Consider the following 57,671-nt stretch of genomic DNA (forward strand, 5'->3'; position numbering starts at 1 on the left):
CCCTACTACCTAAGTTCCCGTGGGCTATATAAATAGTACCTGTCGCATCTACAGCCACCAACTTGTTTGAAGGATCAGCAATTTGTTTCAGATCATTCTTCCATTGTATCACTCCGCTATTGGTATATTTTGCAATGAAATGTCCATCCTGATTTCCCATCATTAACAGATCGCCCTGCGGGTCCCGTGCAAGGCTGTATATATCATCAGATCCTGTCCCCCCTGTTCGCCAAGCTCCTAATGCTTGAGGTAAAGTGGAGGGGGATGGCTCTAATTCGTGATCCTGACAGCCCGTCAGTAGTGATACAGTTAAAAGGGTTGTCAGAATAGTGATTTTTTTCATGTTGGATAGGTGTATTATATTGAACTCAATTTTTACTGTTTTTTAATTTCGGGACATACTCATCAATCAGAGCGGATAGTCATTAAAAAATATCCATCTACAAGTACCACTTATAAATGGATATACTAAATCAGGAGCCTGATGCTTTGAATCATAGATTCGGAAAAGACTAGTTAGTGAGTTGTATAGTAACTCATCAGGTAGTGGTTGAGCTGTGAGAAGGCAAATGTGCATCATTTAGCCCTGAGGAGCAAAATTTATACAATAACTTTTTATTAAATTTATTCAACGGTATCTCTTTGGATCGCATCCTAATAGAAGGTTCCTGGCCAAAGATGCCCAGCTCTGCCGCGAAATACGCAACTACACCAGCGAAGTACTCGGTTTGGAAATGGTAGGGTAGTATAATTATATATTAATACACAGAGAGCCTGTCAGTTACTGACAGGCTCTCTGTGTATATGGAGATCAAAGATTAGTGCTTGTATTTAGCAACGAAAATGTCATTAGAATGGGAGGTAAGCGTAGTTGTTCCGAATGTAGCACTACCAAGAAATGATCCGGTCACCGTCATATTTCCTAGTGCATCAACAGCAATGCCATGACCTTCATCAATGCCACCCGTTGCTCCCGCTTTCTCCGCCCAAACGAAAGTCCCAGTAGAAGTATATTTCATGATAAAAATATCTCTATCGAAAAGTCCTCCAGTAGTAAGCGTTGTAGTTCCAAAAGTTGCGACATCAGAATAAGTCCCGGTAACATATACATAGCCATTATCATCTGCAGAAATACTAAATCCAAGATCAAAACCTGTTCCTCCTCCTCTTCTTGCCCACAGGACTTCTCCATTACTGCTATATTTGGTTAAAAAGACGTCCATCCATCTTGTGCCAGAAAGCACATGTGTACCAAATGTGGCAGTATCAGTAAAGGATCCAGTTAAATATACATCACCATTTTTATCCGTAACAATACTACCCCCGTCATCGTGTTGAGGGCCTCCCGCTTTCTGTACCCACTGAAGTTGACCATGTTGATTATATTTAGCAATAAAAATGTCAGCAAGACCACTTGAAGTGAGAGTAGTTGTATTAAAGATAGCTCTCCCATTGAATAATCCAGTTACATATACATTTCCGCTTTTATCTACTACTATTCCATTACCTTGATCAATTTCACCAAAGCTTCCTATGATACTTGTGGCTTTTTGGACCCACTGCCCCTCTCCATTTGTATTATATTTGGCAATAAAAATATCACTTACGTCACTGGAAGTAAGTGTAGTTGCGCCAACAACTATTTTTTCATCGAAATTACCTGTCACATATACATTACCACTTTCATCGACTGTAATACTACGCCCGAAATCATTGCCTGCACCTCCTATTTGCTGAACCCATTGTACCTCTCCACTGCTACTATATTTGACTATGAATGCATCATAGACAGTAGCAATATGATTTGAGCCATTGGAAACAATTGTAGTGGAGCCAAATGTAGCCGAATGCTGAAAGCGTCCAGTAACATATACATTACCCTGAATATCTACAGCAATAGCTTGTCCATTGTCGGAACCTGATCCTCCTCCATTTTTGGCCCACTCTACTTCGCCGTTGCTATTATATTTAACAACAAACATATCATTATATCCACTGCCAGAAAGTGTAGTTGTTCCGAAATTTGCCTTGTCATAGAAGAATCCAGTTACATATGTGTTGCCGTTTTTGTCCACAGCTACTCCCAAACCTTCGTCATGACCAGAGCCACCTTCACTCCATGCCATTACATCTTCGGGTAGAGGTTCCAGATTATGATCCTGACAGCCTGTTACAAAGGCTATCAAGAGTGAAGTTAGTAGAATAGCTATTCTTTTCATGATGTAGTTGTGTAAGTGTGAATATATTGATTTGGATATGAATTTTTTAAGTGTGATCTGTTTTGACAGAAAAAGCCAGGCAGTTATTGGTTGAGATAGCTGCCGGGTTAATATTATTCTTTATAGCGGGCTAAGAAGATGTCAGTATCACCGGCTGCGGTAAGTGTTCTACCGGCTAGTGTGGTACTATTAGAATAATACCCTATAACAAATAAATATCCGGCAGGACTCAGCGCTAATCCATGCGCAACATCTTCCTTTGTACCTCCGTCCCTAAGCGACCACTGAACTTGGCCGTCTCTATTATACTTGGTTATAAATATATCTCTTTCACCATTAGAGGCTAAAGCGTGTCCTCCTATGGTTATTGAGTTTAAAAACGATCCAGTCACAAATACATCACTATTCTTATTTACGGCCACTCCGTAAGCAAAGCCAAGGAATTCACCAATTTTTTTTGTCCAAACGAAGGTGCCACTGCCAGTTATTTTTGTAATGTATGTAGCCCCGGAAGAAGCTGATAAGGCAGTTTCCCCAAACGCCACTGTTTCTCCACCTACTGCTCCCGCTACGTAAATATTCTTGTCCTCATCAATAGTTATACTTTGCCCATACGTACCGGTACTTCCTTGAGTTGTTTTTACCCACTGGGCAACCCCATTGTTATCGTATTTTGCAATGAAGACTTCATCCAAACCAAGATTAGAAGTAATAGTTATATTACCAAAAGACACTCCACCAAAGCCTGAGGTAGCTACTTTACCTGTTACATATACATTACCGTCAATATCTATGGCTATATCATTTCCGGTATCCCAATGTATTCCCCCAGCACTTTGTGCCCACTGAAATATACCATCAGGGTTAAGCTTGGCTACGAAGATCTCTGTATTATTGATATAGCGGGTTCCTTGGGAGTTGTTTAGATTGAAGTTGCCAAAAGTTACTGTATTATCGAAAGTACCTGTGATAAATACATTACCAACGCCATCTACGGCTATACCAGAGCCATATTCATTTATCTCTCCAGTACCTCTTTGCACCCATAAAATACTACCGTTGCCATCCAGCTTAAGAATAAATACATCAGTAATAATGGATGTAAAAGTTGTTTCTCCGAATGTGGATGTACCAACAAATGTTCCAATGATATATACATTGCCATTACCATCAACTGCTATATCATTTCCCTGATCATTATTAGTCCCCCCGGCTTTGAATGCCCATAAAACATCGCCATTGCTGCTGTATTTGACAATAAATACGTCACTACTGCCGGTAGATGTAAGCGTTATAGAGCCAAAGGTAACTGTGCCGGTGAAGGAGCCTGTGGCATACACATTCCCGCTATTGTCTACCGTTGTGGCATATCCTCGATCTTCTGTTGGTCCGCCTGTGCTCCAGGCAGTCTCTTCCAATGGTGGATTGTTTGGATCTGGTTCAAAAACGTGATCCTGGCAGCCTGTTACAAAGGCTATGAGTAGTGAGGTTAGTAGAATTGCAGCTTGTTTCATGGTATGGATAAGGAAATTGAATATGAGAATAGTTCGAAACTAAAACCAGGTGGCTGTCGCTGTACGCTTCAGCCACCTGGTTTTCCTTACTGATTAAAGGATGCTACATAAATATCCGGCTGGCCGGCAGAGGTGAGGGTAGTGGAGCCAAAAAGTGCTGTGTTGGTAAATGATCCTGTTGCAAGGACCTTGTGGTTGCTTCCTGCCACAATGCTTAACCCCCGGTCGGCTCCGGGGCCTCCTAGCTTTTGAGCCCATTGAAAATCACCCTGGTTGGTGTATTTAGCAATGGCGACATCCGTACCGCCGCTGGAGGTAAAAGAGGTGGTGCCAAAAGTAGCTGTGCCATTAAAATCTCCGATGAGATACACATGACCGATGGGATCTACGGCTATGTCATTTCCGCCATCGGGCTGGTTGCCACCGGCTCGCTTGGCCCATTGAAAGGTACCATTTGTGTCGTACTTAGTAAGAAAGATGTCTCCTGCACCTTCGGAAGTAAGGGTAGTAGTGCCAAAGGTGATCATACCGGAGAATACTCCCGTAATAAATACGTTGCCGTCTCCATCTACAGCAATTCCATAGGCCTCGTCTTTACTGGTTAGCCCCGCCCATTGCGACCACTGATGGTCTCCCTGACTATTGTATTTGGTGATGAATACATCAAAATTATTTAGGAAGTTCTGGAAGTAGCCGGTAATATAGGCATTGCCCTGCTTGTCTACAGCAAGGTCTGTACTTACTTCCAGGGAAGGAGAAAATCCAAGACTTCTTGCCCACTGGAGGTCTCCATTACTAGTGTATTTGATCAAAAAGGTATCATTTACACCCGATGCACCGTAACTGGTTGAGCCGAAAGTGCCGGTCCCTTCAAAGCTACCCGTCACGTATACGTTACCAGATTCGTCTACGGCAATACCACTAGCAATCTCTCCCGATATGCTGTTGGATGAGGGGCCACCTGTATTGCGGGCCCACTGTACTTCGCCATGGGGGTTGAATTTAAAGGTAAAAACATCATTGGCACCGCTTGACGTAAGTAGGGCTGTACCAAAGGTGATCCTGCCCCGGAAACTCCCGGTGAGGTACACATTGCCACTGGCGTCGACCGCCATGCCTCCAATACTGGATGAATTGGTAGCTGTCGGTTGCTGGACCCACAGTATATCGCCGGTGGGACTGTACTTGGCTATGAAAATAGTGACACCACCGGCTGGTGAGGTGAGGGATTTGGAGCCAAAGGTGGCCGACTGGGTGAAGTACCCTGCTACATATACGTTGCCACTATGATCGGTGGCAATATGCTCGCCCTGATCAAAGGCAGGCCCACCCGCCCGCCAAGCCATGACATCTTCAGGATGTGGTTCCAGGTTATGATCCCGGCAGCCTAATACGAAGGCTAAAAGAAGTGAGGTTAGTAGAATAGTTACTCTTTTCATGGTGTAGATGTGTTAGTGTGAATGGATAAACACGATCGGATATGACAGAAAAAGCCCAGCAGCTACTGGTTGAGGTAGCTACCGGGCTTTCATTATTCTTTATATCGGGCTATAAATAGATTTCCTCCACTTGCGGAAAAGGTTTGGCCAGCAAGGGTAGTATTGTTAAAAAATGAGCCGTATACATATATATTACCAGCAGGACTTAGAGTTATACCGTAGGCACTTTCACTGGAAGAGGTTCCATCCGTTCTAATCCATTTAAGCGTACCATCACTGGCCAGTTTAGCTATGTAGATATCTGATCCTCCACTGGATGTAAGGGTTTGTCCGAGAATGTTTACTGTACCATTAAAGTTACCGGTTATAAATACTTCGCCCTGCGCATTGGCTGCTATATCTGCGGCAGAAATTTGATGTATCCATTGGACAGTGCCGTTGCTATTGATTTTACCTATACTATAGTCTGAGTCAACATAAACATTTCCTGCATCATCCACTTCTACACTCTGCCCCCAGCCTGTTCCTAATGTCGTTATCCACTGTAAGGCGCCCTGGGGGTTGTACTTTGCAATATTTCCGGCACCATTGTCCTCTGCTATTGTTCCAGTTATGTAGAAGTTTCCCTCCTTATCTGTTGTCATATTAACGGCCACATCGATCCCGCTTTTACCAACCTGCCTGACCCATTGATACTCACCATTCGTATTAAGTCTGGCGATGAAAAAGTCATGTGTAGTTAGGCGGGGGTTATCACTGCTTCGGGGAGTCATTCTAACTCCGTTCACCATTGTAGCATTGAATCTAAAAGATCCTGCGATATAAATATTGTCAGACTGGTCTATAGCAATCGCTAATATTTCACTATCACTACTCAATGTTTCATCCAGTTTTATCCATTGAATTTCTCCTTGACTCGAGTATTTTACGACAATAAAGCCACTGCCATTAATTGTTGTCCCACCAATAGTGGCGGTATGGGTAATCTTACCCGCAGCGTATACATTGCCATGGCTGTCGACAGCTATGCGATAAAAATAATTATACCCATCACCTCCTACCTTTTGGGCCCACAATACTTCTCCTGATGAGTTGTATTTAACAAGATAGGAATTAATAAAATTAGATGATTCCGGACCAGTAAGTGTTACACTGCCAAAGGTGGCCGTATTGCTATATACACCAGCCACATATACACTTCCGTCTTTGTCGCTATAAATGTCATATGCATAAGAAATAGGGCCTCCTCCAAGCCAGGCAGTTTCGCCTAGTGGTGGATTATTTGGATCTGGCTCAAAAACGTGATCCTGGCAGCCTGATACGAGAGCCACCGTTAACGAGGTCAGTAGAAGTACGACTTTTTTCATGATGTAGATAGGAAAATATGAATAATTACATGTAAAGAATATCACTCTAAGTATGGTGGGAGATAACAGAAAAAGCCCGGAAGCTACTGCTTAAGATAGCTGCCGGACTTTTTCTGTACTACTTAAATTTAGCTACGAACACATCATTACCCCCACTGGATGTAAGGATAGTGGTGCCAAAGGTAGCGGTACCTGAGAAGTATCCGGTTGTGTACGCCATACCGTGTTCATCTACGGCAATACCTTCCCCTGAATCGTCACCGGCCCCTCCGGCCTTTTGAGTCCATTGCAGATTTCCATTGTTATCGAACTTCGCCACGAAGATATCGTCGCCACCATAATGAACCAGGTTAAGTCTAACCCATTCTCCTGCTGGTGCTCCTGGTGACGATAAATTATAATCGAGTTGTGAAACTGAAGTAGTGCCTACTATATAAACATTTCTACTTTTGTCTACTGCTATATCCAGCCCTCTATTAGTCCTACCCATACTGCCTATAACCCAAGACCACTGCACTTCTCCATTCGTATCAAGTTTAGAAACGTATATGGCATCAGGATTGAACCCACCTAGGTAATTCTCACCCGTAGTATAGATATTCCCACTCTCATCTACTGCAATAGCATACCTATATCCTCGAACACCACGTCGAGCCCAAACAAATTCTCCGGTGCTACTGTATTTGGCAATGAATTGATCATCTATCCTGGTTCCTGATCTGGGAAGTGTAGTGGTGCCAAAGTCAGCGGATCCAAAGTAGTATCCTGTTACATAAGCGTTACCGTTTTCATCTACGGCTATACTATTTCCGCTATCTGAGTTTGTTCCTCCTGCCTGCTGGACCCATAGTACGTCACCATTGCTGCTATACTTGGCAATAAATACATCCGTGTGTAAATCACCGCTGCCTCGGGAAGTAAGGGAAGTGGAGCCAAAGGTAACTGTACTATAAAAGCTACCTGTAACATAGGGGTTCCCGCTCTTATCCACGGCAACGTCTGTACCCTGATCACCACCAGTACCTCCTGCGCTTCTTACCCATTGCACCTCTCCGTTGCTGTTGTACTTGCCAATGAATATATCTGAGCTTCCAGCAGAGGTAAGCGATTGGGAACCAAAGGTAGCTGTACCTGAGATGTATCCAGTAATATAGATGTTACCCTGCTCATCTAATGCAATACTATGTCCCTGATCATCGAGAGGTCCTCCGGCTCTGTGTGCCCACAAGACTTCACCTTTGTTGTTGTACTTGACGATGAAAATATCTGATGTACCATTGGAGGTAAGGGTAGTAGAGCCAAAAGTAGCGGTACCGGTAAAGTACCCTGTAACATAGGTATTGCTGCTCTGATCTACGGCAATATCTTGTCCTGAATCTCCGGCAGGTCCTCCCGCCCGCCAGGCCATGGCGTCTTCCGGATGCGGTTCCAGATTGTGATCCTGACAGCCTGTTATAAGGGCTATGAGGACTGAGGTTAGTAGAATAGCAACTCTTTTCATGGTGTAGATGTGTAAGTGTGAATAGAGTATTGACTGAAGAATGCTTCTTCAGACATGATTGGACATTCAGAAAAAGTCCGGCTACTACTTGTAGTAGTTGCCGGACTTTTATAGCTACTTAAACTTTGCTACGAAAATGTCACTACCACCACCGGATGTAAGGGTAGTGGCACCTAAGATAGTGGTACCATTAAAGCTGCCTGTAATATATACATTACCGCTCTGGTCTACGGCAATGCTTTGGCCAGCCTCTGTATCAGTACCTCCTTCATTGCGGGCCCAGTGTACTTTGCCATCGCTGCCGTACCTGGCTATAAATACATCATCTGAGCCTTTAGAGCTAAGGGTAATTTGCGGGTCGCTTAGATTTGGTGGCACTGCGCCGAAGTAGACAGGTGTACCTCTGATATAGCCCGTAACATATATGTCGCCAGTTTCATTAACGGCAATGTCGTGCCCTCCATCATCTAGTTGATTCTCATAACCACCTCCAATATTCTGTGCCCACTGTACTTCACCACTATTATTGAACTTAGCCAGAAATGCATCAGATGTGGCTATTCCTGCCTGAAGTCTTATGGAGCCAATAAAAAATGAATCCCTAAACGACCCTACTATATATATGTTACCTGCTTTATCCACTGCGATACTGTGTGTAAAGTCTGATCTGTAACTTCCCGCACTCCTAACCCAAAGAGCTTCACCTGAACTACTGTACCTGGCCACAAACACATCTGAACTTACACTGGAAGTAATAGATGAATGAGTGACTGTACCAAAGGTAGCAGTTACTGAGAAGGTACCTGTGACATATATAGTACCACTCTCATCTACGGTGATGGCAGATCCCTGATCAGCACTGACACCCCCAGCTTTCTGAGCCCACTGTACATCGCCATTGCTGTTGTACTTGGCTATAAATATGTCAAAGTCGCCACTGGACACGAGTGAGTTAGAGCCAAAGCTGGCTGTGCTACTGAAGTACCCGGTCACGTACACAAAGCCATTCATATCCACGGCTACACCGAATCCCTGATCAAGTTCTGTTCCTCCTGTTTTCTGAGCCCAAAGTACATCGCCATTACTACTGTACTTGACCAGGAACATATCATCGTTGCCATTGGATGCAAGCGAGGTGGAGCCAAATGTGATAATATTCTCAAAGTATCCGGTTATGTATACATTGCCATTCCTATCCACGGCTATATCTCTACCTTCATCCCGGCCATTACCACCGGCCTTATGAGCCCATAGTACTTCTCCTTTGCGATCGTACTTTACGATAAAGATATCCCGGTTGCCGGTGCTGGTAAGTGTACTGTTTCCGAAAGTGGCTGTACCATGGAAGAATCCGGTAACATAGGTGTTACCGCTCATATCAACGGCAATACTGTGTCCCAGATCTTCCTCTGTTCCACCCGCCCGCCAGGCCATGACGTCCTCGTCGGGATGAGGTTCCAGATTGTGATCCTGACAGCCTGTTACAAAGGCTATGAGTAGTGAGGTCAGTAAAATAGCTCCTTTTTTCATGGTGTAGTTGTGTAAGTGTGGATGGAGTATTGGATGTTCCATGCTTCATCAAGCATGACTTGGTTAGAAAAAGAGCGCGGCTGCTACTAGTTAAAGTAGCGGCCGCGCTCTTACTATTACTTAAACTTGGCTACAAATACATCGGTATCACCACTTGAGGTAAGGGTAGTGGTACCAAAGGTAGCCGTCCCCAGGAAGCTTCCTGTTGTGTACGCCGCACCGTGTTCATCTACGGCAATTCCTGATCCATGGTCGTTACCAGACCCTCCGGCACTTCTGGCCCAGTTCAGATCTCCATTATTTTCGAACTTAGCTACAAAAATATCGTAACTGCCATAATGAATTAGGTCAATTTCAAGTCCCACTGCTGAACTTGAAATTGGAGAGATGCTGATTCGTGAACTCTCGGTTCTACCTATCAGATATACATTCCCACTTATATCTACGGCTATATCTGATCCATATTCGGTTCCACCCATTGTGCCTATGAATCTGGACCATTGCATTTCACCGTTAGTAGTATATTTAGCAAAATGTATTTCAGAATTGAACGCACCTATGTAAATAGCTCCCGTAACATAGACATTCCCACTTCCATCTACTGCGATTCCGGACCCGTAACTACCCATACCACCCTCTTGCCGGGCCCAAAGTGCCTCTCCGGTATTGCTATATTTAACAACGAATAAATTAGAATCGGTAGCTCTGGAATTTGCTACTGCAGTAAGTGTAAATGCGCCAAAGGTGGCAGTTCCTGTGAAGGTCCCTACTATATAGGCGTTACCGCTTTCATCTACGGCAACACCACCACCGCTATCGAAACTTGTTCCTCCTGCCTGCTGGGCCCATAGTACATCCCCATTGCTGTTGTACCTGGCAATGAATGCATCACTGCTACCTCGGGAGGTAAGGGAGGTGGAGCCAAAGGTGGCGGTACCAATGAAGCTGCCCGTGACGTATGGGTTACCGCTCTTATCCACGGCAATGTCAAGCCCCTGTTCACTACCACTGCCTCCTGCGCTTCTTACCCATTGTACCTCCCCATTGCTGTTGTACTTACTAATGAAGATATCTGAGCTTCCAGCAGAGGTAAGGGATTGGGGGCCAAAGGTGGCTGTACCTGTGATGTACCCTGTTACATAGATGTTTCCCTGCTCATCCATCGCAATACCATATCCCCCATCATCGAGAGGTCCTCCGGCTCTGTGTGCCCACAAGACTTCACCTTTGTTGTTGTACTTGACGATGAATATATCTGATGCACCATTGGAGGTAAGGGTAGTAGAGCCAAAAGTAGCGGTACCGGTAAAGTACCCTGTAACATAGGTATTGCCGCTCTGATCTACGGCAATATCTAGTCCTGCATCTGCGGTAGGGCCGCCCGCCCGCCAGGCTATGACGTCTTCAGGATGAGGTTCCAGATTATGATCCTGGCAGCCTGTCACAAAGGCTACGAGTAAAGAGGTTAGTAAGATGGTTGCTTTTTTCATGGTGTAGAAAGTGTAACTGGATGTAAAACATGGAATAAAATGCAGGATGTGGTAGTAAAGTATGCATTAACAGAAAAGCGGCAAGTCTACTTTAACTGGTAGTACACTTGCCGCTTCTAAGTATTATTGATTATATCTGACGATAAACAACTCCAAACCTCCCATAGAATTCAGAGAGGTGCCAGCCAGGGTAGTAGAGCCACTAAAGGTGCCGGTAACATACAGCGTCCCTCCGGGTCCCAGTCCCAGACGACTACCATATTCATTCTCAGTACCTCCGTCCCGTTTCATCCAGAGGAGACTGCCATTCTGGTCGAGCTTGGCCAGGAAGACATCCGTACCGCCGGTGGAGGTCAGCGAGTTGCCTTCAACGGTTAGGGTTCCTTCAAAACTTCCCGTTACGTACACATATCCATCGGCACTGGCTTTAATATCCTGAATAGTGGCATTCCCAAGCTGTTTGTTCCATTGTACTACTCCGTTGCTGTTGATCCTGGAGATGATGTTTCCCGACTTGACAAAAGAGTTACCAGCCTCATCCACCGTAATTTTATCTCCCCGCAGGGGCGAGCCCCGTCGTACTCCGATGGCCCACTGCAGGGTACCATCCGAAGCAAACCTGGTGGCGTACGAATCATTTGAAAAGTAAAACTGAATGTCGCCAAAGCGGGCGGGATGAGAGGTGGAGTAGCCCGAAGTGTATACATGACCGGAGTTATCTACTGCGACACTGTTGCCAATATCTATCTGAGCACCTCCTACTTTTCTGGCCCACAAAAAAACGCCATCGGTATTCAGCTTGGCTATAAATGCGTCTTCGCGCCCGCCTATCTTAACCTCACTGGGAGTGGCCGTAAGAGATATGTTACCGAATACTACTGTACCCTCAAAAGTCCCCGTCAGGTATAGGTTGCCGCTGGCATCTGCGTCAATATCGAAGGCCGGACTTACATTGAACACTGAATGCGGTGACTCTACCTGCTGTACCCAAATCAACTGCCCGTCGGTACTGAATTTGGCAATGAATATACCTCTACCCGTTAGGGTAGTTCCCCCAATGGTCACTGAGTTGTAAAAGCCACCGGTTGCATATACATTATTATTTCCATCTACGGCTATGCCATATACAAAGGCCGAGTTATCGGTCTCAATATTCTGCACCCACTGCACTTCGCCGGTAGCAGCATATTTTACTATGAAGGGACTCCTGCGTTGACTGGATCCGGTGATAGTAATTGATCCAAAAGTAGCCGAACCCTGAAAGCTCCCGGCGGTATATGAATTACCATTTTTGTCAATAGCAAAGTCTGCAATCTCATTGATCGGGCCTCCGGCTTTCCAGGCCATACCACCGGTAGGCGGATTGTTGGGGGTGGGTTCAAGGTTATGATCCTGGCAGGCAATCAGAAATACTAGTAACGTGGAGATCAGTAGAATCGAGACTTTATTCATAATTGTGCAGTTAAATTTATTAATGTTAAGTGTGTTGTCAGGGCCGGTAAGTTTGGAATAATGCATAGCGTGGAGCCGAAAGCTAGGTTTCTGACTTTCGGACTTGGTTACCTATACATGACAGATAGAACTATCAGAAGCCTGTTGTACGAAGTCAGACTTAGGAATAGTAAAAGGGAGGGATACTGGAAACCGGCCTGCTTTATGCCTCATACGAAGCAAGCAGGCCGGATAAGAAGCTGTAAATAAGGTAACTTATCGTTAGAAGAGCAACAGTTGCATAATATCTTTTTACTAATTTTATCCAACGGTCACTTACTTAGCTGCTGCTGCTTTTGGTTGATAATCAAAGCATTAGTGGAGGAATGTCTGTTACTAAGGCCTGCATATTCTGATTAGAATAAGCTATGGGAACCGTGAGAGAAATCTTAGCCTTATATGAATAGTATGATGCAAACACCTATAAACCGGCAAAGCCACCTGTACAGGTGGCTTTGCCGGTTTATATAACAGAGAAATTACCAGTTAGAAATTGATTGCACGGTAGGTTTCTCCATTTACAGTATACGTCAGATTTTTGAGTTGATTTGGAATGGTACCGGCCGTGAAGTTTGCCTGAGTGTCACCCCAGATCAGGTTAAATCCATAGCCACCCCGTGGAGCTCCGGTACCGACATAGCCGGGATAGGGAGCCTGGGGAGACATGATAGTGATTCTATTAGAAAGCTGAGAGAGTTTTACTCTTGTGCCATCCAGGGTCAGATACTGCGAGCCATCACGAGCTCCGGTGCCGCCATCAAACAGCCAGTTTAGGTTAGTACCTGAGTACTCAAATACTTTCCACTCTTGCCGGGTGGCGAAGTTGGTACCCAAGTAGTTGTTTTCGGAAGCGATAACGGCATAGTTGTTACCATCTGTAACCCAGATATTCAGATACGAAACCAGGCCACCATTACTCATGCCACTCACACGCTCCCAGTTTACAGTTTCAAGTTTATTGATCTGTATTCCGTCGAGAGCACTGGTTCCATAGCCAACTTTTTGGCCACCACGGGGGGTACGGGCTGTAAAGCCGTCACCTTCCGGATTTTCTGACAGCACTATATCATTGTCCCAGGGTGCAGTGATCGTACTGTTGTTGTTTCTGATGTAGAAGGTTTCAAAGTTGGTCGCCAGAAAATCACTATGCGACAGGTGGGTAGCCACGGCATTGGCATTTACTGAAATTACTTTGTATTGACCATTCTCGTCAAGATGGGCAACATTCACTTTTTCATTCACTGGTCCTTTTTTGGCTGCCTTAAGCGGACCATCTTGTGGTACAGGCAGACCAGACTCTGGTTGACAGCCCCACATGGCTATGGATACGGCTAAGGCGCAGCTTACTAGGGAAGATACTTTTAACATGAAACTAGTGGTTATGGTATGGACCTACTCGTATGGCTTTTCGGCAACGCCCCGTTTGTGTGGTGACTGGACTCCACTTTCCCAAACTTATCAGGAATAGTAGCAGTATTCTAAGAAATTCGTAGATATTTATCTAGTGGTTACTTTTACTATACCCTCAATTAGATGCTATTTGAGGGTTTTTGAGTACGAGTAAGATTATAACTTTAGTGATACAGAGCACTTTATGTGTTTCTGTGCTTAGTGCAAGGGGAGACTTTCTAGGTAAATACAGGTCAGAGTTGATAAGCGTGAAAGATCACGCCCTCACTACAACATTTTCCCTCATTGTATTTCGGGATTATACGGTTTAGATGACCTGAATTATCAGTGGGGTAGTATCTGATACATGGTTCAAGTAGTATAGAAATTTACCGGTACAGGATCATTGGGAACTGATCGATAAGTATGATATTGACAGGGGCTACACCACTTCGGTGAGTGATACTTCACCTGATTCGACTACTTTGTGTATATTTAACACATTGTTTAACTGCTCACGAGAGTGGAGTATAAAGAAAATAGACAAATACAATATGAAAAAAAATTATTACTGCCTGATTGGTTTGGTTTTACTGCTTACTCAGCCCATCTCTGCACAGGGGCAGCAGGTTGGTATGGGCAGTATGATTACGCCCCGGATGCGGGTGATCATAGACAATGATTTTAGTGGTGATCCGGATGGTTTGTTCCAACTGGCGCACCTGTTGCTGTCTCCCTCGGTGGAGGTGAGAGCTATCGTTGGTTCGCACCTGAAGGTGGGAGATGGATTTGATCCGTCTAAAGTACAGGCTGACAATGCGGCCAAAAAAGCCAGAGAGCTGGTAGAGCTGATGGGCGTTAATAGTAGCATCCCTATTATAGCCGGGTCCAATACGGGCATGACCAATGACAGTACTCCGGTAAAGAGCGAAGCGGTTAACTTCATCATTAAAGAAGCTCTACGGACCGATACTAAACAACCCTTGTACGTACTGTGTGGAGCGGGCCTTACCGAGATAGCGTCAGCTCTGCTGACATCCCCCCAGATCGCCAGCAAACTAACGGTGGTCTGGATTGGCGGGCCGGAGTATAGTGATCTGGCCTTTCCGCCACCGAATTATTCCAGTCCGGAGTACAATCTGAATATCGACATTCCGGCCGCCCGGGCCGTATTTAACCGGTCGGCGGTGCCGATGTGGCAAATGCCACGGAATGCTTACCGGCAGGCTCTGCTGCCTTATTCGCAGCTCTTACTTAAGGTGAAGCCCCACGGTAAAGTAGGTGGTTACCTGACCGAAGTAATCGAAAGCCTGATGACCCGTCTGACGAAGTATGGGCTGAATATAGGCGAGACCTACGTCATGGGTGACAGCCCGTTGGTGCAGCTCACGGCGCTACAGTCTTCGTTTGAGGCCGATCCGTCGTCCAGTGACTATGTAGTACGGATGTCTCCCCGGATCAGCGAGCGGGGCGACTATGAGTACAATCACGGGGGGCGACCAATCCGGGTGTACACCCGCCTGGACATCGACATGATGTTCAATGACTTTTTTGCGAAGCTGGAGTTGATGAACAGGTAGGTGACGAACCAGATCTACCAGCTAGCTAGGAAGCATTTGCTGATTGACTGCGTACTAGCTTAGAAGTAATAAAAGAGAGAAAGCATGTAGTTGTATAAAATGGTACTAAAAATTAATTACAGATAGGGCAAATAGCGCCTACCAGGTAGGGGTATTAATAGACTTGATCATGCGGCCGGTAGCTGATTTACGCTGGATGGAGGAACCCAGTGAGGTCAGCGGGTACGCTTCGGCTACTCCCCTTCGACCGGCTGGCGCGGTACCCGCAATCTGGTACAGGGCTTCGTTGAGCAGGGCTTAGCGGGTATCACCCAGGGGTATCAGGCTGATGTAAGTAGGGTATGGGGGAAGGTAGATAGTATATTCCTGTTTAGCAGAATAGATATATTGTGAGAGCTAATTGAGGTGGCTGTGCAGGTCCTTCATGATTTGTTAATCAACATCTTCTTCTAAAAAGCGGGTAGTACATTGTTTAAATGGACGAAGACGTATATACTTGCGGATACTAATTCACCTCTATTCCACTACATGAAAAAGTTACTACTCCTGCTTGCCCCTGTGCTGGCTCTGTTTTCCCTGTCTGGTTGTGCAACTATATTTTCCGGTACCACTCAGGTCGTTCGTGTTGAATCCAGCCCTCCGGGAGCCCTGGTAGAAATAAACGGCGTTTCTCACGGTGTTACTCCTGCTACCGTTCCGATGAAGAAAAACATAAGTCAACCTTCGGTGGTCCTGACTAAAGAAGGGTATCAGTCCAAAGTATTTTCTCCTACGTCGACCTTTGACGTAGTAAGCATTCTCAACATATTTTTCTGGCCGGGATTTGCTATTGATGCCGTAACCGGGGCCATGATGAAGTACGATCAGCTGCTTTATAAGGTAACGCTGGAGCCTAGTCCGCAGGCATCCACGAGCAACTAAGTTTCTTTCTGATTTGATTTTCCAGAGGTACCGGCTGTAGTAAGTTGGTACTTCTTTTTTGTTTGGGTAAAGAAAATGTAATTTCCCTGAAAGCCTATGTCCGAACTATATTGGCAAAGATTTCAACGATACTAATTCATTAGTTCTATAAGAACTATGGTTTATCGGTTTAAACTTCAGCTGAGATAATAAGTACATTCTTATTGTCTCTTTTGTGAATAAGTATATATTAGAAGTTATTCAACATTAACTCTGTTATTGAACTTACCTTTATACTCAAGGATGCGTAGCAGAGCCATCTCAATATACCATAGAGAAAGTTGTAATGCCTCAAACTTTGCTTTTGGATCTATATTAGTTAGCTTTTTCCTTTTTTCTTCTTGAGAATGAACGATTGAGTTTCTTATCTGGACAATCGCATCGGGTGCATCAATTGATTCAGAAGGTTTTATAAGTTTAGACAAATGTGTCAGTGAGGAAGGTACTCCATTTGATAGGTTTATTTGTGAAAGGAGCAACCTGATTTTATTAGACGCAGTTATACTTGCAGAATCTTTTCCTAATATCATCTTTTTTCTTTCAACTATCCACCAGTTATACAATAACTCAATAGCTGTTTGAGCCATCATTATTGAGCCATCTGTAAACCCTGAATTACTATTAGATTCAACGTACCAATGTATAGTTGAAATCAAGAAGTCTTTATCTTCTTTCCATATGTTCCTGAAAGCTTTCCATAATTCATCAAAACTTACTCCTGTTAGCGTTGTCCAAGTTTGTGCTGATTTATAGATATCTACTTGGTAGTCAGTATAATCGCACCATTTTTCTTCATTGTCAAAAATACCCTGAATAAAAAGAGCTGATATTCGCCTTCCATTAATGAATGATAAAAAGCAATTAAGACATAAAAGAACCTCAGTAGCTTCTTCATGACTTATACCCGCGCTTTTCTTTTTCAATTCACCCTGATAAAGGATAGCATATCCTCCCTTTACCGATAAAGACTTATATAATTCTTTGTAATTAAGACATTTATTAATATTTATTTCAAAAAGGTCATCTTCAAGATGTAACCTGCCACGAGTAAATCCATGCCTTTCTTCTTTTATCCATTTCACTGACGCTCCATGAAATTCCCTGAGATTAGGGACCGAAAAAATAACTTTTTCTACCTTGATAGACTTATCGCCAGAGATAACTTGCTGAGTAAATACGCCTTCTAAAATGGAAACAGAATTTACTTCTAGCCCAAATATTATATTTGATATATAGCATTGACCCATCTCTATTCCATTTGCTGTAAGAGTGTATTCATTCTTCTCATCAAATGCAGCCATAAGGCTTCTTCTATCTAGATTTGTGCTACCTGAGAAATGAGCTCCAGATTCTACAAACCAGGTAAATGATATACTGCCAGAGAGTTCTACCTGGATCATATCATTTTTAAGATTGAATACTCCCTCAAAAATCTTGATAGGAGAATTCGCTTCGTGCATTTGCACTGTGCTTTCTATCAGATCTGGGAGTTTATTTAACAGTCAGCTGAAATCATCTGCCATGCTGTATGTTTTTGTTTTATATCATGTTCTAATCCTGTTCTATACTAGACCACTGATAGGGAGCATTTTTATTAGATCACTAATGTACAAAGCCTCTCCTTTAGGCAGTTAGTGTTTAACGGTTTTGATAGTGTGCGATATGATGAGGACAGGAACATACTTTATTGAATCTAAGATTACCACCCTGAAGTAGGGCTGCTTATGGCATGCAGTTTCTAACTGTACTATAATGTGGAGTCATGCGTGGTGACGATGTTTATAGTTTCAAATTATGAAACAACAAAAAAAGCCTGACAATCTTTCGATTATCAGGCTCTATTTTTCTGGCGGTCCGGACGGGACTCGAACCCGCGACCCCATGCGTGACAGGCATGTATTCTAACCAACTGAACTACCGGACCAGAAATATAGACTCATTCAACTTTGTTTCAGGATAAAAAAGCGCGTAGCTGTTGATGCTAAGCGCTTTCTTCTCTGGCGGTCCGGACGGGACTCGAACCCGCGACCCCATGCGTGACAGGCATGTATTCTAACCAACTGAACTACCGGACCAGAGTATGTATTTCTGCGATTCTGCTGCTGTTTCAGTAAAATCGTGGTGCAAAAGTATGTGGTTGAAGTATACTACGCAAGCCTCTTCCGAAAAAAAAGACGATTATTTTCGAATGGGTTGATATTCAGGTGTCATTTTTTTTGTGGGCTGCGGTTTTTTATTTTTGCCCCATATCATTACCTACATTATGACTCAACTCAAAGATATCATCAGGGAACTCGAAGCATTGGCTCCAACCGTATATCAGGAATATTATGACAATGCAGGACTTATACTAGGCGACCCTGATACGGAGGTAAAAGGAGTTCTTTTTACACTGGATTCTACCGAGGCTGTCGTGGACGAGGCCATACAGCGCGGCTGTAATGTCATCATTGCGCACCATCCCATTATATTCAAGGGACTAAAAAAGCTTACCGGGCGCACCTACATAGAGCGTACTGTCATTAAGGCCATCAAACACGATATAGCTATATACGCCTGCCATACCAACCTTGATAATGTAGTCAATGGCATCAACTGGATGATTGCCAGACGGCTCGGACTACAGAATATCCGGGTACTGGCCCCCAAGCGGCAGCAACTGATGAAGCTGACCTTCTTTGTGCCTGTCGATGATACCCAGAAGGTACTGGATGCGATATTCAAGGCCGGTGCCGGAAAGATCGGCGACTATTCACGCTGCAGCTTCCGGGTTACAGGTACGGGAGCCTTTCGGCCTGGTGTGAACGCTAACCCTACCATCGGGGAGCGGGGAGAGGATGAGGAGGTACAGGAAAACCGCGTGGAGGTAATGCTGCCCGTATTCCTGGAAAAGCCGGTACTACAAGCGTTACGCCAGGCACACCCGTACGAGGAGGTGTCGTACTATATCAACTCGCTGGAAAACGAAAATCAGGAGATAGGCTCCGGAGCCGTGGGAGACCTGCCCGAGCCGCTCACAACGGCTGAGTTTCTGATCATGCTCAAAAAGAACATGCATACGCCCGTCATCAAGCATTCGCCTCCGATACACGATACCATACGCCGGGTAGCCGTATGTGGAGGGGTAGGCAGCTTCCTGTTACCGGATGCCCTGCGCTCAAGAGCGGATGTTTTTGTAACGGCTGACTACAAGTATCACGAATTTTTTGATGCCGAAAACCGGATATTAATCTGTGATATCGGACATTATGAGAGTGAAGTGTACACGAAAGAAGTTCTTTGCCAATATTTATCAGAAAAATTTGGTAATTTTGCACTCTGTTTGTCGGAAGTAAATACCAATCCGGTGAGGTATTTTATATAAACTTACCGGTTGATCTATTTATTCCGCCCAGAGTACTACCGAAACAGTCCGTTAACGACATACATGGAAAACACAATCGCCCAAAAATTAGACGCTCTCGTAAAGCTTCAGGAGATCGATTCAAAGCTTGACGAAATTTTAAAAATTCGTGGTGACCTGCCCGAAGAAGTTCGTGACCTGGAAGATGAAATTGTAGGTTTCGAAACCCGGATGTCAAAATTCAAAAACGAGATTGACGCTCTTAACGCGGAGATTGATGGCCTAAAGAATGCACAGAAGGATGCTGAAAAGCTGATCGCAAAGTATAAGGATCAGCAGATGAATGTCCGTAACAACCGCGAGTACGATGCCATTACCAAGGAGATCGAACTGCAGGAGCTGGACATGCAACTGGCGGATAAGAAGATTAATGAAGCCAAGGCCCGTATCCGCCTCATCGAGGAGGATGCTGATCGTACCAGAGCTACTCTGAACGAGCGTCAGGAAGACCTTAAGGCCAAGAAGCAGGAGCTATCGGTAATCACAGGTGAGAGCCAGGAAGAAGAGAATCGTCTGATTGCTGATCGTGAGAAGCATATAAAGAAAATTGAAGAGCGTCTGCTGCGTTCGTACGACCGTATCCGTGGCAACTCGATGAACGGCTTAGCCGTAGTACCCGTATCACGCGGAGCCTGCGGAGGTTGCTTTAATATCGTACCTCCCCAGCGCCAGGCGGATATCCGTGAGCACAAGAAAATCATCGTGTGTGAGCACTGCGGACGTATCTTTGCCGATGTGGAGAGCGTTGAGCCGGTATCAGGCCGTCGCTAATTTAACGAGCTATACTACTTGAAAAGGTTGCCTTCAGGCAGCCTTTTTGCATTTATAGGCCGGGATATTCTAAACCTATTCATCCCATATGGCGTATATAGTGCATTAACGGCCTGATTGAACGCATGAGAAAGTACCTCTTTATACTATTTACTTTTGTACCACTACTTATAAGCAGGGGAGGAGCGGTCCGTGCCGAAAATGAAGCGGCGGATCAGGCTTTTGCGTTTACCCCCCGTCTGCAGCTGGCCTACTTTGAAATCCAGAAGCTAAGGTTGGATGCCGGCCGTAGCCTGATTGCGCAGGAACGCAGCCTGCACCCCGGCAATGGGGTACTCCTCTACCTCGACAACTACGCTGATATGTACTACCTGCTCATATCAGAGGACAAGGCGGCCTATAACCGGCTGCTACCGCAGGAAGATGCGCGGCTAACGGCCCTGTCGCGGTTGCCGGATTCATCTCCCTTTCAGCGGTTGCTCATGGCGGAGGTACGTTTGCACTGGGCGTTTGCCAAGCTCAAGATGGGGAACGAAGTGAGTGCCTGCTGGGACATTATCAAAGCCTACCGCCTGCTGGACGAAAACAGTAAGAAGTTTCCCAACTTTGTACCTACCTACAAATCGCTGGGACTGCTGCACGTTCTGATCGGATCGGTGCCGGAAAACTACGCCTGGGTAACGCGTATCCTGGGTCTAAAGGGAAGTGTAAAGGAAGGCTTGCGGGAGTTGCAGATGGTCCAGCAAAAGGATGAATTTTTTCGGCAGGAAACCCAGCTGATCGACTTACTACTTCATGCCTTTACCCTGCAGCTAAGCCCGGCTCAGTTGCAGACACTCCGGCAGTTGCCCACTCGCCAGCCCGACAACCTGCTGCTGCACTTCTTTGGTGCCTCCGTACTTATGAAAGAAGGTCGTAGTGAGGATGCCCTTGCTATACTGAATAAGGCACCTTCTGATGATGAGTATGTAGCGTTTCCGTTTCTGAACTACATGCGGGGGGAGATCCTGCTGCAAAAAGGACAGTACCGTGAAGCCTTTGCCATGTATAGCCGCTTTCAGCGGGAGTTCAAGGGCGTTAACTTTATAAAGGACAGCTATTTCAAACAATTTCTCTGTCGGTGGTTATCTAACGATGAGAATGGTGCGGAGGAGAGGCTGGCCAGAGTCAAAAAAGTAGGAGGTACCATTGTGGAGTCGGACCAGTACGCGATGCGGTTTGCGGAGCGTTACACCGCCGGAAGTATCAGCGATCAGCAGAAAGTACTCCTGAAAGCCCGGTATGCTACCGACGGGGGGTACCTTAGTGAAGCCCTGAATGAACTGGACAACTACCGTGAAACCACGTTCAGTGCCACTAGTGACCGGGCGGAGTTTAACTACCGGAAAGGCCGCATCCTTCAGAAGATGGGACAGGAGCAGCAGGCCGTTCCATACTTTAACCGGTGTGTAGAGCTAACCCGGAATACAAACCTGTACTTTGGAGCCTCGTCGGCCCTGCAGTTGGGGTACATATACCGGGAGAAGCGTCAGAAGGATCAGGCGATCGCGTCGTTCCGGCTGGCGATGACTTACAAGAAGCACGAGTACAAAAATAGTATTGATAACAAAGCCCGGGCTGCCCTGACCGAACTGGGTGTGTAGTCCGTAAAAAAAGACACACCATTGAAAGGAGGAAGATTATGTCAAAGGATAGCTACCAGCCTTCCCGCAAGATCCTGAGTTGGGCGGAGGAGGATCGTCCGCGTGAGAAGCTACTGCAGCGGGGTAAGGCCGCCCTGACCGATGCCGAACTCATTGCCATCCTGATCGGGTCAGGTACTGTGGATCAGTCGGCGGTGGATGTTGCCAAGCTGATACTGGGCTCGGCCAACAACAACCTTAACGAGTTGGCCCGGTTGGGCCTCAACGACCTGAAGAAGATAAAAGGTATCGGCGAAGCCAAAGCCATCACTATTGTGGCAGCACTCGAGCTGGGGCGACGCCGGAAGGAAAGTGAGACTCCGCGCCGCAGGCGTATTACCAGCTCCAACGACGCCTACGAGGAGATAAAGCCCTACCTGCTCGATAAACCCCACGAGGAGTTCTGGATCCTGCTGCTTAATCGGGCCAACGAAGTCCTCCGGCCTGTGCAGATCAGTACCGGTGGGGTAGCGGGTACGGTGGCTGATCCCAAGCTTATATTCAAACATGCTCTTGAGCACCTGGCGAGTTCGATGATTCTGTTTCATAACCACCCTTCCGGCAACCTTACCCCCAGCCAGGCAGATAAAGACCTGACCCGAAAACTAAAAGAGGCAGGCCGAGTACTCGACCTGCCCGTGCTGGACCATTTGATATTTACGGATAGCAGCTATTACAGCTTTGCCGATGAGGGCCTCCTGTAAAGGCTAGAAAATCTGCTCACGACGGATCATTTCTTCTACCTCGGAGTACGGAATGGTAAACTCAATGGGACCGCGCGCATACGCGGCTATTTCGTAAGGATTGTACAGAAACACCATGCCCTTGTGGCTGAAGGCTATGTTGGCCGGCAGGAAAAACTGATTGCCGGGCAGGAAATAGCCATACTCCTGGAGGGTAGCTTTTGACGGTAGTTTTTCGTGTTTGCGAAACGCCAGTTCAACCTTCCTGAGTAGTTCTGTTGAGTCCCGGATAAACGTGTTTATTTGCTTTGAACGACCATTTCGACGGTCAAAGATATAGTAGCCCGTGTGGGTGTTAGGGTGAGCACCACCGGTGAACGAATACTGATCGAGGCGGTAGACAACTACTTTGGGAGTAGTCATTACGGTATCTCCTTCCAGTTCGACCGCCCAGCAACCGGTAGACTCTGGAAAATCCTTTTTGAAGTCACGGTAGGTATTGGCAAAAGCCTCATAGGCCTCCGGTATATGGGTAGTCGCCCGCTTGTCGGCTTCGATGTACGTACTATCTGTAAAGGAATTGATGAGCTTCACCACGGAACCCCGAATAAAGTTATTCAGGTTCTTTGGCGCATCCTGACTATCACTTTCTTCCGTTACAGCAGGCTCCAGGTACTTGATATCGGCGGTCACACCTCCTCTGCCAGTAGTGTCACATTCACCCAGACTGGATTGGTAGTAGGTCGAGTTCTCAAAGTTCAGCCCTTCTGTATCCGGGTACTGCGCAGTATTTTCAGTATAGGTGGTAGTACATGCCGCCAGTAATATTACAAAAAGAGAATATATATAGATTCCGGTATTTTTCATTAGTCACGTTTTCCTTCACACATTCTCTCTACACCTTACAAACTCATCAGTTCTTTGAACCGTATGGCCTGCCGGCGAGAGATTTCAATGCGGTCGCCGCCCTGTAAAGTTACAAGCAGTCCACCACTAAACCATGGTTCTATTTTTTCGATCCACTGCAGGTTGATAATGTGCTTTCGGTTGGCTCTGAAGTACGTATTAGGGTCCAGTCGCTCCTCAAGGCTATTCAACGATTTGAGTACCAATGGCTTTTGGTCATCAAAGTGCAGGCGAACATAGTTACCCATGGACTCAAATAAACGAATTTTACTTAACTTAACAAACCAACACTTTTCACCGTCCTTAACAAACACCTGGTCATTTTCGCCTAATACCTTCTCTGTACGCTCGTGAGGCACATCGGATACATCTACCGGGGCCTGATTTTCTTCTACTCTATTGATAGCATCCCGGAGCCGGTCAGCATCTATTGGCTTGAGCAGGTAGTCAAGAGCATTAAATTCAAAGGCTTTGATGGCGTACTCGTCGTAGGCCGTCGTAAATATTACCTCAGGGGCTTTTCCCTCGATGGAAGAGAGAAGTTCGAAGCCATTTTTACCGGGCATCTGTATGTCCAGAAAAAGTAATTCGGGCTGTAGCTCATCGATCAGGTCCAGAGCTTCGTCGGCGTTGGAGGCTTCCCCGACTATTTCAATTTTAGAGTGACTTTCAAGTAAACGTTTGAGTTCATTACGGGCTAGGCGTTCGTCGTCAACGATAAGCGTCTTCATGGCAGTACGATTAGGTTCGTGTATGTGTTTAGGGTGTTTTTACTATTTTATTGTCTCCTGAGGGACCGGGGCTTTTTCATCCGAGTAGCGCTGCAGGCCATCCGATAGCATAGGTATGGTGATCTCTGCACAAACGGTTTTTTCCTCTTCCTGAAACAGCCGGAAACTGGCTTCTTTCCCGTACAGGATCGACAGGCGCTCCGCTGTATTCTGCAGGCCAACTCCACCACTCTGATCGTCTGTCTTCTTTTCACATAGCGTACCCGTATTCCGGATCCGGATCACGAGCAGTTGATTCTCCATACTGGTGGTGACCTCCAGTATGCCGCCCCCCATTACCTTGGATACTCCGTGTTTGATACCGTTTTCGACCAGGGTCTGCAGCATCATAGGAGGTACCTGCCAGTATACTGTCTGTGGATCGGTATGGATGGCGTAGCGGAGTCGCTCTTCGTACCGTACCTTTTCCAGTTCGAGGTAATCGGCTACGGTTTTCAGCTCCTCGCGTAGCTCCACGGTCTTGCGGCGGTCAGCCAGCAGCGAATTTCGTAAAATATTGGATAACTGCGTTATGCTGTGCTGCGCTTTGGCCGGATTTTCGGAAACTAACGCCCTGATACTGTTGAGGGCATTGAAGGTGAAGTGGGGGTTGAGCTGGGAGCGGAGTACTTTAGCCTCAGCTTCGCGCATGGATGTCTTGAGCATGATCTTCTCGAGCTCAGTCAGGCGGTTCTGCTCGACGTAGTGGTACACCGTATAGGAGAGTATCCAGGCCAGCAGATTTTTACACCAGGTAGACAGGTATCCCCAGAATACAAACGGCTGGTTGACGAGCTGTTCGGCCAGTATCTCCCGGTCCAGGGGCAGGTTGACGATGGTCATGATAAAACCCAGGATCAGTACCGAAAGGGCCACCCGGAACACCAGCTTATGCATAGGAAGGGCTGACCAGTTCCAGCGGCGGATCACCAGCCGGTAGGTATGGGTCAGGGTGATACCCAGAAGAATATTGGCAATGGCCAGAAAAAGAGTTTTTGAGTCAAAGCCATACTCTACCGAGTAGAGCAGAAACTCGTACATGACCAGGGCCGTCCAGCCGGAGATTTGAAGTGTCCAGTATATGCGGGTTTTGGACATTGAATTCGCCACGAATAGTTGCTTTACGTAGACAGGAGCAGGCTTAAGCCTGTCTGCTGCGGGTACTCTAAAATAATAAATATTTGACCAAAGTAAATAATCCCACTGTAGCAGTAGGATTATTTACACCAAAGGGAGCCACCGTCCACAGACGGTTACTAGAAGTTATTAGGAATTTCGAGCGTCAGCAGGTGGGTAATGTCGTTGGAAAGCTCCAGCGAAAAACGCTGCTCTTTGTACGAATAATTAAGCTTATACAGGCACAGATTGCTGTGCTCGTAGCGATCCATTTCGCTGAGCGGCTCATCAAATAAGGTAGTAAGCAGTATACGGATCGCCCGGCCGTGCATAGCTACGAGTACAATGCGCTCTTCCGGACGTGACAGAATAAGATCAATCACCGGAATCTGCCGCTCCCGTACCTGCACCGGGCTTTCGCCCTCTTCGGCAGGCAGGTCCACATCTCCGTTGCGCCACGCCAGTACCAGGTTGCGGTAGTACTCGTTATCCATGGTGTTGGGAGTACGTCCTTCACGGTTGCCCCAGCTGATCTCATTGAGGCCAGCGTGTGCTTCGTAGGGTATGCCCATATCAATGAACCCCTGCACAGACTGGTGGGTACGTTTGAGGGCCGAGGTATAAATCTTATCAAATGGTACATGCTGGTAGGCATCGAAAAAAGCCTGAGCCTGCGCTCTTCCCCAGCTATTCAGGTCAGCATCGATGAGGCTACCCTGTACCACTCCATTTCGGTTATAGTCGGTCTCTCCGTGGCGGATCAGATATATGGACTTATTTTTCAAAATTTTGTAATATTTAAAGGAGTGGGTTGTTTAAAACCTGTTTCTTTACTTACTTGGCAAATACAAATTTAGATAATTTTTAGATATGTTTAATACTTCTGTATCAATAGATTTCCTGCAATCGATGGATAAAGATACCATTGCGCGACATCTGGGTATTGAATATCTGGAGGTGGGAGAGGACTACATCGTGGCCCGGATGCCGGTGGATCACCGCACGCACCAGCCGTTCGGAATCCTGCATGGTGGGGCTTCGGTCGTACTGGCGGAGTCGCTGGGAAGTGTAGCTTCGTACCTGACGCTGAAAGACCCGGAGAACCAGCGGGCCGTTGGTCTGGAGATCAACGCCAACCATGTACGGCCGGTCAAATCGGGCTACGTGTACGGCAAGGTAACACCTATACACGTGGGGCGCACGACCCAACTGTGGGAGATCCGGATTATGAACGAGGAAAATAAGCTGGTCTGCATTAGTCGCCTGACGGTAGCCGTAGTGGATGCAAATCGCGGATAAGATGAAACAAAATACTCTCCACAAAATGTTATATCTGTAAACAGAAAGCGGGTATCTTTACTGGTAAATGTACAATCTGAACTACTTGGTAAGCCCTCTTTACGCACTGGATTGACATAGTCACTGATGATTGATAGTAATCGTATAACTAGTAACACAACAACGGGGGTGAGCCTTCGGGCCGAAGCCCTTTGGGAAGCGGCTCAGAATCTGGGATTTCCGGCGGCTGTATGGCGTCTCCCGCATCAGGAGCAGATCCGTTTGCTGATTGCTGTGACAGAGGGAGTGAGCCGACGCCAGCCTGACCTGGAAGCTCTTCCGGCCGGATTTATAGTCAGTCCCTTCCTGGTACCGGATACCAATGAGGTCTTGTTTTTGGAAGGAGATATCCTTTTTACCATCTTACCTGATGAGCAGGTAAAAGAGGTAGAATCCAAATTGGGAGAGGAGCATCCGTCAGTAAAGCAGCTATTGAAAACGGCTCATGAGATCCAGTTGAAGAGATTAGATACTGCGCCAGCCTCCCTTAGTACCGGACTTTATCCACTAGCCACTAACCGAACTGACCAGCAGGAAAGATTTAAAAGAGGTGTCGAGTTGGCCATTGAGGCTATTCGAGAGGAGCAATTCGATAAGGTGGTGCTCTCACGTACGAGAGAATTGACCTATAATGAGGATTTTCGTCCAATCAAGGCTTTCACCAAACTAGCGGCTACCTATCCTTCTGCTTTTATTTCGCTGGTGTACTTACCCGAGCAAAAAGAAACCTGGCTGGGAGCTTCACCCGAAACCCTGGTATCAACCGATGCGCAGGGGATATTCCGTACGGCCTCGCTCGCCGGTACGCAGGTAGCCCGTACGGCATCCGGCGAACCACTGCCGAAGGCGGAAGTACGCTGGGGACAGAAGGAGATAGAAGAGCAGGCGTTGGTGAGTCGCTATATTGTCGAATGCTTTAAGAAGATCCGTCTGCGGGAGTACCTCGAGAAAGGTCCGAAAACCGTCCAGGCTGGTAACCTGTACCACCTCCGTACAGATTTTGAGGTAGATACTCAGGCAGTAAATTTTCAGGGGCTTGACAGTGTGATGCTACGCCTGTTGCACCCAACCTCGGCGGTTTGTGGAATGCCCAAAGAGCCCGCGTTACGATTCCTGACTGAGGTGGAAGGGTACGACCGTACCTTTTACAGCGGGTACCTGGGCCCTGTTAATGTAGAGCAGGAGTCGCATCTGTTTGTGAACCTGCGTTCCATGCGTCTCGCGGATGGTATAGCTACGGTATATGCCGGTGCGGGTATTACCGAAGACTCCGACCCACAGCGGGAATGGGAAGAAACTGAACTGAAATGTCAGACGCTGCTGAGAGTACTTGCTCCCGAAGCTTAAATACGATTGGAAGTATAACAAAGAAGGGTACTTTGACTAGTCAAAGTACCCTTCTTTGTTATTAATATCTCTGCAGGAGCTCCAGCATTTTCCGGTCCAGCTTTTCTCCTTCAAAGGTTTCGTAGGCCACATCGGTACGCCCGCTGTTTATAAAGCCAAAGGAGCCATCCAGGTTCCAGAGGGCCCAGCCCCAGCCGGCTTCCTTCCAGAGTTGCAGGTTGTCTTCCATCCATTTCAGGGCCACGTCGTGCGGTGTGCGATTATAAGCGCCCCATTCGCCCACGTGTATGCCTACGCCTTTCGCTTCCAGTTCTTTCCAGGGCTTGATGTAGCGCTCGCGGAGCAGGTCTTTATCCCATTGGGTCTCGCCAATAGCCATGGGCCACTGCGGAGTAGGGTATTTGTCGCTGCCGTTTACCCAGTTGGCGTGGTAGTGACTGACTTGCATAGGATTATAGCCACGGGTACTCTGCCCGACGTTCAGATTAGCAATACTGTGAACCGGCCCGGTACCCCAGCGGATACCGTCGGCGATAATGAGTCGCTTCGGTGTGACCTCGCGTATTCCTTTTACGAGCATCCGGATCACATGGGCGTAGTCCTCTTCGGGTATGTTGGGGGGCTCGTTGATGAGGTCAAAGCTTACATCCTTGTTGGACAATTTGCGGTACCGGCGGGCCAGCGTCTTCCAGTGGTGAATGGCTGCTGTCTGAGCCTGCTCATCCTTCCAGAGGTTAAGCGGCTCGGCCGGTGGGTTGACGCAGTAGCCGGGCAGGCGGTGCAGGTTCAGGTTGACGTGGATGTTGTACTTCTTTCCCCACGCTACGGCCTGATCTATCTCGCGGAGTACCTGCTCATCCATCTGCATCCATACGGCCGGATCGGGTTTGGACCAGCACTGGTACGACATCGGCAGCCGCACAAAGTTAAAACCCCAGTCGCGTAGCCATCGGAAATGGCGCTCCTGGTAGGGACGGTTCTGACTGGGATTGAATTTCTCTAATAAATTTACACCCCGCCAGACCGGAAGCCGGGAAGGCTTGGGCTGGGCCTGACCCAGTGCCGGTAAACTGGCCGCGGCGGTGGTAAGTACTAAAAATTGGCGACGATTCATGCTGTCTGTTGATATTTCTAAACAAAGTAAATACGTAGAATCTTATACTTTTTCGGGTAAAGATTAGTAATTCTAAAACTAAACGGCGGGTAATGAAGTAATAAGAGTGACGACTGGATAGAGGTGTTAGTACAGAATAGATTGGATATAAGTAGTTTGTTTACCTATAACTCCAAAAAGACTCATGAAAAGATTATTCTCAACAGACTTCGGCTACGAAGCTGCGCATGTATGGCTGGCTTTCCTCAGAATAGGTGTAGCGGCTCTGATGCTTACCCATGGTATTCCCAAACTGATGAAGGTGATAAATGGCGATATGCAGTTTGGCGATCCTCTGGGGATTGGGCCGGAGATTTCACTCATCCTGGTTACCTTCTCGGAGGCCATCTGTTCCATATTGATATTCTTAGGACTGGGTACCCGGCTGGCTGCCATTCCCCTAATTATCAGTTGCTCGGTCGCTGCCTTTATACAACACCGTGATGATCCTTTTAGCGCCAAGGAGATGCTGCTGTTGTACATACTTATCTACCTGACGCTGCTTATCCTGGGCGGAGGAAAGTACTCCGTAGACTCCCTGATCAACCCGCCCCGAAGAAGAAGGTAGTCACTCCCTGATCCTCTGCAGGATTCATCCGGTAGTACCACACGACTATTTACAAGAATAGTCGGCTATCTTTGTGGCTAATTAATCTTACAAGGAATATGCTGTTTATAGGAAAATATAATACTCTCACCGTATTGCGCCGGACCAGTGTCGGACTGTTTCTGGGCGATGTGGAGGGGGAGGAAGTACTGCTGCCCAACAAGTACATCACCGATGACATGGAGGTGGACGAAGACGTCAGGGTATTTGTATACAATGATTCGGAAGATCGCCCGGTCGCTACCACCGAGACGCCCAAAGTAGTTCGTAATGAGTTTGCGTTTCTGGAAGTGAAGGATGTTAATGAATACGGAGCTTTTCTGGACTGGGGGCTGGAAAAGGACTTGTTCGTACCTTTTAGGGAGCAGAATGGTTCCATGCGGGTAGGTGAGTGGCACGTGGTGTACCTGTACCTCGACCACAAGACCTCTCGCTTGTCGGCTTCGGCTAAGATCAACAAGTTCCTGGATAATAGCCGCTTGATCGTAGACGAAGGGGATGAGGTAGATATCATCATCTGGGAACGCACTGACTTGGGCTACAATGTCATCGTGAACCACTTCCATAAGGGACTCATTTATGAGAATGAGCTATTTAAGCAGGTAGATATCGGGGATCAAATGAAGGCGTACGTTAAACGCGTTCGTGAAGAAAATAAGCTGGACATAAGTCTAGAGAAACAGGGGTACGAAAGCGTTGAACCTAATGCCCAGCGTATCCTGGATGTACTCAAAAGAGAAGGAGGCTTCCTGAATCTGTCAGATAACAGCTCGCCGGAGGAAATCAAGCGACGGCTGGAAATGAGTAAGAAGACATTCAAAAAAGCCATCGGAGGTCTTTATAAGCAGGGCCAGATCCAGATTCAGGATAATGGTATCCGTCTTGTTTCAGAAGATTGATACGATCTAAAAGAGCAAATTATTCAAGCTTATAGCTAATCATAAAAAAGGAGAAATGCAAGTATCGCATTTCTCCTTTTTCCTTATAGCTTAAAGTCTACTGCTTACAGCGTATTATGGTACAAAGCTACTTGCCAAGATCTTCCTGACCGTACTTGTCCTTGTACTTCTGGTACAGGCGCTTGTGTTTATCATCCAGATCTACTTTGGCTCCTTTGATATAGGCCTGCTCTACCACGTTGGTACGCATGTCGAGTATATCACCTTTTGCCACGACGAGGGTAGCCAGTTTGCCTTTTTCCAGCGAACCTACCTGCTTGTCGATACCCATGATCTGAGCGGGCATCAGCGTAATCAGTTGGAGAGCTTCTTCCTTGTTGATTTCACCGAAGCCGGCCGCAGTACCCGCCAGGAAGGCCAGGTTACGGGTGCGCCACCATTCGTCGTTATAGCTGAGCGCTACCTTCACCCCGGCCTTGTGCAGACGGGCTGGTTGCTCATAGGGCAGGTATACGTCATCGTCGGCGCGGCTGGGCAGACGGTGAATGGGATCCAGTACTACCGGTACGTTGTGGTCCTTAAGGTAAGAGGCTACTTTGTAGGCTTCGTCACCGCCCACAATCACGACCTTCTTTACCCCCAGCTCCTGAGCAAACTGGATGGATTCAACGATGTCCTTGGCGTAGCCGGCCCGTACGTACAGGTTGGAGCTACCGTCAAAGAGGCCTTTCATGGAAGCAAGGCGCAGGTTAACGGGGGTAGGGGCTTTGTCTTCCGAGTAAGCTTTGGCTTCCACCAGGTGACGGCGTAGTTCATTGATTATTTCCTGACGCTTCTCGTTGCGCTTTATAGTAATCGAGAAGTCTTCCTGGCTGAAGCTACGAGCCAGGAAAGCAGGCCAGTTGACCCAGATCCCATCGTCCTTGCGAAGTACGGCATCTTCCCAATTCCAGCCGTCGGTATTGAATACCGATGATGAACCCGATACCATGCCTCCCTGAGGTACGGCCTGAGCCATCAATACCCCCGTGTTACGGATGGTGGGGATGATCTCGGAGTCGGTGTTGTAGGCAATGAGCGTCCGTACGTGGGGGTTGATATCACCTACTTCCTGATAGTCTAGAGTGGCACGTACCGAAGCTACTTCCTGCAGACCTACCGTAGTACCCATGGCGATGAGTCCGGGGAAGATATGCTTACCAGCCACATTGACTACCTCAGTAGCGTTGCGGTCGAAGGTAGTAGCGGAGCCGCCTACGGCCGTGATGACACCCTTATCAAATACAATGGTTCCGTTCTCGATCACCTGGCCATTACCAACGTGGATGGTAGCCCCCGTCAGCGCAATGGGTTTGGCCTGTGGCTTGGCCGGAGCCGGATTCTGGGCCTGCATGGACAGCGGAACGAGTGCCAGCAGGGCTAAAAATATCTTTTTCATAGTTGATGTTTCCGTTCAGAAGTTAGCTTACTCTTTTTCGCCGTGCTCAGCATGAATACCTATCACATCTTCGCAGTGCCACATACGGGTACGACGGGTCTGCGGAGCCTGGGTGGAAGCACCACCTGCTTTGGCTTCCATGGACTTCTGGATCAGGCGAGCCTTTTCCTTGGCAATAGCTTCCTGCTTTTTCTGGTCTTCCTGATAGTCAAAGTAGATAGTACCTTCGATCATGGTGAAGTCAGGACGTGCGTAGATCGAGAGCGGGTGGTTGTTCCAGAGTACCAGATCAGCATCCTTGCCGGCCTTGATACTACCGAGGCGGTTATCGAGGTGCAGGAGTTTAGCGGGGTTCAGGGTCACCATTTTCCAGGCTTCGATTTCAGAGATACCTCCAAACTCGACAGTTTTGGCGGCTTCCTGGTTGAGGCGGCGGGCCATTTCGGCGTCGTCGGAGTTGATCGCAACCGTTACTCCTTCGCGGCTCATGAGGGCGGCGTTGTACGGGATGGCTTCTTCTACCTCCATCTTGTACGCCCACCAGTCCGCAAAGGTAGATCCACCTACGCCACGCTCGGCCATCTTGTCGGCTAGCTTATAGCCTTCCAGAATATGGGTCAGCGTATTCACCTTGAAGCCCAGTGAATCGGCTACGTGCAGCAGCATGTTGATCTCCGACTGTACATAGGAGTGGCAGGTAATAAAGCGCTCATTTTTGAGGATCTCAGCCAGGGCATCCAGTTCAAGATCACGACGGGGAGCAGTCACGCCCGACTTGTTCTTGAGGGCATTGTACTCCTGCCAGGCTTTGGCGTATTCTTTGGCTCGGATAAAGTGGTCATAGTACACCTGTTCTACCCCCATACGGGTTTGTGGGAAGCGTACGCGGGCTACATCTCCCCAGTTCGCCTGTTTTACGTTTTCACCGAGGGCAAACTTGATGTACTTCGCCTCGGGCAACCACATCTCAGTAGGAGTAGCTCCCCATTTCAACTTGATCACGGCGCTTTGTCCACCGATGGCGTTGGCCGAGCCATGCAGTAGTTGCGAGGTAGTAACCCCACCGGCCAACTGTCGGTATATGTTGACATCTTCGGAGTTGATGGCATCGCTCATGCGTACTTCAGCCGTGCTGGTCTGCGAGCCTTCGTTTACGGCAAAAAGAGCAATGTGCGAGTGTTCATCGATAATACCGTTGGTCAGGTGCTTGCCGGTACCGTCGATGGTGCGGGCACCCGCCGGGGCGGTCAGGCCTTTGCCAACGCGGGCAATCTTACCATTCTGGATCAGTACATCGGCATTTTGCATGATACCTTCGGCTTCGTTGGTCCATATAGTAGTATTCTTTACCAGGATAGTCTCCGCCTTTGGCTTTGTTTCGTTTCCAAATCCGGCAAATGGATAGATCAGCTTACCCAGCTCTTTGGGCTTGCGTACGGTAGTATCAGCCTTGGCAACCGGCTCTGTATAAGCTTCGGCCAGGGTAGCTTTCCAGTTCATAGGCATCCCGTCGGGTAGGGTACCTTCGCCCTGGAGCTCACGGGCCGACAGCCATCCGGTCAAACGTACCGTACCAGGATTCTTTTTATCGGGCTGGTAGGTAACGGTCATCAGCTGGTTAGTCAGGCTTACCTTAGGAGTAATGGTTACCGAGTCGTTCATCACCAACTGGTACTCAGGCTTAGAAGGGGTACCCGTTATTTTCAGCTTACCACCGGGCTTACCGGCAAAACTCAGGTCGTAGGTACCACGCAGGTCGGGAGCATTCATCTCCTTGATAATATACGCTTTGCCTTGTACCCAGTTTTCGTAGATCTCGCTACCGTTTTTGAACAGGTCGTCAGAAGTGATCAGGAAGTTAGCCAGCATGCCTTTCTTGAGGGCACCTACCTGGTTGTCGGCCTTGATCAGGCGGGCAGGCAGGGTAGTAAGCGCTTCCAGGGCTTTCTCTTTGGGGAGTCCAAACTCAACGGCGGTACGCAGGCGGGTCCAGAAGTCGGCTTTATTTTTGAGGCCGGAGGCGGTCAGAGCAAAGGGTACGTTGGCTTTAGCCAGGGCAGCAGGATTACCGGGAGCCATTTCCCAGTGCTTGAGTTCGGCCAGAGTTACGGCATCCGCATCCCAGGGATCATTCACATCAAAAGCATCCGGGAAGGCCAGAGGCACTATGAGTGTAGCACCGGTAGCTTTTACCTCATCAATGCGCTGGTACTCGTCACCACCGCTCCTGATGATGTACTGTACACCAAACTCGTCCCCGATCTTGTCGGCGCGCAGTACGCCCAGTTTGTCGGTAGTCTCAAAGAAGGCAGGCAGGGCCTTGAGCTGACCGAATGCCTTCATGGACAGGTTGTTTTCCTGATTGCTTCCGCCTTTGGCAAACCAGTCGGCATCGTAGTAGCTCTGGCGGAGCAGGGCTACGGCACCCATCAGGGAGTTGGGGTAGTTCTGAGTAGAGCTGCCTTTATCCAGCGAGTAGTGAGCTGAGGCTGCACCTCGAAGCAAGGCCTGATTAGCCGATTCGTTGGTAAGCGCTATAAGAGCACCACTTCCGCGTACGATGCCATCGTGGTGGTGGGTGAGTACCGTACCGAATCCGATCTTACGAAGTTCGTCGGCTCCTTTGTTATCTACGGTAAATAAGGTAGAGGCTTCATTTTCGGGCTGTATGGCCTGGTTCCAGCCGTAAGCTCCTTTCTTGTTGGATTCGAGCTGGGGAGCCGAGCGGAAAGACTGTCGGGCCTTTTTTACCTCGGGCATACCGTAGTCCGACTCCAGATCCAGTAGGGATGGGTAGATGTACTTGCCTTTGAGGTCAGTGACTACCGTACCGGCGGGTATCTTTACATTAGTACCTACCTCTTTGATCAGGCCATTTTCGATCAGGAGGGTTCCTTTTTGCAGCGTAGTTTGCGGGTCTACGACAATGGTGGCGTTGGTAAAGGCATATCGCCCCGAACGCTCATCGTAGGCACCATTGCGGGGGAACGTCTGCTGCGCATAGCCTAGCGTCCCGAAGGTCAGCCATGCCGCCAACGTCCATACCAGTTTTCTCATGAAGTGCTTGGGTTTGGTTAAGTTGAATTGTTAGTAGCGTAATAATTGCCTAAAAATACAAACAATTTGTCAAGGAAATGGAGGTAATAGCTGCTGCTGCCAAACAAACTATACGTAAGTCTGCTTTTTCTTGAAATCTTCGTAAGATACATGCTAACCGTCCAACTAGTGGATAAACAAGAGAGGCTACTCCCGCGGGAGTAGCCTCTCTTGTTACTGGTAGGTAAATACTTTATTGGGGACTGACGCGCCAGAGGGTGTTGCCGGCATCATCATTGATCAGCAGCGAGCCATCCGGTAGTACCGCCACCCCAACGGGACGTCCGTATACTTCGGGCTCCTGTGGGTTGGATACAAAACCCGTCAGGAAATCCTGGGCCGGACCCGTGGGTTTGCCGTTGCTGAAAGGTACAAATACCACCTTGTAACCAACGGGGTTGGAGCTGTTCCAGGAGCCATGCTGGCCAATAAAAGCTCCGTTTCGGTATTGGGCAGGAAAACTCTCCTTGTCGTAGAAGGTGAGTCCTAGCGAGGCCGTGTGCGAACCCAGCGGTACTTCGGGGACAATGGCCTTTTCTACCAGTTCAGGGCGTTCTCCCTTCCGGCGGGGGTCAACGTTCTGTCCGAAGTAGGAGTAAGGCCAGCCGTAAAAGCCGCCTTCCTTTACACTAGTGAGGTAGTCAGGTACCAGGTTGTCGCCCAGCTCGTCGCGCTCGTTGACGGCTGTCCAGAGTACATTCGTGCCGGGTGCCCAGTCCATCCCAACAGGATTGCGCAGGCCACTGGCGTAGATCTGTTCACCGCTGCCGTCCGGGTTGATCTGCAGGATATTGGCGCGGCGTTTTTCTTCGTCCATGCCGTATTCTCCCACGTTACTGGCCGAGCCTACGGAAACATAAATCTTGGAGCCATCGGGACTGGCGATGATGTTGCGGGTCCAGTGGTGGTTATAGCCACCGGCGGGCAGCTCCAGTATCTTTTCTCCTTTGGCGTCTATTCTGGTCTGGCCCTTTTTGTACGGGTAGCGCATCAGACCGTCGGTGTTGGCTACGTAGAAATAGTCGTTCAGTACCAGCATCCCGAAGGGTTGGCTAAGCCCCTCCATAAATACCTGACGCATATCGGGCGTACCGTCGTTGTTTTGATCCCGGAACAGCGTGATCTGATTAGCGCTCTTTTTTTTGTCGTCCGATTCTACCACCAGTACATCCCCATTGGGCGCTACGTACGACCAGCGGGGATGCTTGAGGTTATCGGCATATTTAGTTACTACAAATCCTGCCGGAGCGGTAGGCTTCTGAGCTTCTGACCAGCCCACTACATCCGGGTTGTTGCTGACCGACTCGGTAGCATAGGGCGGTGGGAGGGTGAGAGTACCTACGGCCGTCTCAACAACATCTGTCCCGCTGCTGGCCGCTTCCTGCTGTTCTTCTTTTTTATTGTTGCAGCCATACAGGCCCAGTACCACGCAAAGGCAGGTGATTGTGAGGTGTGAATAGTTCATGTCTTTGTGGATTAGTACAAGTAGTTAATACCTGTTTATTAACCCACTAAGTATGCTATTGTTCACTATTTTGTAGAAGCTTGCTTCAACGTCTGCTTTTTTACTCCCTCATTTGTGATGACTACCGGGTTGATGTGTCCATTGCTGTCGAAGGTCATCTCATCCATACAGGTGACCCGGTGGTTGGCATCGGTTTCGGTAAGGGGGCGGCGGTGGTACACAATGTACCATTGGTCCTTCCCAGGTACTTGAATGACCGAATGGTGACCGGCACCGGTGGCAATTTTGGGGTCCTGCTGGAGTATCTTGCCGATGCGCCTGAAGGGGCCAAACGGTGAGTCGGCGATGGCGTAGGCTACCGAGTAGTTGGGGCCGGTCCAGCCGCCTTCTGACCACATAAAGTAGTACTTGCCATTGCGCATAAACATGAAGGGCCCTTCTACGTAACCTTCAGGCGTAATTTCTTTGAACGTGGTACCGTCCTCAAAGGGGACGAAGCCCGTAAAGTCATTATTCAGTTTGGCAATGTTGCAGTGGCGCCAGCCGCCGTACATCATATAGTATTGTCCGTCTTTGTCTTTAAATACAAACTGATCAATGGGCTGCGCGCCGTTGTGAAACTTATCAATGAGTGGCTTACCCAGGTGGTCTTTAAAAGGGCCCGCCGGATTATCAGCTACGGCTACGCCTATTCCGCCCAGCTCTGCGTTGCTCTGGATATCGTTGGCTCCGAAAAACAGGTAGTACTTGTTGTCTTTCTGAATAACGGCCGGTGCCCACATGGCACGCTTGGCCCATTTGATGCTGGTGGTGTCAATGATGCGGTTGTGCTTGGTCCAGTTGATCAGGTCCGTGGAGGAGAAGGCATCCATGTGGACCTGCTTATCATAGGGGGCTGAAAAGGTAGGGTAGATCCAGTACTTGTTGCCAAAGATAATGCCTTCCGGATCGGCGTACCAGCCCGGAAATATAGGGTTGCCGGAGGTAGGGGCTTCGCTGCTTTTTCGGGGAGCGGAGGTTTTCTTCTGTTGGGACTGGCTATGAGCCAAAGGGGCGGCCAGAGCAATGGAAAGTAGGGTACAGGTGAGCGTTTTTTTCATTATATGGTACAGGTTGTTCTAAATGGCAAAGTGAATAGTTATAAGTCAGAACGGTGGAGAGGCTTGTATCCACGTAAAAGATAAACGCCGAGGTAGATCCAGCCCATGCCTTCAGCCAGAAGTAAAAAGTTACTGGCCAGGGAAGCGATCTGCCTGGCAGCCAGGCCGCGTCCTAGTTGGTCGAATAGGAGAATAGAAGCTAAAACTGCCAGCCCACGTAGTACACCTATCCACAGGAGCATCACTCCGTGGGGGTAGGCAGTGGGTACTTTTTTTAACCCTACACCCGCCAGAAGTGTACCCACGACGAAGGCGGCCAAACCGGGTAAGCTGTAAAGACTCCAATCTCCGGGAATACCCCAGGCTTCAGGCAGAGTAACGAGCGACGACCAGACCAGCCCCACCGAGGCAACCAGCGTACCAGTACGCACGGGTCGGTCTTCACGGAAGTTTCGGTACAGGCTGACCAGTACAACCAGAAAAAGGAGTTGCACGATAAAGAAGTACTGGGTGGCAGCAGTGGGGGGATAAATTATGTGCTTTACCCGGCCTTCCGACAGCTCCCACAGCCAGCGGGCATTATATAGGATACCTCCTGCTATGGCCATCCAGCCACTCTTGACAGAGAGCCGGGACTGGGTAGGAAAGTGCTTTTCGATTTCTGTAATCATCAAAATATTCAGGTCAGCGTTTACTGAAAACCAGTACCTGCTATGTCCAAAGTACACAGGAGTCAGCAGATACTATATTTCTGTCTAAATATAACAGTAGCTTTTGGAGAGCAGATGTTTTTATAGCTTACCGGGCAGTATGCCTGGCAGGTACTCAAACCAAACTACAAACAATACCCTTACCACCATGCGAAGAACCTTGTTTCAGGGTGTGCTGATGTTGCTACTGGCAGCCAGCGTATCCTTTGCACAAAAAAAACAAAAAGATGGCTGGATTCCACTCTTTGACGGAAAATCCCTGAACGGATGGAAAGTTGGAGCTAATGGAAGTACATTCAGTGTAAAAGATGGAGCCATTATGGTGGCCGGCCCACGGGCGCACCTGTTCTATGACGGTCCCGTTAATAACCATTCCTTCAAAAATTTCGAGCTAAAGACCCAGGTCATGACTACTCCGGGCTCCAATTCCGGTATTTACTTCCATACTGACTATCAGGAAGACGGATGGCCAGCCAAAGGATACGAGGTACAGGTGAATAACTCTCACACGGACTGGCGCCGTACCGGCTCCCTGTACGCTTTCGATGATGTGAAGGAGGTACACGTCAAAGATAATGAATGGTACACCGAGCACATTATCGTACAGGGCAACAAAGTTACCATCAAGATCAACGACAAGACGGTAGTCGAATATACTGAGCCCGAAGGTGTGGAGCGTACCAAAGGCAACGAAAAGCGCCTCATTGATAAGGGAACATTTGCCCTGCAGGGCCACGATCCCAAGAGCGTTGTTTACTTCAAGGATATCATGGTAAGACCTTTGCCAGAATAAATCCTATAAGTTACTATCACTAACGACAAAGCCCCGGTAGTTCCGGGGCTTTGTCGTTGAATAGGTACTGATTGTTATTCAATATCTTTGGGTGAAGCCAGTATATCTGCGGGGACGAATAGCTCGCCGGTATGTATATCCAGCAGTCCGTTCCGCTCGTCCTCAATATTGGTGGCCTGGGTATAGATATCACCCGCGATGGGTCGCTTGCGCAGCTCCTGTTTGAATTGTCGGATGCGCTCCGCCCTGACTTCCAGATCATCGGGACCACCATAATCCGAAAACCCAAAGCCTCCCCATTCACTTACTATAAGTGGTATTTGCTTGCGGTAGAAGAAAGGATCACCTACTACAAGCGGAAAAGCAGCGACACCTTCGGTTTCGCCCCTGACTAGCATATCCAGCAGCTCCTTCCAGCGGGTCAGGTCCGGCGTGTACAGGTGAGCGGTCAGCAGGTCAGACTTCAGACGTCCCAGGTATGAGATATGCTGCCAGCCGTCGTTGTCCACCACCAGGAACTGTGGGTAGGCGATGTGCATGTAGTGGTACATGTCAATAATGTACTTGCGCGTTTCAGGATTGGTCGCGATATCCTGAGCCCCCCAGTCTTCATTATAAAGGCTCCAGATAACTACCGAGGGGTTGGTCTCGAGCAGGGCAAGCATCCGGAAAAGCTCAGCCTTGTGATTTTCACGACTCAGGTTGGTACTACTGTGCGGACTGGGTACCTCTACCCATAGCAGTAGTCCCAGTTCATCAGCCAGGTTATATATACGGGGATCAACTCCGGCTATATGCACACGCACCAGGTTACAGCCCAGTTCTTTCATGGCGTGCATGTGCAGCTTCATTTCTTCGTAGGTAGCCGTACCGGGCTGGTACAGGATACCATCAAGGTATATAGGCTTGTTATTCAGATACACGTAGCGTCCTCTCGCTTCGATCTTACGAAGGCCAAAGTGAGCTTCGATTTCGGCGGCATAGCCTTCAGTGTCTATAAGTTGGGCCACCAACCGGTACAGCGCCGGATTTTCGGGGCTCCAGAGCTGGGCGTCAGGTACTTCCAGTACCACCCGCTGCATTTTCTGTCCGGCTTCTAGCTTGAGAGGATAGTCAGAGGTGGCAATGGGATCGCCGCTACGCTGGTCACGCTCGTACACGTTCAGTCGCAGGATGTACTGTCCCGGATCATGAATGCGGGTAGTGATATTAAATCGTACCAGGGAATCTTCTACATGACTCACTACTCCGACGCGGGAGCGCAGGCGATTGCGTTCAACGGCTTCAAGCCACACACTGCGCACGGCTCCGGTATAAGTCTGGTACCAGATTCCTCCCCGTTTATAGACATGCGATTCCTGTTTTCCGCGGGGAATATCGGCATCCATGGAGTCAGCGATGCGTACCGTCAGGCGGTTGACCGGCTGGAGGTACTCTTCGTTCAGCTCGTAAGAAAAAGAGGTATACTCACCGAAGTGGATTTCTTCCCCTTCAACGGTCGTAAGTGGTCGACCATTCAGCCAGACGCGGGTTTCGTACCCGCAGGCCCCAAACGTCAGCTGAAACATGGAGTGGCCAAGGCTCTTGTCACGCTTGGGTAGAGGGAATTCCCGTTCATACCAGACTATGACCTTATCGTGCCAGGTGGGGGAGTCTTTCTGAAGGCCCTTCGCCTGGATCAGATGCTCTTCTACCGAGCCGGGCCACTGTGCATTATGTTGGAACTGGTGCCCCAGGTGCCAGCCTTCGTTCAGACCACGGTCATCGTTGTCCAACTCAAAGCGCCACTCCCCGTCCAGTAGTATGTACGTATTGGGGCGTAATACAGCCCTCGGTAATGGATTAATGAATTTCTCACTAACGGGGGCTGCTTCTACTCCTTCAGTAATGCCAAAATTGGGGTGCTGTAAATCCATACAATTTCAATTAGATCATTGCAACTAGTTGATAGGTGTACTTCTCGCTTTCCCTTCCAACTACGGATTTAAGCCGGGTTTTGTTTTATTTATTTTGCTGGTGAGTACTCTGTCAGTTACTACTGTTTACAGTAGGCGCACTACCTTCACGAACCGCTGCTCGTAGTAATCATTCAGGGGAGTGATGGTGACAGCAGACTGCTTACCCGATGAAGAATGGATAAATTCAAGACCTGAATCATCGTTTTTGACAACGATTCCGATATGGCCTACCGTGCGGGTAGAAGGGTCGGTACCTGTAAAGAGTATAAGGTCACCAGGTGTAGCCCTGGCGAGCTGAACGGGGGTACCCACATCCGTAAAATCAACGGAAGAACGGGGCACATCTATGTCGAAGTGGTTATAGACATAGTTGATAAAGCCGGAGCAGTCAAAGCCTACTTCCGGATCGGTAGAGCCATACTTGTACGGTACTCCGTAAAAAAGCTTAGCGTAATCGACTACTTCCTCCGGGTCGGTATCACCTGATCCTGAGGTTTCGGTCATAGTAGTAGTATACAAGGAGGCCTGACTGACACTACTCATTTTCTCTTCCTGCCGGGTATCTGTTGTCTGCTGATTACATGCAGATACTAATCCCAGCGCCACAATCCAAATTGAGTATTTCATAAGCATATAAGGGCTACCTCCTCAGGGAGGAGGTAACGGGAGGTTTTAGGGGTGAATCAGCTCACCGGTGAAAACTCTGACTGATAAATGCCAGCGCTTCGGGTAGTCCGGTACGCCAGTATTCCCAGGTATGTCCTCCATTTCTAACCCTATATTCGTGCGGAACGTTCCGGTCTTTCATTAAAATGTGCAACGTGGAATTGCCTTTGTACAAGAAATCATCATCGCCACAGTCCAGATAAAACCGTACATCCTTCTTCCGCTCCTCGGGCAACTGCTGCATCAGGTACAGAATACTGTTCTGATTCCAATAGTCGGAAATGCGGTTTTCGCCTTCCTTCACTTCTTCCAGCGCCATGCGGTACCTTCTCAGAAACTCGGGGTGCGTGAGGGCATTGATCTCTTCGTCGGTACGTACGGCCGCGCTCATGGCCGCACAGGCAGCAAATAGGTCGGGGTGGTGCAGCGAGTACAACAGTGAGCCAAAGCCCCCCATCGACAAGCCCGCCACCGCCCGGTATTCTTTCTTGCTGAGGCAGCGGTAGTTCTTTTCGATGTGAGGAATGAGCTCTTTTATGAAAAAGTCTTCAAACTGGTACTTGCCTTCGCGATTGTTGAGGTAGTAGGTCATTTCGGCATCGGGCATTACGACGATCATGGGAGCTATGGTACCTTCCTGAATACCTTTATCAACGATGCGCTGCATCTCTCCAAACTGTATCCATCCCGTCTGATCATCGCCACCACCATGCAGCAGGTACACCACCGGATAGCGGCGTTTGGAGGTCTCGTAACCTGCCGGTAGGTACAGTCCAAATTTCTTTTCTCTCTTAAGAATAGAACTCTGCAGGCTAAGATTATCAAAAACAGTACTTTGCTGGGCAAAAAGATAATAGGGGAGTAAGCTGAAAAACAGGATAATTAAGCGTAGCTTCATGGATAGAAAATTGATTTATAGGAATATGAATTAAGTATGTAATTCCTGACTAAGTAGCCCGGGAGAGGAATCTAATGGTTTTTTGCTGTACCAAATAATTAAAGGTGCAGGAGCTGGAGAAGGTCTGCGATTTTAAACTATATTTAAACCATTTGTAAGAAAATGTGTGGAAGTATTCTCTAACAAAAGTAGCTTTACAAGTGGTAGTTTTTCTCGGAGTGCACATTGATAACGGTGCAGTAGGGACTGAAAGGGACTCAGGCAGTAGTAGGGCTGGTGCTCAAGCCGGGGATGCTTTATATTCAATGGTGTACATGTAATAGTAGTACCGTAACAGACTTATAGTATGGTTGTGGGACCTTCGATAAATCGGTTTTATGACATCTTCAGGCAAGCTCCCGCAGCAATGGCTGTTTTTAGAGCAACTGACTGTCAGGCAGAATTTGTTAATGAAAAATACAGAGAGACTTTTGGCGAAAAACCCACTGGCTCGAATCAATACCCCCATCCTGACCTTGTCAGTGGCAAACTCTTTGAAATGAATGTAAACCAGGTAGTTGGTTCAGGGCAAGTACTCGTCCTGGACAACCAGCCCCTACCTATAAAGAGTGATAGCAAACACGAAGTAGGGTACTTTCAGTTAACATTCCAGCCACTTATGGGCGCAGCCAGCGGTGTGGAAAGTGTGCTATTAATGGCTACCGAATTGAAAAGTTGTATGCCTGATAATGGCCATGCTGCTGAACCTATGGGTACTTCCCATCAGGCTTCTCTGGCCTGGACCGATACCCTGGCTCAATCCAATCCGGAAAACCTAATGGTGTTACAGGTAGGGCAAAACGCTGACATACGACTACAAAACGCTGAGGCAGGTAGTGTGATGCAGCCAACCCAGTTACAGGATATTCTGGAGGGGGCACTGAGTGCAATGCTGGTTTGTGAGCCGGTTCGCACCGCGCAGGGTGAGATAAGAGATTTCAGGATTGGTATGGCTAACCAGGAGGCCTCGGCTATCACTGGCTACCCGGACTATCACCTGCCCCAATCTACTCTACTGGGACTATTTCCGGACTTTCAGAAAATAGATATCCCATCGGTAGGAGGTACTGTCTTCGAAGAGTTATGTGAAATAGTGAACACGGGTACGCCCCTTCAGGATGAAGTATTCGCACAAATGAGCCGGCATGAGGAGAGGAGGTGGTATAAGATCAGAGCCAGCCGCCTGGATGAGCGTATCCTGCTATCATTTAACGACATCACCGAAAGCAGGCAAGCCACTCAGACCGTGGAGCAGCAGGCCGAATTTATACAGTGTATTTTCGACCTGATTCCTTCGGGTATCGCCCATCTGCAACCGGTACAGGATAGTAAGGGCCGGGTAACGGACTTTGTGGTAAAGCAGGTCAGTAAAGCTTCTTTACGTCAGATAGGCATTGACCCTGAGAATGCTACTGATAAGTTCCTTAGTACCTTGCTGCCAGATTATCGCAAGACTGCGATTTTTGGTGCCTTCCAGCAGGTAATGTACTTTACTCCGTTCATACAGGGCGAGTTTGTCTATACATACAAAGGCAAAAACAGGGCCTGGATTAACATGGCTGCGTCTAAGTATGGTGATGGCTTGATTGTCTCCTTTGATAATGTGACAGAAGCCAAGCGAAACGAACAGCACATCAAAGATTCGGAAGAGCGGCTGCAGACTATTATTGATACCGTACAGATTTCGGTGGGCTTACTAAGTCCTCTATATAATGAGAAGAATGAGCTGGTAGACTTCTGGTTCAGAACCGCCAACCAGGCGTATGCTGCCGCTCTGGGGCAGCCCCGTACTGATATCATCAATACCAAACTTAGTCAATGGATACCCGGGTACCTGTCCAATGGCCTTTTTGAGGCCTATCGGGACGTATACCTAACTGGGGAGGGGCGCCAGTTTGACTTTCATTACCACAACGATGGCTTCGACGATTGGGTGGATGTGAAGGCAACTAAGATCAGTGATTTTCTGCTGATAACGGGTACCAACTACACCCGTCTGAAGCAGGTGCAGTTACAGGCCGAGGAACTGGTGGAGGATCTTCGCAAATCCAACAATAACCTGGAGAAGTTTGCCTACGTGGCCTCCCATGACCTTCAGGAGCCTCTACGTAAGATACAGGCCTTCGGAGAAATCCTGCAAAAGAAACACGCGACCAGTCTGGACGAAAGCGGTGTTGATCTGATTCGCCGGATGCAGAAGTCAGCCGACCGAATGCAAACCCTCATTACTGACCTCCTGACTTACTCACGCGTATCTTCAAACAGGACCCGCACCCAGGTTATAGATCTGAACCGGCTGGTGAATGACCTGCTCGTTGATTTCGATACTGTTATACAGGAAAAGAATGCGGTAGTGCAGGTTGAGGAGCTGCCTGTAATTACGGGAGAGCTTACCCAACTACGGCAACTCTTCCAGAACCTCCTGAGCAACTCGCTGAAGTTTACGAGCCAGGAGCGACAGCTGCGCATTGAGATTTCCAGTAAAAAAGTAACAGGACGTACCACGGGCGGAATCGTGCCTTCCTCCGAAGCGGACAAGTCTTTCGCTCAGATTGAGATCAGGGATAACGGCATTGGCTTTGACCCTAAGTATACGGAGCGCATTTTTCAGGTATTCCAGCGGCTGCACGGACGATCCGAATACCCCGGGACGGGTATCGGACTAGCCATCGTACAGAAGGTAATCGAAAACCATAAAGGCTACCTTACGGCTGAGGGAAGACCCAACGCGGGAGCTACCTTCCGGCTATTGCTTCCCCTATGATGTTTGTAGAGGTGTATTTTAAGTCCGAAGGATAAGTAAAGTAGGTGTCTTTTTTGCTTTAATTTACGTCTGTTACTTATTTATACTTATCAATCCCCTACATGCACAAGTTGTTTCGTCCTGCCTGTATGACTGCCGCCGTGGCAGGCATCAGCTCCCTATTGGCTTTTACCGGTGATATATCTGCCCTCAAACCCAAAGCCGACACTCCCAAATTAGCTACCTCCATCAAAGTACCTCAGGGCTTTATAACCACTATTGTGGCCGAGGACCTGGTAGGAGCCCGGCATATGGTAGTGTCCAAAAGCGGGGATCTGTACGTGAAGCTTTCAAAACTCAAAGACGGCAAAGGCGTATACCGCCTTCGTGACGCCAATAAAGACGGAGTACCCGAAGAGGTAACCAGCTTTGGCGACTACAAAGGCACAGGTATAACCATCAAGGATGGCTACCTGTACGCTACATCTAATAGCGCGATCTACCGCTATAAGCTCAACGAAAAAGAAGAGATCATCAATCCGGACCAGCCCGAGACCATTGTAACGGGTATGGTAGATACCGGTCGTGATAACTCCAAGTCCATTGCATTGGATGACAAAGGGAATATCTACGTGAATATTGGTTCGTCAAACGATGCCTGCCGCGAAGCGGGTACCGGTAAGGGTATGATGCCCTGTACCCTGCTTGATACCGTAGGAGGTATCTGGCGCTTCAAGGCCGACGTGAAGAACCAGACCCAGAAAGATGGCGTACGCTTTGCGACAGGTCTGAAAAATACTGTCGGGCTCGACTGGAACCGGAAGACCAGCTCGCTGTTTGTGTTGCACCACGGCCGGGGTCAGTTCCATGATTTTTATCCGCAGTACTATACCCCCAAGCACAGCGCCCTGCTTCCTTCCGAAGCCATGTACGAGCTGCACGAAGGGGATGATGCGGGCTGGCCGTACATCTACTACGATCACATTCAGAAAAAGAAAATGCTGGCACCGGAATACGGTGGAGACGGCAAGAAAACAGGTGGTAAAAATGCTATTAATCCCGTAGTAGGCTTCCCGGCGCACCTGGGTCCTAACGGAATGTTGTTTTATACCGGCAACATGTTCCCGGCCAGGTACAAGGATGGTGCTTTCGTAGCCTTCCACGGTCAGAACTCGGAGCTGAAGCAGGGGTACTTTGTGGCCTTTGTGCCTTTCAAAAATGGAAAGCCTTCGGGCCAGTGGGAAGTATTCGCGGATAATTTCGCGGGTATAGATCTGGCGAAGCCCAGCGGCCCAGTACAGCACCGTCCCTGCGGTTTGGCTCAGGGACCTGATGGTTCGCTATATGTGTCCGATGACATGAACGGTACCATCTACCGGATTGCTTATAACAAGTAATAAGCAGATAGTACTTTTGGATTAGACCATGCAGGATGATTTATCAGGACTATCTTGAAAATACTGCTAACTCCTGAAGTACTCCTGACATAAGGTTGTCAGTTGACCGATCTAGCTTTGTAGTGTTCACCTATAACAACTACAACATGATTGGTCAACTGATCTCCTTTAACTGGCTTAGCCTGTTACTCGCATTGGCTGCGAAAGCTTTGTTTGAGCATTATTATAGTTGTCATCTGATAATACACTAATAATGCAGAACAAAGAAATAGAAACTTTCTGCCCCACGAGCCGGCACGACTGGAGACAGTGGCTGGAAGAAAATCATAGGTCTAAGCAATCAATATGGCTTATTTTCTTCAAAGCGAAGTCGGGTGTACCAACCCTCTCATGGAGTGAGGCGGTTGACGAAGCGCTTTGCTTTGGCTGGATTGACAGCACACGAAGATCTATTGATAATGAGAAGTTTTTGCAGTTCTTCTGCTGGCGAAAACCGAAGAGTGGTTGGTCAAAAGTTAATAAGGAAAAGGTACAGCGGCTGATAGAGGAAGGATTGATGACCCCGGCAGGCTACGAAAGTATCGCTACTGCCAGGCAGAATGGCTCCTGGGAAACGCTGGACGATGTAGAAGAGTTGAAGGTACCCACTGATCTAACGCAGGCATTCGAAGCCTTACCGGGTTCAGAAGCCTACTTTCTAAGTTTGAGCAAATCAGTCCGAAAAAGTATTCTGCATTGGATAGTCCTGGCCAAACGACCTGAAACCAGACAGAACCGAATCAACGAAGTAGCTGAACTGGCAGGCCAGAAGCAGAAGCCTAAACAGTTTAGAACTTGAAATGACTTAGAACAAATAGGAAGAGCCCGGCAACAAGCCGGGCTCTTCTTGTATCCAGATTACTCAATACTGATCTTGTACTTATCCAGTAGCCCCGACACGCTATGCAGCGCGAAGCGGGCTTTACTGATCCGGTTGGCTTCGGGGTCAATGGAGAAGTGGTAGGAGGAGCGAAAGTCGGCTCCTTCGAGGATGGTACTCCTGAATACGGCCCGGTTGAGGTCACAGTTGAGGAAGACGGCGTTGGTCAGATCAGCCTCCACAAAATCTACCTCTTCGAGCCGGCAGTCCGTAAAGCGGATATTCTTGAGCTTCAGTCTGTAAAAGGAAGAAAAGTTAAGCAGGCAGCTTTCGAACCGGAAGGTAATGATAAAGCCATTGCAGTCATTGAAGTGCAGCCCCAGCAGCTTACTGCCCTTAAAGAGTACATCTTTGAATACAGTACCTCTCAGTTTGGCCATACTCATATCACAATTCTCAAAGACACATTCTACAAAGTGGTAGCCGGACAGGTCGGTGTTGGCGAAGGTACAGGCGGTAAACGTACAGTTTTCGTATTCACCTTTGGGTAAGGCCCCTTCAGCGTAGTTCTCATTTTGGTAGCCCTGCCCTTCTGTATAGTGTTTACTCATTTTTAGTCGTAAAGAGAGAATGAAGTATATTGGTTAACTCAGTAAAAAGCCCCGGCCACGGCCGGGGCTTTTCTGTACAGGTATTTGCTATTAAGCAGGGTACTCGTGGGGGAGCGGCATGTTGATGCGCTCGTTCCAGGGGAGACCGTGCATGATCAGTAGCTCCATGAATGGATCCGGATTCAGCTGCTCGCAGTTCCATACGCCGGGCTTCATCCAATCAGGGTTGGTTAGCATGAGCATGGCACCAATCATAGCCGGTACACCGGTGGTGTAGCTCACCGCCTGCGACCGTACTTCGCGCCAGCACTCGGCGTGGTCGCAGTTATTCCATACGTAGTAGGTTTTCTCCTCACCATCCTTAATCCCTTTGATCTGGCAGCCGATGGAGGTCTGGCCCTTGTAATTTTCGCCTAGGGACTCAGGAGCCGGAAGTACTGCCTTAAGGAATTCCAGAGGTACGATATCAACGCCCTGGAATTTGATAGGCTGGATGCTGGTCATACCTACGTTCTGAAGTACATTCAGGTGCGTGATGTACTGCTGTCCAAAAGTCATCCAGAAGCGGGCCCGCTTCAGGGTAGGGAAGTGCTTCACCAGTGACTCCAGTTCCTCGTGGTACAGTACGTAGCTCTCCTTATCTCCGATACCGGGGTAGTCAATCGGCTTGTGGATGGACATGGCCGGGATCTCTACCCATTCGCCATTCTCCCAGTAACGACCGGGCTGGGTAATCTCGCGGATATTGATTTCAGGGTTGAAGTTGGTAGCAAACGCTTTACCATGGTCACCGGCGTTACAGTCCACGATGTCGAGGTAGTGCATCTCGTCGAAGTGGTGCTTGGCCGCGTAGGAGGTGAATACCTGCGTCACACCGGGGTCAAATCCACAACCCAGCAGAGCCATCAGGCCCGCCTCTATGAATTTATCCTGGTAGGCCCACTGCCAGCTGTACTCAAACTTGGCCACATCTTTAGGCTCGTAGTTGGCAGTATCGAGGTAGTGAACTCCCGTAGCCAGACAGGCATCCATAATGGCCAGATCCTGGTAGGGCAGGGCCACGTTAATGACCATAGTGGGCTGAAACTGCTTGATCAGCATAACTGTCTCGGCTACTACGTCGGCATCAACCTGAGCCGTGGCTATATCTACGCCGTGCATCTCTTTGATCTCAGCGGCTATTTTATCACATTTGGATTTGGTCCGGCTGGCCAGCATGATACTGGTAAATACGTAGCTGTTCATGGCACACTTGTGTGCTACCACGCTTCCGACTCCACCGGCTCCTATAATGAGTACTTTGGACATGATCGTTGTATTGAGTGAATTTTAAATGAAAAACTTCTGGTTTTCTATCGGCCCGACCGAAGAGTCTTCTCTATTAGCGGCGCAAAGATAGAATGACGCATGGTTTTTTTAGTACTTCAAATTCAATAAAAACCTTTAAACCATGGATACTATATTACTCATTCTGGGAGTGATTTGTTTAGTGGCCGGACTGGCCGGAGCTGTATTACCCACCCCGGGGCCATCCCTTAGTTTTGGTGGGCTCCTGATGCTGCATTTCAGTAGTTACGCCGAATTTAGCACCGTAGTGTTGGTAGGCCTGGGGCTGCTGACCGCCCTCATGGTGGTATTGGACTACTTTATCCCTATCTGGGGAGCTAAGAAGTTTGGCGGTACCCGCTATGGCGCCATCGGTGCCACACTAGGGTTGATCATTGGATTTTTTATAATACCCGGCTTCGGAATTTTTATCGGAGCCTTCTTGGGGGCACTTATTGGTGAACTGATCGGAGGCTCAACCCGAAAGGTAGCTATGAAAGCGGCCTTCGGGTCATTTCTGGGTTTCCTGACCGGGATGGTCATGGAAGTGCTGCTCTGCCTGATTATGATCGGCTATGCCGCAGTGGAGCTTTTTCAGTATTTTTCAGATAGCAACACCACTACCTACTGAAGATGCTTCCAGATCACATCGTATACCTCCGTCGCTTCCAGTTCAGACTGGGGCAGCGGTTGGTCAGTGATACAGATCGGGTAGTACTGGCGAGGCACCAGAGGGCTACCGTGAGAACCCTTTACCAGCGTAGCATCCAGCGGAATCACATCCATCAGGTAGCGGAAGCCCATAAGCTTGCGTCCCAGCTTATACCCGGCGCGTAGCTTGATGAGGGGATTCTTAGGGTCCATAAACATCTCCACGGGATCATAACCGGGCTTGCGGTGAATATCCACCAGCTTAGCATAGTCAGGAGCTTTGGCATCGTCAAGCCAGTAGTAGTAGGTAAACCAGCTATCGGCTTCGGCCACGACTACCAGGTCACCGGCACGATCGTGATCTATATGATGCGCCCGCTTTCCTTCCTCGTCAAGTACCAGGGCTATGCCCGGCTCTTGCTCTAGGCGTTTCTTTACCCTTTCTTTAACCGAGGGTTCGTTGATGTACACGTGGGCAATCTGGTGATCGGCGGTAGCGAAGGCTTGGGATGCACCCGCATCCAGCAACTCATACCAGCGCTCGGTTCGGACAGCGATAGTACCCTCCTCACGTAAGATGCGGTTGATGTGGATAGGGTGATTGACCGGATTAATCCCGTACTCAGACAGCAGGATGATGCGGGCGTTCTTGGTTTCGTAGTGGCGCACCAGCCCGGCAACCAGTTCGTCTACTTCACCCAGTTCTTTATGAATTTTAGAAAAATCATCTCCGAATTTCTGCAGGCAGTAGTCCAGGTGGGGCAGGTAGATGAGCGTAAGCGTAGGGTCATATTTCTTATCCACCCACACCGATGCATCTGCAATCCATTTGGATGACTTGATGTTGGCGTTGGGCCCCCAGAAGTTGAACAGCGGAAACTGGCCGAGCTCCTGTTGCAGTTCATCCCGCAGGCTGGGCGGATAGGCATAGCAGTCCGGTGCTTTTACCCCATCAGCATGGTACTGGGGGCGGGGCGTGACGGAGTAGTCAGCGGTGGAGTACATATTGTACCACCAGAACATCTTGGAGCAGGTAAAGGTCGGGTCTTGTTTGCGGGCCGCATCCCAGATCTTCTCAGCCTGTACCAGCTTGTTGGACTGCTTCCAGAATTTTACCTCTGAATCTTCCCGATCGTACCAGCCGTTACCTACGATGCCGTGATCAGAGGGCCATTTGCCCGTTACGTAGCAGCTCTGGCTGGTGGTAGTAACGGCCGGAAGTACCGGCTTGATAGGGGTCAGGTGCCGCCCCTGGAGATACCCTTTCAGGAAAGGAGTATGCTCTCCAATAAGATTGGCACTCAGACCAACAATATCTATTACAACTGTCTTTTGCATTCTATATTAATCCTCGTTCAACTGATTGACTACCCATGCTACTTCACGAACTATGGATTCGCCAATTGGTTTTTGAATTTCGGACGGGAGTACCCCCCAGGTGTAGGTTTCTACTTCGAGGTGTCGGGTGAATGGGTACTGCTTCTGGATGGCCAGTGTCTTTACAATGTCGTACTGCGTCGAGTCCAGCGAACCATAGGTATTTATAAATAGAGGTACGTGGAAGTGAATCCGCCACTCACTATGCTGTCCTTTCCAGTCGGCCAGAGCCTCCGGTAGATCAGGGTACTTCTGGAAGCTGCCATCCCCGTTACGTGCCACTACCTGGTGGAGGTAAACGGGTTCATCGAATTGACGGATCGCTTTTATTTTCTCGTCGGCATCCTTACTAAGATCCATCCGTACTGCCGAACTGATTTGGATACGACCTACCTGTATTCCTACAGTATCGAGGCGGTCCAATACATCCTGAGGCTCTTCGTAGCCTACGGCGAAGTGACACACATCAAAGCATAGCTGTATGTGGGTGAGTATAGCTTCGCGAGCTTCCTCTTCCCGGAATCCGTACTTCTGCTGCAGGTAGGGGATACCCTGGGGCAGCAGGTAGTCACGGTACCAGTCTACAAACTCCTCGGAGTTTTCGAGCAGTCCGTCCGGCTCCGGTTCTATGTCCAGGTGCATGGTTTTACCCGTTTCTCTTTTCAGTTCTACGAGTGTATCCGCAACCAGGATAATGTTATTGGTGGCCGTTTGCATGGCAGATTTAGTAGCCGCCTCATCCTTCCACCAGAAGCGGTAGGAAAGGGGAGAGGTAGATACACCACCATCCATGCCATTGGGCAGGATCTGAGCCAAAATATTGAACAGCCGCTGGGTATAAAGGGTACGGTCGGTGGTAGTCCAGTCGGGGCTATGTACATCGTCCTTCACCCGGGTATTATGAAAGCCCCCGTAAGGAAAGCCGTTCATGTTGAATACGTACACGTCCTGCTCCCGCATCCAGGCTTGAAACTCAGCCAGCCGATCCGGATCACTCAGTTCGATGGAAGCGTCATTGGCCAGTCGGAGTCCCAGGGCAAAAGGTTGGCCGGGAGCGAGTTGCTGACGGATAAAGGGGATATTCTCCCGCAACGCCTGGAAATGGTCGTTCCATTGCTCGCCGGGATGAATGTTACTGCAATAGGTCAAGTGTCCGTGGGGTGTTTTCATACAAGCGAGGAGTTGAAAGTTTCGAGGTAGTCTACCGATTCGGCGATGAGTTCGGCGTCCATTTCGTGCACTTCCACTCCTCTACCTATCTCCTGCAGGAGCATGATCGTCAGGCGACCGCCCAGGTGCTCCTGGAACTCGTGCAAACCACCCCGCAGCAGCTCTTTATCATTCTCGGATAGAGCCGGGTGATATAGTTCAAAGCCCAGCCGGTTCATCAGATTCAGTATACGCTGAAGACCTTCTTCGGATAGCAGCCCCACTTTCACCGAATACACACTATCCAACGCGATTCCAATCGCTACGGCCTCGCCGTGACGGATGGAGAAGTTAGTGAGGTACTCGAGCTTGTGCGCCGCCCAGTGACCAAAGTCCAGCGGGCGTGATGAACCAAACTCAAACGGATCGCCGCTGCGAATATGCTCTACGTGCATCTCAGCACAACGGTGGATAAGGTAGTCCATGGTAGCCTGGTCCCGCTGTGCCAGCGCTTCTGCATTCTGCTCCATCCATTCAAAAAAGCTCCTGTCCTTGATCAGGGCTACTTTGATGGCTTCGGACATGCCCGCCCGCCAGTCACGGTCGTCGAGGCTTTTGAGGAAGTCGCTGTCGTTAAATACGGCTACCGGAGGGGCAAATGAACCCAGAAAGTTCTTTTTGCCGTGGTAGTTGATCCCATTTTTAACACCTACCCCCGAGTCATTCTGTGAGAGCACGGTAGTCGGGATACGAATATGCTTGACGCCCCGGTGGGATACCGCCGCAGCGTACCCCACTAAGTCAAGCATGGCACCACCTCCCACGGCTATGACGAACGAGTGCCGGTCAATGCCGGAAGTATCTACGGCTTGTACAATGCGTTCGAAAAGCGATGGGTCATTTTTGCAAGCTTCGCCGCCGGGTAATATCATGATCGATTGTACCAGTTGTACCTCATCGGCCAGCGGAGCGAAGTAATTGGTAATATCATCTACCAGATCTGGATAGTGATCTACCAGGCCATCGTCCACTACGAACATAGCCTTACGCTTAAAACCGGCTTCACCGTAAGCGCGCAGGAAGTCGCTCAAAGTGGTATTTTGAGGAGAAAATACTCCCTGAGTAAAGAATATTGAGTAGTTAAATTCTACCTGAAATCGTTGATGTAGGGGTTGCATATATTGGGTATCAGACACTATGTCACTGCAAAAATACGGGCTAATTTTAGGGAAATGGGCAATAGTACTACTACAATCAGCGCCAGGTGCCAGTTCCCGAAGGCCATGCACCAGGCTGCATTCATAATAATGAGCGAAATAACGCCCGCTTTTACTGCTTTTCCTATCATAGGCCCGATTGGATTATTAATGGCATCCAGTAAGGGACGCCCCACCATCCAGGCATGGGAAACTACCAGAGGTAAGGCCAACGGACCATTTCCATTCATAAAGGCCACCACCAGCTGAACTATGTGAACCAGCAAATAGAGAGCAGCGGCTATATATAACGTGCGGCGCTTGCCACCGTGTACTTCGTCCTGACTAATGAGAGTAATGGCTCCAATGTAAGCCACCGGTATAAGCGCCAAATAGCCCCAGTCGTGTAACGTCTGGGGGATCGAACTCATACCCAGTAGCAGGTTGCCGCCCCGGCATAGTCCCATTAGCAGCGGCCCGAATACGGTATAATGCTTCGCCCACTTGTCATATACCAGGGCACCAATAGCAACCAGCGTAGCGATGGAGGCACTGAGCGTACTATACATACCGGCAAATGCGATACCAAGTACCAGGAGCAGTACTCCAAACGTAGTGGCTGAACTCCGGCTTACCCTGCCACTCGGGATTGGGCGCTCGGGACGTTCGACAGCATCCAGATCGGCGTCAAACACATCATTCATCACCACACCACCACCATACAGGCCGAGTGTAGCCAGCAGGAGCGTGCCGGGGGCAATATAGTTGGAGTAGTAAGTAAACTGCGCAATGGCTACTCCGGCCAGTATATCGGCCAGAGCAGTAACCAGATTGGCCGGACGTGTTAGCTGTAGATAGGCTTTAAGTTTGCTCACGTTAACGAATTACGAGTGAGTCTTTGGCAACCCGCGGTTGCTGTCCGCCCCGCAGGATGGTATTGCCGTTGAACTTCTGGCTTTGGTCTACGGATACTCCATTCTCAAAATCTGCTACGTCGATCTGACCACTCAGGCCGAAGGCGTCGATGGCGTTCTGGTAGGTCACCTTCCGGATGGCTTCGTCGGAGATACCGCTCATCTTCATCAGGGCGGCCGTCTTGGGTATAGCCAGCGGATCAGAAATACCCCAGTCGGCGGCGGAGTTGACCATGATGCGCTCAGGACCGTACTGCTCTACTACTTTTACCATCCGTTCGTTACCCATCTTAGTAAACGGATAAATAGTAAAAGCGGCATAGAAGCCCTGATCCAGTACGCTCTTTACGGTCTCTTCGTTGTTGTGATCTATGGTCACCCACGACGGGTCCAGTCCGTGCTCCAGCGCTATGGCCATGCTGCGCTCGGTACCTTTTTTCTTGTCACGGTGGGGGGTATGTACCTGTACGGGTAGCCTGGCTTCTTTAGCCAGTTCAAGTTGCGCCCGGTAGTATTTTTCTTCGGCGGCCGTCTGGTCATCAAAGCCTATTTCACCCACACCTACCACGCCTTCCTTGTACAGGAACAGGGGGAGGATCTCCATGACCCGCTCGGCCAGGGGCTCATTATTGGCTTCACGGGAATTGAGTCCGATGGTGCAGTAATGCTTGATACCAAACTGCGATGACCGGAAGCGCTCCCACCCTACGAGGCTGCTGTAGTAATCTTTAAAGGATGAAAGGCCGGTCCGCGGCTGTCCCAGCCAGAAGGCGGGCTCAATGATAGCCACAATCCCCGCATCAGCCATGGCCTGGTAGTCATCGGTAGTACGGGAGGTCATGTGAATGTGTGGATCAAAGAAGCGCATGCCCCGGATAAGCTCCTGGTATTCACTCCAGTTCATGTCGCGGTGCGTGCCTACCTGATCGCTTTCTTCAAAGTGCGAGGGGTTCTGTTGTAATTCGTTATGGTTACACATACGTGTTTAGGTCTGTAAATTCAAGTTGGGCCCAGGTCAGGGTACCGTGCTGTACGGCTTTTTCCAGATCAGGGTGGGAGGCCAGTAGCTGATGCGCCGGCTCATAGTGGGCGTGATGACAGGCAAGGGCTGCCGATTCGCGGTCGTAGGGCTGGCTGGATCTAAACAGATGCTCCATATCTTTTAAAAGTGCATCGTCCATAAATTTACTCACCAGCCGCCATACCTGAGGAGCCACCTTACGGCCGGCGGCCCAGCGCTCGTGAGCAAAGTCCGATAAGGTACGCGCCAGCGGTTCATTGGCCCTTTCGTCCAGCCCTACTATGTAGTGTATAGGCTTGTCGTTAAAGATTACTTTCAGGACCAGCTGATTCCAGGCGGGGTCGGTAAAGTGTCGGGACGGGTAGGGGTTGTGCAGGGCGATGGCATCCAGTACCACCCCCATATTAGATCGTACGGCATCCGTAGCCCGGAAGAGCCACTGCTCAGGGTATTCCAGCAGGGGCAGGGCCGAGTACAGGGCTACGAGTTCGTTCATTTCGGCCGTATCAAAAAGAGTATCTATATACCTCGTATATTCTTCTTTCCCTGAAGCATCCAGGCAAGTAAGCAACCACACTCTGCCTAAACGTACTACCGTCCAGCCTTCAATAGAAAATCCGGGCAGCAGCTTGCTGATCTCGAGGCTGTGGGCTACATCCATGTCAACCACACGTTTGGACAGAATCCGGGGAGCGGCCACAAAGGCAGTCATTAATTCGCGAGGCTGAGCCAGACTTTTTTCATTCAGCCATTGCTGCTCGGTGGTAGTCAGGTTTTGCTTAAGAACCTCCCAGAGTAGATCATTTATTAGTAGACCAGGCATAGTGGTGGCACAAAATGTAATACAATTAATATTGGGATTTAGGACTATATTCTAGTAACGAATTTAGAAATAGATGCGTTTCCAGAGGCTGCAATTTACACCCATTTCTGCTTTTCTGGAGTGTACAAAAAATGACCTTACTCATACTAAAAGTCAAATTCCACAACCTCAGAGTCATTCAGCAAATACTTCGTGAGCTTTTCGTGTTGTTTTTCGCTTCCCTGAAGGGTCCAGTTGCCACTGATGCGGTCACCAGTGCGGTTCTGCTTACCCCGCATCACACCTA

General features: G+C 48.6%; 48 protein-coding genes and 2 tRNA genes (2 of these 50 running past the window's edge). 15 read left to right on the forward strand and 35 right to left on the reverse strand.

Annotated elements, in window-relative coordinates; all coding sequences use genetic code 11:
* The 10 genes from JUB14_RS09600 to JUB14_RS09645 form a co-directional block, all read right to left on the reverse strand.
* Positions 1–343, reverse strand: the 5' portion of a protein-coding gene (locus tag JUB14_RS09600) for an SBBP repeat-containing protein (RefSeq protein WP_207505637.1). The gene continues 911 nt to the left of window position 1, outside the view; the window shows 343 of its 1,254 coding nt (coding positions 1–343); its start codon is at positions 341–343; its stop codon lies off the left edge, out of view.
* 475 nt (positions 344–818) lie between these two features.
* Positions 819–2,219: an SBBP repeat-containing protein gene (locus JUB14_RS09605; protein WP_207505638.1), complete on the reverse strand. Its 1,401-nt coding sequence runs from the start codon at positions 2,217–2,219 to the stop codon at positions 819–821.
* A 113-nt stretch (positions 2,220–2,332) separates the two neighbouring features.
* Positions 2,333–3,733: an SBBP repeat-containing protein gene (locus tag JUB14_RS09610; protein WP_207505639.1), complete on the reverse strand. Its 1,401-nt coding sequence runs from the start codon at positions 3,731–3,733 to the stop codon at positions 2,333–2,335.
* Between the two features lie 86 nt (positions 3,734–3,819).
* Positions 3,820–5,172, reverse strand: a complete 1,353-nt coding sequence (locus JUB14_RS09615; protein ID WP_207505640.1) for an SBBP repeat-containing protein — start codon at positions 5,170–5,172, stop codon at positions 3,820–3,822.
* Between the two features lie 92 nt (positions 5,173–5,264).
* Positions 5,265–6,539 carry an SBBP repeat-containing protein gene (locus JUB14_RS09620; RefSeq protein ID WP_207505641.1) on the reverse strand — a complete coding sequence of 425 codons (1,275 nt, stop codon included), beginning with the start codon at positions 6,537–6,539 and terminating at the stop codon, positions 5,265–5,267.
* A gap of 118 nt (positions 6,540–6,657) precedes the next feature.
* On the reverse strand, positions 6,658–8,040 hold the full coding sequence (locus tag JUB14_RS09625; RefSeq protein WP_207505642.1) for an SBBP repeat-containing protein: 1,383 nt from the start codon (positions 8,038–8,040) through the stop codon (positions 6,658–6,660).
* 114 nt (positions 8,041–8,154) lie between these two features.
* Entirely contained in the window at positions 8,155–9,612 is a 1,458-nt protein-coding gene (locus JUB14_RS09630) for an SBBP repeat-containing protein (RefSeq protein WP_207505643.1), read from the reverse strand.
* Between the two features lie 74 nt (positions 9,613–9,686).
* Complete coding sequence (locus tag JUB14_RS09635) at positions 9,687–11,060, reverse strand: SBBP repeat-containing protein (RefSeq protein ID WP_207505644.1); 1,374 nt, start codon at positions 11,058–11,060, stop codon at positions 9,687–9,689.
* Positions 11,061–11,183: 123 nt separating this feature from the next.
* Positions 11,184–12,512: an SBBP repeat-containing protein gene (locus tag JUB14_RS09640; RefSeq protein ID WP_207505645.1), complete on the reverse strand. Its 1,329-nt coding sequence runs from the start codon at positions 12,510–12,512 to the stop codon at positions 11,184–11,186.
* Between the two features lie 525 nt (positions 12,513–13,037).
* Entirely contained in the window at positions 13,038–13,919 is an 882-nt protein-coding gene (locus JUB14_RS09645; RefSeq protein ID WP_207505646.1) for a hypothetical protein, read from the reverse strand.
* A 575-nt stretch (positions 13,920–14,494) separates the two neighbouring features.
* On the opposite strand from JUB14_RS09645, the gene JUB14_RS09650 reads away from it, so the two are divergent.
* Together JUB14_RS09650 and JUB14_RS09655 are read left to right on the forward strand one after the other, a co-directional pair.
* On the forward strand, positions 14,495–15,520 hold the full coding sequence (locus tag JUB14_RS09650) for a nucleoside hydrolase (RefSeq protein ID WP_207505647.1): 1,026 nt from the start codon (positions 14,495–14,497) through the stop codon (positions 15,518–15,520).
* A gap of 528 nt (positions 15,521–16,048) precedes the next feature.
* On the forward strand, positions 16,049–16,441 hold the full coding sequence (locus JUB14_RS09655; protein ID WP_207505648.1) for a PEGA domain-containing protein: 393 nt from the start codon (positions 16,049–16,051) through the stop codon (positions 16,439–16,441).
* A gap of 236 nt (positions 16,442–16,677) precedes the next feature.
* On the opposite strand, the gene JUB14_RS09660 is transcribed toward JUB14_RS09655, so the two are convergent.
* The 3 genes from JUB14_RS09660 to JUB14_RS09670 all read right to left on the reverse strand — a co-directional run bounded on the left by JUB14_RS09660 (position 16,678) and on the right by JUB14_RS09670 (position 18,555).
* On the reverse strand, positions 16,678–17,940 hold the full coding sequence (locus JUB14_RS09660; protein WP_207505649.1) for a YopA family protein: 1,263 nt from the start codon (positions 17,938–17,940) through the stop codon (positions 16,678–16,680).
* A 387-nt stretch (positions 17,941–18,327) separates the two neighbouring features.
* Positions 18,328–18,404 (reverse strand) — tRNA-Asp (locus JUB14_RS09665).
* 74 nt (positions 18,405–18,478) lie between these two features.
* Positions 18,479–18,555 (reverse strand) — tRNA-Asp (locus tag JUB14_RS09670).
* A 188-nt stretch (positions 18,556–18,743) separates the two neighbouring features.
* Between JUB14_RS09670 and JUB14_RS09675 the strand changes: the two genes are divergently transcribed.
* From JUB14_RS09675 to radC, 4 genes are all read left to right on the forward strand, one after another.
* Positions 18,744–19,844, forward strand: a complete 1,101-nt coding sequence (locus JUB14_RS09675) for a Nif3-like dinuclear metal center hexameric protein (protein ID WP_207505650.1) — start codon at positions 18,744–18,746, stop codon at positions 19,842–19,844.
* A 63-nt stretch (positions 19,845–19,907) separates the two neighbouring features.
* On the forward strand, positions 19,908–20,654 hold the full coding sequence (locus tag JUB14_RS09680; RefSeq protein ID WP_207505651.1) for a zinc ribbon domain-containing protein: 747 nt from the start codon (positions 19,908–19,910) through the stop codon (positions 20,652–20,654).
* A 125-nt stretch (positions 20,655–20,779) separates the two neighbouring features.
* The gene (locus JUB14_RS09685; protein WP_207505652.1) at positions 20,780–22,297 is read left to right on the forward strand and encodes a tetratricopeptide repeat protein; all 1,518 of its coding nucleotides are present in this window, start codon (positions 20,780–20,782) and stop codon (positions 22,295–22,297) included.
* A 38-nt stretch (positions 22,298–22,335) separates the two neighbouring features.
* Complete coding sequence (gene radC, locus JUB14_RS09690; protein WP_207505653.1) at positions 22,336–23,040, forward strand: RadC family protein; 705 nt, start codon at positions 22,336–22,338, stop codon at positions 23,038–23,040.
* Positions 23,041–23,043: 3 nt separating this feature from the next.
* Here the strand turns inward: radC and JUB14_RS09695 are convergent, their stop codons facing one another.
* From JUB14_RS09695 to JUB14_RS09710, 4 genes are all read right to left on the reverse strand, one after another.
* Complete coding sequence (locus JUB14_RS09695) at positions 23,044–23,886, reverse strand: PdaC/RsiV family protein (protein WP_207505654.1); 843 nt, start codon at positions 23,884–23,886, stop codon at positions 23,044–23,046.
* A gap of 35 nt (positions 23,887–23,921) precedes the next feature.
* Positions 23,922–24,656 (reverse strand): LytR/AlgR family response regulator transcription factor, encoded by a 735-nt coding sequence (locus JUB14_RS09700; protein ID WP_207505655.1) that lies wholly within the window; start codon positions 24,654–24,656, stop codon positions 23,922–23,924.
* Between the two features lie 42 nt (positions 24,657–24,698).
* A complete protein-coding gene (locus JUB14_RS09705) occupies positions 24,699–25,793 on the reverse strand; it encodes a sensor histidine kinase (protein ID WP_207505992.1) in 1,095 nt (364 codons plus the stop codon).
* A gap of 158 nt (positions 25,794–25,951) precedes the next feature.
* On the reverse strand, positions 25,952–26,596 hold the full coding sequence (locus tag JUB14_RS09710) for a histidine phosphatase family protein (RefSeq protein ID WP_207505656.1): 645 nt from the start codon (positions 26,594–26,596) through the stop codon (positions 25,952–25,954).
* Positions 26,597–26,681: 85 nt separating this feature from the next.
* On the opposite strand from JUB14_RS09710, the gene JUB14_RS09715 reads away from it, so the two are divergent.
* Entirely contained in the window at positions 26,682–27,110 is a 429-nt protein-coding gene (locus JUB14_RS09715) for a hotdog fold thioesterase (RefSeq protein ID WP_207505657.1), read from the forward strand.
* Positions 27,111–27,236: 126 nt separating this feature from the next.
* Positions 27,237–28,496, forward strand: coding sequence for an isochorismate synthase (locus JUB14_RS09720; protein WP_207505658.1), 1,260 nt, complete (start codon positions 27,237–27,239; stop codon positions 28,494–28,496).
* A gap of 61 nt (positions 28,497–28,557) precedes the next feature.
* On the opposite strand, the gene JUB14_RS09725 is transcribed toward JUB14_RS09720, so the two are convergent.
* Entirely contained in the window at positions 28,558–29,610 is a 1,053-nt protein-coding gene (locus JUB14_RS09725; protein WP_207505659.1) for a glycoside hydrolase family 5 protein, read from the reverse strand.
* Positions 29,611–29,794: 184 nt separating this feature from the next.
* Between JUB14_RS09725 and JUB14_RS09730 the strand changes: the two genes are divergently transcribed.
* Together JUB14_RS09730 and JUB14_RS09735 are read left to right on the forward strand one after the other, a co-directional pair.
* Positions 29,795–30,217: a DoxX family protein gene (locus JUB14_RS09730; RefSeq protein ID WP_207505660.1), complete on the forward strand. Its 423-nt coding sequence runs from the start codon at positions 29,795–29,797 to the stop codon at positions 30,215–30,217.
* Between the two features lie 98 nt (positions 30,218–30,315).
* Positions 30,316–31,155, forward strand: coding sequence for a CvfB family protein (locus tag JUB14_RS09735; protein ID WP_207505661.1), 840 nt, complete (start codon positions 30,316–30,318; stop codon positions 31,153–31,155).
* 127 nt (positions 31,156–31,282) lie between these two features.
* Here JUB14_RS09735 and JUB14_RS09740 read toward each other — a convergent pair whose 3' ends face one another.
* From JUB14_RS09740 to JUB14_RS09760, 5 genes are all read right to left on the reverse strand, one after another.
* Positions 31,283–32,593 (reverse strand): amidohydrolase family protein, encoded by a 1,311-nt coding sequence (locus JUB14_RS09740; RefSeq protein ID WP_207505662.1) that lies wholly within the window; start codon positions 32,591–32,593, stop codon positions 31,283–31,285.
* Positions 32,594–32,620: 27 nt separating this feature from the next.
* The gene (locus tag JUB14_RS09745; RefSeq protein WP_207505663.1) at positions 32,621–35,650 is read right to left on the reverse strand and encodes an amidohydrolase family protein; all 3,030 of its coding nucleotides are present in this window, start codon (positions 35,648–35,650) and stop codon (positions 32,621–32,623) included.
* A 232-nt stretch (positions 35,651–35,882) separates the two neighbouring features.
* Positions 35,883–37,154, reverse strand: a complete 1,272-nt coding sequence (locus JUB14_RS09750) for a PQQ-dependent sugar dehydrogenase (RefSeq protein ID WP_207505664.1) — start codon at positions 37,152–37,154, stop codon at positions 35,883–35,885.
* A 65-nt stretch (positions 37,155–37,219) separates the two neighbouring features.
* Complete coding sequence (locus tag JUB14_RS09755; protein ID WP_207505665.1) at positions 37,220–38,254, reverse strand: glycoside hydrolase family 43 protein; 1,035 nt, start codon at positions 38,252–38,254, stop codon at positions 37,220–37,222.
* Positions 38,255–38,292: 38 nt separating this feature from the next.
* Complete coding sequence (locus tag JUB14_RS09760; protein ID WP_207505666.1) at positions 38,293–38,925, reverse strand: hypothetical protein; 633 nt, start codon at positions 38,923–38,925, stop codon at positions 38,293–38,295.
* A 187-nt stretch (positions 38,926–39,112) separates the two neighbouring features.
* Here JUB14_RS09760 and JUB14_RS09765 point away from each other — a divergent pair, with 187 nt between their 5' ends.
* Positions 39,113–39,757, forward strand: a complete 645-nt coding sequence (locus JUB14_RS09765; RefSeq protein WP_207505667.1) for a 3-keto-disaccharide hydrolase — start codon at positions 39,113–39,115, stop codon at positions 39,755–39,757.
* Between the two features lie 74 nt (positions 39,758–39,831).
* Here JUB14_RS09765 and JUB14_RS09770 read toward each other — a convergent pair whose 3' ends face one another.
* The 3 genes from JUB14_RS09770 to JUB14_RS09780 all read right to left on the reverse strand — a co-directional run bounded on the left by JUB14_RS09770 (position 39,832) and on the right by JUB14_RS09780 (position 43,279).
* Complete coding sequence (locus tag JUB14_RS09770) at positions 39,832–41,673, reverse strand: glycoside hydrolase family 2 protein (RefSeq protein ID WP_207505668.1); 1,842 nt, start codon at positions 41,671–41,673, stop codon at positions 39,832–39,834.
* 126 nt (positions 41,674–41,799) lie between these two features.
* A complete protein-coding gene (locus JUB14_RS09775; protein WP_207505669.1) occupies positions 41,800–42,342 on the reverse strand; it encodes a C40 family peptidase in 543 nt (180 codons plus the stop codon).
* A gap of 61 nt (positions 42,343–42,403) precedes the next feature.
* Positions 42,404–43,279, reverse strand: coding sequence for an alpha/beta hydrolase (locus JUB14_RS09780; RefSeq protein ID WP_207505670.1), 876 nt, complete (start codon positions 43,277–43,279; stop codon positions 42,404–42,406).
* Between the two features lie 406 nt (positions 43,280–43,685).
* Here JUB14_RS09780 and JUB14_RS09785 point away from each other — a divergent pair, with 406 nt between their 5' ends.
* The 3 genes from JUB14_RS09785 (at position 43,686) to JUB14_RS09795 (ending at position 48,296) form a co-directional block, all read left to right on the forward strand.
* Positions 43,686–46,082: a PAS domain-containing sensor histidine kinase gene (locus tag JUB14_RS09785; RefSeq protein WP_207505671.1), complete on the forward strand. Its 2,397-nt coding sequence runs from the start codon at positions 43,686–43,688 to the stop codon at positions 46,080–46,082.
* Between the two features lie 101 nt (positions 46,083–46,183).
* Positions 46,184–47,458: a PQQ-dependent sugar dehydrogenase gene (locus JUB14_RS09790; protein ID WP_207505672.1), complete on the forward strand. Its 1,275-nt coding sequence runs from the start codon at positions 46,184–46,186 to the stop codon at positions 47,456–47,458.
* Positions 47,459–47,711: 253 nt separating this feature from the next.
* Positions 47,712–48,296: a YdeI/OmpD-associated family protein gene (locus tag JUB14_RS09795; protein WP_207505673.1), complete on the forward strand. Its 585-nt coding sequence runs from the start codon at positions 47,712–47,714 to the stop codon at positions 48,294–48,296.
* Between the two features lie 59 nt (positions 48,297–48,355).
* On the opposite strand, the gene JUB14_RS09800 is transcribed toward JUB14_RS09795, so the two are convergent.
* Both JUB14_RS09800 and JUB14_RS09805 read right to left on the reverse strand, forming a co-directional pair.
* Positions 48,356–48,928 (reverse strand): pentapeptide repeat-containing protein, encoded by a 573-nt coding sequence (locus JUB14_RS09800; RefSeq protein WP_207505674.1) that lies wholly within the window; start codon positions 48,926–48,928, stop codon positions 48,356–48,358.
* A 90-nt stretch (positions 48,929–49,018) separates the two neighbouring features.
* Positions 49,019–50,236 (reverse strand): saccharopine dehydrogenase family protein, encoded by a 1,218-nt coding sequence (locus JUB14_RS09805; protein WP_207505675.1) that lies wholly within the window; start codon positions 50,234–50,236, stop codon positions 49,019–49,021.
* A gap of 142 nt (positions 50,237–50,378) precedes the next feature.
* On the opposite strand from JUB14_RS09805, the gene JUB14_RS09810 reads away from it, so the two are divergent.
* On the forward strand, positions 50,379–50,885 hold the full coding sequence (locus JUB14_RS09810; protein WP_207505676.1) for a DUF456 domain-containing protein: 507 nt from the start codon (positions 50,379–50,381) through the stop codon (positions 50,883–50,885).
* Here JUB14_RS09810 and JUB14_RS09815 read toward each other — a convergent pair.
* From JUB14_RS09815 to JUB14_RS09845, 7 genes are all read right to left on the reverse strand, one after another.
* Positions 50,879–52,243 carry an alkaline phosphatase family protein gene (locus JUB14_RS09815; RefSeq protein WP_207505677.1) on the reverse strand — a complete coding sequence of 455 codons (1,365 nt, stop codon included), beginning with the start codon at positions 52,241–52,243 and terminating at the stop codon, positions 50,879–50,881. The two genes, JUB14_RS09810 and JUB14_RS09815, sit on opposite strands and share 7 nt — an antisense overlap.
* A 6-nt stretch (positions 52,244–52,249) precedes the next feature.
* Positions 52,250–53,452: a metabolite traffic protein EboE gene (gene eboE, locus JUB14_RS09820; RefSeq protein ID WP_207505678.1), complete on the reverse strand. Its 1,203-nt coding sequence runs from the start codon at positions 53,450–53,452 to the stop codon at positions 52,250–52,252.
* Positions 53,449–54,609: a 3-dehydroquinate synthase gene (locus JUB14_RS09825; RefSeq protein WP_207505679.1), complete on the reverse strand. Its 1,161-nt coding sequence runs from the start codon at positions 54,607–54,609 to the stop codon at positions 53,449–53,451. Before JUB14_RS09825 ends, eboE begins: the two co-directional genes overlap by 4 nt.
* A gap of 17 nt (positions 54,610–54,626) precedes the next feature.
* Positions 54,627–55,502: a UbiA-like protein EboC gene (eboC, locus tag JUB14_RS09830; protein WP_207505680.1), complete on the reverse strand. Its 876-nt coding sequence runs from the start codon at positions 55,500–55,502 to the stop codon at positions 54,627–54,629.
* Position 55,503: 1 nt separating this feature from the next.
* Positions 55,504–56,520, reverse strand: coding sequence for a TatD family hydrolase (locus JUB14_RS09835; RefSeq protein ID WP_207505681.1), 1,017 nt, complete (start codon positions 56,518–56,520; stop codon positions 55,504–55,506).
* On the reverse strand, positions 56,513–57,385 hold the full coding sequence (locus JUB14_RS09840) for an EboA domain-containing protein (RefSeq protein WP_207505682.1): 873 nt from the start codon (positions 57,383–57,385) through the stop codon (positions 56,513–56,515). The genes JUB14_RS09835 and JUB14_RS09840 overlap by 8 nt, the downstream gene beginning before the upstream one ends.
* Before the next feature lie 146 nt (positions 57,386–57,531).
* Positions 57,532–57,671, reverse strand: the end of a protein-coding gene (locus JUB14_RS09845; protein ID WP_207505683.1) for an MgtC/SapB family protein. The gene runs 490 nt beyond the window's last position; 140 of the gene's 630 nt are visible here — the last part of the coding sequence; the start codon falls outside the window, past its right edge; its stop codon occupies positions 57,532–57,534.

Origin of the sequence: Telluribacter humicola (assembly GCF_017355935.1) — a bacterium.
GTDB classification, from domain to species: Bacteria; Bacteroidota; Bacteroidia; order Cytophagales; family Spirosomataceae; genus Telluribacter; species Telluribacter humicola.

Bases quoted from the DNA above. Each gene is read 5' to 3' on its own strand.
- JUB14_RS09815 (WP_207505677.1), bottom strand. From the start codon at position 52,243: ATGCAAAAGACAGTTGTAATAGATATTGTTGGTCTGAGTGCCAATCTT.
- JUB14_RS09650 (WP_207505647.1), top strand. From the start codon at position 14,495: ATGAAAAAAAATTATTACTGCCTGATTGGTTTGGTTTTACTGCTTACT.
- JUB14_RS09615 (WP_207505640.1), bottom strand. From the start codon at position 5,172: ATGAAAAGAGTAACTATTCTACTAACCTCACTTCTTTTAGCCTTCGTA.
- JUB14_RS09620 (WP_207505641.1), bottom strand. From the start codon at position 6,539: ATGAAAAAAGTCGTACTTCTACTGACCTCGTTAACGGTGGCTCTCGTA.
- JUB14_RS09755 (WP_207505665.1), bottom strand. From the start codon at position 38,254: ATGAAAAAAACGCTCACCTGTACCCTACTTTCCATTGCTCTGGCCGCC.
- JUB14_RS09730 (WP_207505660.1), top strand. From the start codon at position 29,795: ATGAAAAGATTATTCTCAACAGACTTCGGCTACGAAGCTGCGCATGTA.
- JUB14_RS09785 (WP_207505671.1), top strand. From the start codon at position 43,686: ATGGCTGTTTTTAGAGCAACTGACTGTCAGGCAGAATTTGTTAATGAA.
- JUB14_RS09840 (WP_207505682.1), bottom strand. From the start codon at position 57,385: ATGCCTGGTCTACTAATAAATGATCTACTCTGGGAGGTTCTTAAGCAA.
- JUB14_RS09795 (WP_207505673.1), top strand. From the start codon at position 47,712: ATGCAGAACAAAGAAATAGAAACTTTCTGCCCCACGAGCCGGCACGAC.
- JUB14_RS09705 (WP_207505992.1), bottom strand. From the start codon at position 25,793: ATGTCCAAAACCCGCATATACTGGACACTTCAAATCTCCGGCTGGACG.
- JUB14_RS09655 (WP_207505648.1), top strand. From the start codon at position 16,049: ATGAAAAAGTTACTACTCCTGCTTGCCCCTGTGCTGGCTCTGTTTTCC.
- JUB14_RS09825 (WP_207505679.1), bottom strand. From the start codon at position 54,609: ATGCAACCCCTACATCAACGATTTCAGGTAGAATTTAACTACTCAATA.
- JUB14_RS09735 (WP_207505661.1), top strand. From the start codon at position 30,316: ATGCTGTTTATAGGAAAATATAATACTCTCACCGTATTGCGCCGGACC.
- JUB14_RS09695 (WP_207505654.1), bottom strand. From the start codon at position 23,886: ATGAAAAATACCGGAATCTATATATATTCTCTTTTTGTAATATTACTG.
- JUB14_RS09680 (WP_207505651.1), top strand. From the start codon at position 19,908: ATGGAAAACACAATCGCCCAAAAATTAGACGCTCTCGTAAAGCTTCAG.
- JUB14_RS09770 (WP_207505668.1), bottom strand. From the start codon at position 41,673: ATGGATTTACAGCACCCCAATTTTGGCATTACTGAAGGAGTAGAAGCA.
- JUB14_RS09745 (WP_207505663.1), bottom strand. From the start codon at position 35,650: ATGAGAAAACTGGTATGGACGTTGGCGGCATGGCTGACCTTCGGGACG.
- JUB14_RS09780 (WP_207505670.1), bottom strand. From the start codon at position 43,279: ATGAAGCTACGCTTAATTATCCTGTTTTTCAGCTTACTCCCCTATTAT.
- JUB14_RS09835 (WP_207505681.1), bottom strand. From the start codon at position 56,520: ATGTGTAACCATAACGAATTACAACAGAACCCCTCGCACTTTGAAGAA.
- JUB14_RS09610 (WP_207505639.1), bottom strand. From the start codon at position 3,733: ATGAAACAAGCTGCAATTCTACTAACCTCACTACTCATAGCCTTTGTA.
- eboE (WP_207505678.1), bottom strand. From the start codon at position 53,452: ATGAAAACACCCCACGGACACTTGACCTATTGCAGTAACATTCATCCC.
- JUB14_RS09800 (WP_207505674.1), bottom strand. From the start codon at position 48,928: ATGAGTAAACACTATACAGAAGGGCAGGGCTACCAAAATGAGAACTAC.
- JUB14_RS09645 (WP_207505646.1), bottom strand. From the start codon at position 13,919: ATGTTAAAAGTATCTTCCCTAGTAAGCTGCGCCTTAGCCGTATCCATA.
- JUB14_RS09605 (WP_207505638.1), bottom strand. From the start codon at position 2,219: ATGAAAAGAATAGCTATTCTACTAACTTCACTCTTGATAGCCTTTGTA.
- JUB14_RS09685 (WP_207505652.1), top strand. From the start codon at position 20,780: ATGAGAAAGTACCTCTTTATACTATTTACTTTTGTACCACTACTTATA.
- JUB14_RS09805 (WP_207505675.1), bottom strand. From the start codon at position 50,236: ATGTCCAAAGTACTCATTATAGGAGCCGGTGGAGTCGGAAGCGTGGTA.
- JUB14_RS09810 (WP_207505676.1), top strand. From the start codon at position 50,379: ATGGATACTATATTACTCATTCTGGGAGTGATTTGTTTAGTGGCCGGA.
- JUB14_RS09635 (WP_207505644.1), bottom strand. From the start codon at position 11,060: ATGAAAAAAGCAACCATCTTACTAACCTCTTTACTCGTAGCCTTTGTG.
- JUB14_RS09750 (WP_207505664.1), bottom strand. From the start codon at position 37,154: ATGAACTATTCACACCTCACAATCACCTGCCTTTGCGTGGTACTGGGC.
- JUB14_RS09765 (WP_207505667.1), top strand. From the start codon at position 39,113: ATGCGAAGAACCTTGTTTCAGGGTGTGCTGATGTTGCTACTGGCAGCC.
- JUB14_RS09625 (WP_207505642.1), bottom strand. From the start codon at position 8,040: ATGAAAAGAGTTGCTATTCTACTAACCTCAGTCCTCATAGCCCTTATA.
- JUB14_RS09715 (WP_207505657.1), top strand. From the start codon at position 26,682: ATGTTTAATACTTCTGTATCAATAGATTTCCTGCAATCGATGGATAAA.
- JUB14_RS09760 (WP_207505666.1), bottom strand. From the start codon at position 38,925: ATGATTACAGAAATCGAAAAGCACTTTCCTACCCAGTCCCGGCTCTCT.
- JUB14_RS09660 (WP_207505649.1), bottom strand. From the start codon at position 17,940: ATGCACGAAGCGAATTCTCCTATCAAGATTTTTGAGGGAGTATTCAAT.
- radC (WP_207505653.1), top strand. From the start codon at position 22,336: ATGTCAAAGGATAGCTACCAGCCTTCCCGCAAGATCCTGAGTTGGGCG.
- JUB14_RS09725 (WP_207505659.1), bottom strand. From the start codon at position 29,610: ATGAATCGTCGCCAATTTTTAGTACTTACCACCGCCGCGGCCAGTTTA.
- JUB14_RS09790 (WP_207505672.1), top strand. From the start codon at position 46,184: ATGCACAAGTTGTTTCGTCCTGCCTGTATGACTGCCGCCGTGGCAGGC.
- JUB14_RS09630 (WP_207505643.1), bottom strand. From the start codon at position 9,612: ATGGAACATCCAATACTCCATCCACACTTACACAACTACACCATGAAA.
- JUB14_RS09700 (WP_207505655.1), bottom strand. From the start codon at position 24,656: ATGAAGACGCTTATCGTTGACGACGAACGCCTAGCCCGTAATGAACTC.
- JUB14_RS09775 (WP_207505669.1), bottom strand. From the start codon at position 42,342: ATGAAATACTCAATTTGGATTGTGGCGCTGGGATTAGTATCTGCATGT.
- JUB14_RS09675 (WP_207505650.1), top strand. From the start codon at position 18,744: ATGACTCAACTCAAAGATATCATCAGGGAACTCGAAGCATTGGCTCCA.
- JUB14_RS09640 (WP_207505645.1), bottom strand. From the start codon at position 12,512: ATGAATAAAGTCTCGATTCTACTGATCTCCACGTTACTAGTATTTCTG.
- JUB14_RS09740 (WP_207505662.1), bottom strand. From the start codon at position 32,593: ATGAAAAAGATATTTTTAGCCCTGCTGGCACTCGTTCCGCTGTCCATG.
- JUB14_RS09720 (WP_207505658.1), top strand. From the start codon at position 27,237: ATGATTGATAGTAATCGTATAACTAGTAACACAACAACGGGGGTGAGC.